This window comes from Burkholderia sp. Ac-20365 (genome assembly GCF_017104715.1).
GTDB lineage: Bacteria > Pseudomonadota > Gammaproteobacteria > Burkholderiales > Burkholderiaceae > Paraburkholderia.
In genome coordinates this window covers 170,751-228,421 of the sequence record NZ_JAAGPI010000008.1, presented here as the reverse complement: position 1 = coordinate 228,421, position 57,671 = coordinate 170,751, and the positions used below count along the sequence as shown (strand labels likewise).

Annotated in this window: 50 protein-coding genes and 1 pseudogene (2 of these 51 cut by a window edge); 33 read left to right on the top strand and 18 right to left on the bottom strand. The window is 62.1% G+C overall.

Going from position 1 to position 57,671, the window contains the following annotated elements:
* Positions 1–198, bottom strand: the start of a protein-coding gene (locus G3O01_RS17125) for a TetR/AcrR family transcriptional regulator (RefSeq protein WP_205806323.1). 567 nt of this gene lie to the left of the window's left edge; the window shows 198 of its 765 coding nt (coding positions 1–198); the start codon lies at positions 196–198; the stop codon falls past the left edge of the window.
* Positions 199–501: 303 nt separating this feature from the next.
* Here G3O01_RS17125 and G3O01_RS17120 point away from each other — a divergent pair, with 303 nt between their 5' ends.
* The 4 genes from G3O01_RS17120 (at position 502) to G3O01_RS17105 (ending at position 6,229) form a co-directional block, all read left to right on the top strand.
* Positions 502–1,683 (top strand): isovaleryl-CoA dehydrogenase, encoded by a 1,182-nt coding sequence (locus tag G3O01_RS17120; protein WP_205806322.1) that lies wholly within the window; start codon positions 502–504, stop codon positions 1,681–1,683.
* 64 nt (positions 1,684–1,747) lie between these two features.
* Positions 1,748–3,355, top strand: coding sequence for a carboxyl transferase domain-containing protein (locus tag G3O01_RS17115; RefSeq protein ID WP_205806321.1), 1,608 nt, complete (start codon positions 1,748–1,750; stop codon positions 3,353–3,355).
* Between the two features lie 28 nt (positions 3,356–3,383).
* Positions 3,384–4,169, top strand: a complete 786-nt coding sequence (locus G3O01_RS17110; RefSeq protein ID WP_205806320.1) for an enoyl-CoA hydratase/isomerase family protein — start codon at positions 3,384–3,386, stop codon at positions 4,167–4,169.
* A 47-nt stretch (positions 4,170–4,216) separates the two neighbouring features.
* Positions 4,217–6,229: an acetyl/propionyl/methylcrotonyl-CoA carboxylase subunit alpha gene (locus tag G3O01_RS17105; protein ID WP_205806319.1), complete on the top strand. Its 2,013-nt coding sequence runs from the start codon at positions 4,217–4,219 to the stop codon at positions 6,227–6,229.
* Positions 6,230–6,256: 27 nt separating this feature from the next.
* Here the strand turns inward: G3O01_RS17105 and G3O01_RS17100 are convergent, their stop codons facing one another.
* From G3O01_RS17100 to G3O01_RS17070, 7 genes are all read right to left on the bottom strand, one after another.
* Entirely contained in the window at positions 6,257–7,045 is a 789-nt protein-coding gene (locus tag G3O01_RS17100) for a PhnD/SsuA/transferrin family substrate-binding protein (protein ID WP_205806318.1), read from the bottom strand.
* Positions 7,046–7,089: 44 nt separating this feature from the next.
* A complete protein-coding gene (locus G3O01_RS17095) occupies positions 7,090–8,277 on the bottom strand; it encodes a glycosyltransferase family 9 protein (RefSeq protein ID WP_205806317.1) in 1,188 nt (395 codons plus the stop codon).
* A 128-nt stretch (positions 8,278–8,405) separates the two neighbouring features.
* The gene (locus tag G3O01_RS17090) at positions 8,406–9,422 is read right to left on the bottom strand and encodes a fatty acid desaturase (RefSeq protein ID WP_205806316.1); all 1,017 of its coding nucleotides are present in this window, start codon (positions 9,420–9,422) and stop codon (positions 8,406–8,408) included.
* A gap of 140 nt (positions 9,423–9,562) precedes the next feature.
* Positions 9,563–10,312, bottom strand: coding sequence for a CDP-diacylglycerol diphosphatase (locus G3O01_RS17085; RefSeq protein WP_205806315.1), 750 nt, complete (start codon positions 10,310–10,312; stop codon positions 9,563–9,565).
* A gap of 6 nt (positions 10,313–10,318) precedes the next feature.
* Positions 10,319–11,773, bottom strand: a complete 1,455-nt coding sequence (iaaH, locus tag G3O01_RS17080; RefSeq protein ID WP_205806314.1) for an indoleacetamide hydrolase — start codon at positions 11,771–11,773, stop codon at positions 10,319–10,321.
* Between the two features lie 101 nt (positions 11,774–11,874).
* Complete coding sequence (locus tag G3O01_RS17075; RefSeq protein WP_205806313.1) at positions 11,875–12,780, bottom strand: ferritin-like domain-containing protein; 906 nt, start codon at positions 12,778–12,780, stop codon at positions 11,875–11,877.
* A 138-nt stretch (positions 12,781–12,918) separates the two neighbouring features.
* Positions 12,919–13,125 (bottom strand): transcriptional regulator, encoded by a 207-nt coding sequence (locus G3O01_RS17070; RefSeq protein WP_205806425.1) that lies wholly within the window; start codon positions 13,123–13,125, stop codon positions 12,919–12,921.
* A 426-nt stretch (positions 13,126–13,551) separates the two neighbouring features.
* On the opposite strand from G3O01_RS17070, the gene G3O01_RS17065 reads away from it, so the two are divergent.
* The 4 genes from G3O01_RS17065 (at position 13,552) to G3O01_RS17050 (ending at position 17,577) form a co-directional block, all read left to right on the top strand.
* On the top strand, positions 13,552–14,394 hold the full coding sequence (locus G3O01_RS17065) for an oxidoreductase (protein ID WP_205806312.1): 843 nt from the start codon (positions 13,552–13,554) through the stop codon (positions 14,392–14,394).
* A gap of 218 nt (positions 14,395–14,612) precedes the next feature.
* On the top strand, positions 14,613–16,229 hold the full coding sequence (locus tag G3O01_RS17060) for an NAD-dependent malic enzyme (RefSeq protein WP_205806311.1): 1,617 nt from the start codon (positions 14,613–14,615) through the stop codon (positions 16,227–16,229).
* A gap of 171 nt (positions 16,230–16,400) precedes the next feature.
* Positions 16,401–16,913, top strand: a complete 513-nt coding sequence (locus G3O01_RS17055; protein WP_241024023.1) for a CPBP family intramembrane glutamic endopeptidase — start codon at positions 16,401–16,403, stop codon at positions 16,911–16,913.
* 175 nt (positions 16,914–17,088) lie between these two features.
* Positions 17,089–17,577, top strand: coding sequence for an NUDIX hydrolase (locus G3O01_RS17050; RefSeq protein ID WP_205806310.1), 489 nt, complete (start codon positions 17,089–17,091; stop codon positions 17,575–17,577).
* A gap of 15 nt (positions 17,578–17,592) precedes the next feature.
* On the opposite strand, the gene G3O01_RS17045 is transcribed toward G3O01_RS17050, so the two are convergent.
* Together G3O01_RS17045 and G3O01_RS17040 are read right to left on the bottom strand one after the other, a co-directional pair.
* Positions 17,593–18,171 (bottom strand): DUF308 domain-containing protein, encoded by a 579-nt coding sequence (locus tag G3O01_RS17045; RefSeq protein WP_205806309.1) that lies wholly within the window; start codon positions 18,169–18,171, stop codon positions 17,593–17,595.
* Between the two features lie 162 nt (positions 18,172–18,333).
* Complete coding sequence (locus G3O01_RS17040) at positions 18,334–19,740, bottom strand: sugar porter family MFS transporter (RefSeq protein WP_205806308.1); 1,407 nt, start codon at positions 19,738–19,740, stop codon at positions 18,334–18,336.
* A gap of 314 nt (positions 19,741–20,054) precedes the next feature.
* On the opposite strand from G3O01_RS17040, the gene G3O01_RS17035 reads away from it, so the two are divergent.
* Complete coding sequence (locus G3O01_RS17035; RefSeq protein WP_205806307.1) at positions 20,055–20,258, top strand: DUF3563 family protein; 204 nt, start codon at positions 20,055–20,057, stop codon at positions 20,256–20,258.
* Between the two features lie 39 nt (positions 20,259–20,297).
* On the opposite strand, the gene G3O01_RS17030 is transcribed toward G3O01_RS17035, so the two are convergent.
* Positions 20,298–21,077, bottom strand: coding sequence for an IclR family transcriptional regulator (locus G3O01_RS17030; RefSeq protein ID WP_205806423.1), 780 nt, complete (start codon positions 21,075–21,077; stop codon positions 20,298–20,300).
* A 195-nt stretch (positions 21,078–21,272) separates the two neighbouring features.
* On the opposite strand from G3O01_RS17030, the gene G3O01_RS17025 reads away from it, so the two are divergent.
* The 5 genes from G3O01_RS17025 (at position 21,273) to G3O01_RS17005 (ending at position 27,522) form a co-directional block, all read left to right on the top strand.
* Positions 21,273–22,259, top strand: coding sequence for a hydroxymethylglutaryl-CoA lyase (locus G3O01_RS17025; RefSeq protein ID WP_205806306.1), 987 nt, complete (start codon positions 21,273–21,275; stop codon positions 22,257–22,259).
* Entirely contained in the window at positions 22,256–23,530 is a 1,275-nt protein-coding gene (locus G3O01_RS17020; protein WP_205806305.1) for a CaiB/BaiF CoA-transferase family protein, read from the top strand. The genes G3O01_RS17025 and G3O01_RS17020 overlap by 4 nt, the downstream gene beginning before the upstream one ends.
* Before the next feature lie 79 nt (positions 23,531–23,609).
* Positions 23,610–24,914: an MFS transporter gene (locus G3O01_RS17015; protein WP_205806304.1), complete on the top strand. Its 1,305-nt coding sequence runs from the start codon at positions 23,610–23,612 to the stop codon at positions 24,912–24,914.
* A complete protein-coding gene (locus tag G3O01_RS17010) occupies positions 24,911–26,044 on the top strand; it encodes an amidohydrolase family protein (RefSeq protein ID WP_205806303.1) in 1,134 nt (377 codons plus the stop codon). Before G3O01_RS17015 ends, G3O01_RS17010 begins: the two co-directional genes overlap by 4 nt.
* A 302-nt stretch (positions 26,045–26,346) precedes the next feature.
* Positions 26,347–27,522: a porin gene (locus G3O01_RS17005; protein WP_205806302.1), complete on the top strand. Its 1,176-nt coding sequence runs from the start codon at positions 26,347–26,349 to the stop codon at positions 27,520–27,522.
* 57 nt (positions 27,523–27,579) lie between these two features.
* On the opposite strand, the gene G3O01_RS17000 is transcribed toward G3O01_RS17005, so the two are convergent.
* Together G3O01_RS17000 and G3O01_RS16995 are read right to left on the bottom strand one after the other, a co-directional pair.
* The gene (locus tag G3O01_RS17000) at positions 27,580–28,245 is read right to left on the bottom strand and encodes an NAD(P)H-dependent oxidoreductase (RefSeq protein WP_205806301.1); all 666 of its coding nucleotides are present in this window, start codon (positions 28,243–28,245) and stop codon (positions 27,580–27,582) included.
* A 341-nt stretch (positions 28,246–28,586) separates the two neighbouring features.
* Complete coding sequence (locus tag G3O01_RS16995; protein WP_205806300.1) at positions 28,587–29,666, bottom strand: toll/interleukin-1 receptor domain-containing protein; 1,080 nt, start codon at positions 29,664–29,666, stop codon at positions 28,587–28,589.
* Positions 29,667–29,879: 213 nt separating this feature from the next.
* Between G3O01_RS16995 and G3O01_RS16990 the strand changes: the two genes are divergently transcribed.
* The 3 genes from G3O01_RS16990 to G3O01_RS16980 all read left to right on the top strand — a co-directional run bounded on the left by G3O01_RS16990 (position 29,880) and on the right by G3O01_RS16980 (position 34,366).
* On the top strand, positions 29,880–30,464 hold the full coding sequence (locus G3O01_RS16990) for a hypothetical protein (protein WP_205806299.1): 585 nt from the start codon (positions 29,880–29,882) through the stop codon (positions 30,462–30,464).
* A 196-nt stretch (positions 30,465–30,660) separates the two neighbouring features.
* Positions 30,661–31,413, top strand: a complete 753-nt coding sequence (locus G3O01_RS16985) for a hypothetical protein (RefSeq protein WP_205806298.1) — start codon at positions 30,661–30,663, stop codon at positions 31,411–31,413.
* A gap of 64 nt (positions 31,414–31,477) precedes the next feature.
* Positions 31,478–34,366, top strand: a complete 2,889-nt coding sequence (locus G3O01_RS16980; RefSeq protein ID WP_205806297.1) for a CHAT domain-containing protein — start codon at positions 31,478–31,480, stop codon at positions 34,364–34,366.
* Between the two features lie 66 nt (positions 34,367–34,432).
* On the opposite strand, the gene G3O01_RS16975 is transcribed toward G3O01_RS16980, so the two are convergent.
* Complete coding sequence (locus tag G3O01_RS16975; protein ID WP_205806296.1) at positions 34,433–35,218, bottom strand: hypothetical protein; 786 nt, start codon at positions 35,216–35,218, stop codon at positions 34,433–34,435.
* Between the two features lie 1,207 nt (positions 35,219–36,425).
* On the opposite strand from G3O01_RS16975, the gene G3O01_RS16970 reads away from it, so the two are divergent.
* The 4 genes from G3O01_RS16970 (at position 36,426) to G3O01_RS16955 (ending at position 40,619) form a co-directional block, all read left to right on the top strand.
* Positions 36,426–37,178: an SDR family NAD(P)-dependent oxidoreductase gene (locus G3O01_RS16970; protein ID WP_205806295.1), complete on the top strand. Its 753-nt coding sequence runs from the start codon at positions 36,426–36,428 to the stop codon at positions 37,176–37,178.
* Between the two features lie 80 nt (positions 37,179–37,258).
* The gene (locus G3O01_RS16965; protein ID WP_205806294.1) at positions 37,259–38,587 is read left to right on the top strand and encodes an MFS transporter; all 1,329 of its coding nucleotides are present in this window, start codon (positions 37,259–37,261) and stop codon (positions 38,585–38,587) included.
* Positions 38,588–38,627: 40 nt separating this feature from the next.
* On the top strand, positions 38,628–39,806 hold the full coding sequence (gene rhmD, locus G3O01_RS16960; protein ID WP_205806293.1) for an L-rhamnonate dehydratase: 1,179 nt from the start codon (positions 38,628–38,630) through the stop codon (positions 39,804–39,806).
* A gap of 30 nt (positions 39,807–39,836) precedes the next feature.
* Complete coding sequence (locus G3O01_RS16955) at positions 39,837–40,619, top strand: SDR family NAD(P)-dependent oxidoreductase (RefSeq protein ID WP_205806292.1); 783 nt, start codon at positions 39,837–39,839, stop codon at positions 40,617–40,619.
* 746 nt (positions 40,620–41,365) lie between these two features.
* Here G3O01_RS16955 and G3O01_RS16950 read toward each other — a convergent pair.
* Positions 41,366–42,334: a LysR family transcriptional regulator gene (locus G3O01_RS16950; RefSeq protein ID WP_205806422.1), complete on the bottom strand. Its 969-nt coding sequence runs from the start codon at positions 42,332–42,334 to the stop codon at positions 41,366–41,368.
* A 149-nt stretch (positions 42,335–42,483) separates the two neighbouring features.
* Between G3O01_RS16950 and rhaM the strand changes: the two genes are divergently transcribed.
* The 6 genes from rhaM to rhaS all read left to right on the top strand — a co-directional run bounded on the left by rhaM (position 42,484) and on the right by rhaS (position 48,503).
* Complete coding sequence (rhaM, locus tag G3O01_RS16945; RefSeq protein WP_205806291.1) at positions 42,484–42,810, top strand: L-rhamnose mutarotase; 327 nt, start codon at positions 42,484–42,486, stop codon at positions 42,808–42,810.
* A 47-nt stretch (positions 42,811–42,857) separates the two neighbouring features.
* A complete protein-coding gene (locus G3O01_RS16940; protein WP_205806290.1) occupies positions 42,858–43,751 on the top strand; it encodes an amidohydrolase family protein in 894 nt (297 codons plus the stop codon).
* Between the two features lie 53 nt (positions 43,752–43,804).
* Positions 43,805–45,349 (top strand): sugar ABC transporter ATP-binding protein, encoded by a 1,545-nt coding sequence (locus G3O01_RS16935; RefSeq protein WP_205806289.1) that lies wholly within the window; start codon positions 43,805–43,807, stop codon positions 45,347–45,349.
* A complete protein-coding gene (locus G3O01_RS16930; RefSeq protein WP_205806288.1) occupies positions 45,346–46,407 on the top strand; it encodes an ABC transporter permease in 1,062 nt (353 codons plus the stop codon). The genes G3O01_RS16935 and G3O01_RS16930 overlap by 4 nt, the downstream gene beginning before the upstream one ends.
* Positions 46,400–47,428 (top strand): ABC transporter permease, encoded by a 1,029-nt coding sequence (locus G3O01_RS16925; RefSeq protein WP_205806287.1) that lies wholly within the window; start codon positions 46,400–46,402, stop codon positions 47,426–47,428. The genes G3O01_RS16930 and G3O01_RS16925 overlap by 8 nt, the downstream gene beginning before the upstream one ends.
* 67 nt (positions 47,429–47,495) lie before the next feature.
* Positions 47,496–48,503 carry a rhamnose ABC transporter substrate-binding protein gene (rhaS, locus tag G3O01_RS16920; RefSeq protein ID WP_205806286.1) on the top strand — a complete coding sequence of 336 codons (1,008 nt, stop codon included), beginning with the start codon at positions 47,496–47,498 and terminating at the stop codon, positions 48,501–48,503.
* A gap of 86 nt (positions 48,504–48,589) precedes the next feature.
* Here rhaS and G3O01_RS16915 read toward each other — a convergent pair whose 3' ends face one another.
* Positions 48,590–49,249, bottom strand: a complete 660-nt coding sequence (locus G3O01_RS16915; RefSeq protein ID WP_205806285.1) for a response regulator transcription factor — start codon at positions 49,247–49,249, stop codon at positions 48,590–48,592.
* Positions 49,250–49,681: 432 nt separating this feature from the next.
* Between G3O01_RS16915 and G3O01_RS16910 the strand changes: the two genes are divergently transcribed.
* Complete coding sequence (locus tag G3O01_RS16910) at positions 49,682–49,903, top strand: hypothetical protein (protein ID WP_205806284.1); 222 nt, start codon at positions 49,682–49,684, stop codon at positions 49,901–49,903.
* A gap of 65 nt (positions 49,904–49,968) precedes the next feature.
* Here the strand turns inward: G3O01_RS16910 and G3O01_RS16905 are convergent, their stop codons facing one another.
* Together G3O01_RS16905 and G3O01_RS16900 are read right to left on the bottom strand one after the other, a co-directional pair.
* On the bottom strand, positions 49,969–50,898 hold the full coding sequence (locus tag G3O01_RS16905) for a dihydrodipicolinate synthase family protein (RefSeq protein ID WP_241024022.1): 930 nt from the start codon (positions 50,896–50,898) through the stop codon (positions 49,969–49,971).
* Between the two features lie 5 nt (positions 50,899–50,903).
* Entirely contained in the window at positions 50,904–52,616 is a 1,713-nt protein-coding gene (locus G3O01_RS16900; protein WP_205806283.1) for an IlvD/Edd family dehydratase, read from the bottom strand.
* 333 nt (positions 52,617–52,949) lie between these two features.
* Here G3O01_RS16900 and G3O01_RS16895 point away from each other — a divergent pair.
* From G3O01_RS16895 to G3O01_RS16875, 5 genes and pseudogenes are all read left to right on the top strand, one after another.
* Positions 52,950–54,236 (top strand): annotated as a pseudogene (locus G3O01_RS16895) (glycine betaine/L-proline ABC transporter ATP-binding protein); the annotation flags it as partial.
* Complete coding sequence (gene choW, locus G3O01_RS16890) at positions 54,229–55,134, top strand: choline ABC transporter permease subunit (RefSeq protein WP_205806281.1); 906 nt, start codon at positions 54,229–54,231, stop codon at positions 55,132–55,134. The pseudogene G3O01_RS16895 and the gene choW, both read left to right, overlap by 8 nt.
* Positions 55,135–55,267: 133 nt before the next feature.
* On the top strand, positions 55,268–56,245 hold the full coding sequence (locus tag G3O01_RS16885; protein ID WP_205806280.1) for a GlxA family transcriptional regulator: 978 nt from the start codon (positions 55,268–55,270) through the stop codon (positions 56,243–56,245).
* A gap of 53 nt (positions 56,246–56,298) precedes the next feature.
* Positions 56,299–57,240 carry a choline ABC transporter substrate-binding protein gene (locus G3O01_RS16880; protein ID WP_205806279.1) on the top strand — a complete coding sequence of 314 codons (942 nt, stop codon included), beginning with the start codon at positions 56,299–56,301 and terminating at the stop codon, positions 57,238–57,240.
* Between the two features lie 406 nt (positions 57,241–57,646).
* On the top strand, positions 57,647–57,671 hold the 5' portion of the coding sequence (locus G3O01_RS16875; protein ID WP_205806278.1) for a hypothetical protein. 128 nt of this gene lie beyond the right edge of the window; 25 of the gene's 153 nt are visible here — the first part of the coding sequence; its start codon is at positions 57,647–57,649; the stop codon falls past the right edge of the window.

The following is a 57,671-nucleotide window of genomic DNA, read 5'->3' as shown; positions in this document are numbered from 1 at the left end:
GCCGCGAAAGTAGCTGAACACAGTGGCCTCGGAAATGCCGAGCCGCTGCGCGATTTCCGCCGTCGTCGCGCGGTCGTAGCCCTTTTCGGAAAAGACGTCGCGGCCCGCCTGAAGAATCTCCTTCACGCGCTGTTGCGACTTGCGGCCCGCCGGCTGGCGGCGCGATCCCGGCACCTCGGCCCTTGCTACGCCCATCATATGAGTCCAGTTCAGATTTCGGAGCGGGAAGGGCTCCGTTGCGGCCGATACTACCACGCTGTCAGGCCATTCAGCGCGTACTTCACGGTTTTTGAGTGACACTCAAAAATACCGATTGACGCTTACGTAAATCTGGAGTGAAATGCGCTCTATGCTGCCGCGCGTCTGGATATGTCGGATGAATCTGCTGTCAAACCGTCCCGCGGCCGACGAACCACCTGAGCCCGGCTCAGAAAAATTGCCTGATACAGCGCGGCACGGCACACGCGATCCGCGCGCGACGAACTCCTGGAGACACACACAATGAGCAACTTGCCCGGTTTGCAATTCCCGCTTGGTGAAGAGATCGAGATGCTGCGCGACACCGTCGCGTCGTTTGCGGCGAAGGAGATCGCGCCGCGCGCGGGCGAGATCGATCACACCGACCAGTTCCCGATGGACCTGTGGAAGAAGTTCGGCGATCTGGGCGTGCTCGGTATGACGGTGTCGGAGGAATACGGCGGCGCGAACATGGGCTACACGGCGCACATGGTCGCGATGGAAGAGATTTCGCGCGCGTCGGCGTCGGTGGGTCTGTCGTATGGCGCGCATTCGAATCTGTGCGTGAACCAGATTCACCGCAACGGCACCAAGGCGCAAAAGGAAAAGTATCTGCCGAAGCTGGTGTCGGGCGAACACATCGGCGCGCTGGCGATGAGCGAGCCGAACGCCGGTTCCGACGTGGTCAGCATGAAGCTGCGCGCCGAGAAGAAGGGCGACCGCTATGTGCTGAACGGCACGAAGATGTGGATCACCAACGGCCCGGACTGCGACACGCTCGTCGTCTACGCGAAGACGGATATCGAAGCCGGTCCGCGCGGCATCACGGCGTTCATCGTCGAGAAGGGCATGAAGGGTTTCTCGGTTGCGCAGAAGCTGGACAAGCTCGGCATGCGCGGCTCGCACACGGGTGAACTGGTGTTCGATAACGTCGAAGTGCCGGAAGAGAACATTCTCGGTGAACTGAACGGCGGCGTGAAGGTGCTGATGAGCGGCCTCGACTACGAGCGCGCGGTGCTCGCGGGCGGCCCGACGGGCATCATGCTGGCGGTGATGGATTCCGTCGTGCCGTATATCCACGACCGCAAGCAGTTCGGCCAGTCGATCGGCGAATTCCAGCTGATCCAGGGCAAGGTTGCCGATCTGTATACGACGTTGCAGGCGTGCCGCGCGTATCTGTACGCGGTGGGCCGTCAGCTCGACACGATCGGCACGGCGCACGTTCGCCAGGTGCGCAAGGACTGCGCGGGCGTGATTCTCTATACGGCGGAAAAGGCCACGTGGATGGCGGGCGAGGCGATCCAGATTCTCGGCGGCAATGGTTATATCAACGAGTATCCGGTTGGTCGTCTGTGGCGCGATGCGAAGCTGTATGAAATCGGCGCGGGCACGAGCGAAATCCGCCGGATGCTGATCGGCCGCGAGCTGTTTGCGGAAACGATGTAAGAGCCATGGTGCGAGAGTAAGGCACTAAAGCGCCAACTCTCGCCGACACATCGAGAACACCAACATGCCGATCATCGAATCAAAACTGAACCCCCGTTCCGACGATTTCCGCACCAATGCGGCCGCGCTCGAAGCACTCGTCGAAGACCTGAAAGCGAAGATCAGCAAGCTTGCATTAGGCGGCGGTCCCGCCGCGCGCGACAAGCACGTGTCGCGCGGCAAGCTGCTGCCGCGCGATCGCATCGCGCAACTGCTCGATCCGGGCACGCCGTTTCTCGAACTGTCGCAACTCGCGGCGTTCGGCATGTATCACGACGACGCGCCGGGCGCGGGCGTCATCACGGGCATCGGGCGGATCGCGGGCCAGGAATGTGTGATCGTCTGCAACGATGCGACGGTGAAGGGCGGCACGTACTATCCGGTGACCGTGAAGAAGCACGTGCGCGCGCAGGAAATCGCCGAAGAAAACCGCTTGCCGTGCGTGTATCTCGTCGATTCGGGCGGCGCGAACCTGCCGAATCAGGACGACGTGTTCCCCGACCGCGATCACTTCGGCCGCATCTTCTACAACCAGGCGAACATGTCGGCGCAAGGCATTCCGCAGATCGCCGTCGTGATGGGTTCGTGCACGGCGGGCGGCGCGTATGTGCCCGCCATGAGCGACGAATCGATCATCGTCAAGAATCAAGGCACGATCTTTCTGGGCGGCCCGCCGCTGGTGAAAGCGGCAACGGGCGAAGAAGTCAGCGCGGAAGATCTGGGCGGCGGCGACGTGCACACGCGTCTGTCGGGTGTGGCCGATCACCTCGCGCAAAACGATCCGCATGCGCTGGCGATTGCGCGCAGCATTGTCGGCAATCTGAACCGGCGCAAGGACGTGCCCGTCACGATGCAGGAGCCGAAGCCGCCGCGCTACGACGTGAAGAGCATCTACGGCGTGATTCCCGTCGATACGCGCAAGCCTTTCGATATCCGCGAAGTGATCGCACGTATCGTCGACGACTCGGCATTCGATGAATTCAAGGCGCGTTACGGCACGACGCTCGTGTGCGGCTTCGCGCATATCTGGGGTCATCCCGTCGGTATCGTCGCGAACAACGGCATTCTGTTTTCCGAGTCCGCATTGAAGGGCGCGCACTTCATCGAGTTGTGCGCGCAACGCAAGATTCCGCTCGTGTTCCTGCAGAACATCACGGGCTTCATGGTGGGCCGCAAGTACGAGAACGAAGGCATTGCGCGTAACGGTGCGAAGATGGTGACGGCTGTTGCCACTGCGAAGGTGCCGAAGTTCACGGTGATCATCGGCGGGTCGTTTGGCGCGGGTAACTACGGCATGTGCGGCCGCGCGTATTCGCCGCGCTTTCTGTGGATGTGGCCGAACGCACGCATCTCGGTGATGGGCGGCGAACAGGCAGCATCCGTGCTGGCCACCGTCAAGCGCGACGGCATCGAAGCGAAGGGCGGCACGTGGACGCCGGAGCAGGAAGAAGCATTCAAGCAGCCGATCCGCGAGCAATACGAGCATCAGGGGCATCCGTATTACGCGAGCGCGCGTCTGTGGGACGACGGCGTGATCGATCCCGCGCAGACACGCGACGTGCTGGGCCTCGGTCTGTCGGCGGCGATGAATGCGCCGATCGAAGACACGCGCTTCGGCGTGTTCCGCATGTAACGTCGACGCAGCGAAAGGAGCTTCGCCCATGCAATATGAAAACCTCATCGTCGCGTTCGACAACCAGGTGGCCACCGTTACGCTGAATCGCCCGGACGTACGCAACGCGTTCAACGAAGCGATGATCGCGGAACTCACGTCGGTGTTCAAATCGCTGAACGAGCGCGACGATGTGCGCGCCGTCGTGCTCGCCGCGAACGGCAAGGCGTTCTGCGCAGGCGCGGACCTGAACTGGATGAAGAAGATGGCCGGTTACTCGGACGACGAGAACCGCGCCGACGCGCTGCGGCTTGCCGACATGCTCGCGTCGATCTATCGCTGCAACAAACCGGTGATCGCGCGCGTGAACGGCGATGCCTACGCGGGCGGCATGGGCCTGATCTCTGCGTGCGATATCGTCGTCGCGGTGGATAGCGCGAAGTTCTGCCTGTCCGAAGCGCGCCTCGGCTTGATTCCCGCGACGATCGCGCCGTATGTGATCCGCGCGCTCGGCGAGCAGGCATCGCGCCGTTACTTCATGACGGCAGAAGCCTTCGATTGCGCGACAGCACAGCGCCTGAACTTCGTCGCCGAATGCGTGAGCGCCGACAAGCTCGACGAAACGGTGCAGCAGCTCGCGGCCACGTTGTGCGCGAACGGCCCGCAGGCGGTGAAGGCGTGCAAGCAGCTTGTACATGACATCGCCGGCCGCGAGATCAGCGCGGCGCTGATCGAAGACACAGCGGTGCGCATTGCGAAGACACGCGCGGGCGCGGAAGGGCGCGAGGGCGTCGCGTCGTTCCTCGAAAAGCGCTCGCCTTCGTGGCGCGTTTGAACGCGCATGACCGTCACCGCACAGAACAAAACTCATCGAGACACCTCATGTTCAACAAGATCCTGATTGCGAACCGGGGCGAGATTGCCTGCCGTGTCGCTGCGACCTGCAAGCGGCTCGGCATCACGAGCGTCGCGGTCTATTCCGACGCCGATGCAAACGCGAAGCACGTCGCCGCATGTGACGAGGCCGTGCACATCGGCGGCTCGACGGCGGCGGAAAGCTATCTGCGCGTCGAGCGCATCATCGAAGCGGCCATTGCGACGGGCGCGCAGGCCGTGCATCCGGGCTACGGCTTTCTGTCGGAGAACGAGGACTTTGCGCAGGCTTGCGAGAAGGCCGGCATTGCGTTCATCGGACCGCCCGTCGAGGCGATTGCCGCGATGGGTTCGAAGGCCGCCGCGAAGGCGCTGATGCACTCGGCTGCCGTGCCGCTCGTGCCGGGTTATCACGGCGACGATCAGAACGCGGATCTGCTGCATCGACAGGCCGATGAGATCGGTTATCCCGTGTTGCTGAAGGCAAGCGCGGGCGGCGGCGGCAAGGGCATGCGCGTGGTCACGCGCACCGAAGATTTCGCTGCGTCACTCGCATCGTGCAAGCGCGAAGCGGCGAGCAGCTTCGGCAACGACCGCGTGCTGATCGAAAAGTATCTGATGCGTCCGCGTCACGTCGAAGTCCAGGTATTCGCCGACAAGCACGGCGGCGCGGTCTATCTGTTCGACCGCGACTGCTCGGTGCAACGTCGCCATCAGAAAGTGCTCGAAGAAGCGCCCGCGCCCGGCTTGCAGCCGCACGTGCGCCGCGCGATGGGCGAAGCGGCTGTTGCGGCGGCGCGCGCGGTGAACTACGTCGGCGCGGGCACCGTCGAGTTCATCATGACGGAAGGCGGCGACTTCTACTTCATGGAGATGAACACGCGTCTGCAGGTCGAGCATCCCGTGACGGAGATGGTGACGGGGCTCGATCTCGTCGAATGGCAATTGCGTGTCGCGGCGGGCGAGCCGCTGCCGCTCGCGCAGGATCAGCTGAAAGTCGAAGGCCACGCCATCGAGGCGCGTATCTACGCCGAGCATCCGGCGCGCGGATTTTTGCCGTCGACAGGTACGTTGAAGCATCTGCGCATGCCGGCTGGCGTCGAATTTTCGATTGGCGCGAACGGCGAGCGTGCGCCCGTGCGTATCGACAGCGGCGTGCGTGAAGGCGATACGATCACGCCGTTCTACGATCCGATGATCGCGAAGCTGATCGTGCACGGCGCGAGCCGCGAAGAAGCGTTGAAGCGCATGAGCCAGGCGCTGCGCGGCTGCGAAGTGGTCGGGCCGCATACGAACGTCGAGTTTCTGCAGCGTATCGTCGCGAGCGTACCGTTTTCGACGGGCGATCTCGATACGGGTCTGATCGAGCGTCATCATGATGCGCTCTTTGCGCCCGTCAAGAAGCCGTTCCTGGAAGCGCTGGCGCTCGCATGCGGCGCATTGATGACGCGCGAAGGCGGCGTCGCGCACGGCGCGTCGCCGTGGGATGCGCTGTCGCACTGGCGCCTGAACGGCGGCTATACGCAGACGCTCAACTGGCGCGATGTCGAGAAAGAGTCTGCATTTACAGCGGTTTTCTCACGCGATGGCGATGCGCAGACGCTTACGCACGATAGCCAGACCGAGCCGTTCAAATGGTGGCGCGGCGCGGGCGAGCATGAATACGGCGCGACCATTGGCGATGCGCATGTGACGGGCCGCGTGTTTATCGACGGCGATACGTTTTATGTATTCTGTCGCGGCGAGGCGCTCGCGTTCGAATGGCAGAACCTGCTCGCGCATGCGGCCGATTCCGAGCATGGCGAAGGGCGACTGACTGCGCCGATGCCGGGCAAGGTGATCGCGGTGCTGGTCGAGCAGGGCGCGGTGGTCGAGAAAGGCCAGCCGCTGATCGTGATGGAAGCGATGAAGATGGAACACACGATCGGTGCGCCTGCAGCGGGCAAGGTGGCGGAGGTGCTGTATGCCGTGGGCGATCAGGTCGCCGATGGTGCGCAGCTGTTGGTGCTGGACGTCGAATAAGACGCAGGGTTTTACAAGCGTTTGGCGTCATGCGAGGCGCGCGTAGTTCGCTACGCGCGCCTCGTTTTCCATATGGCGGATGCTTTCGTATGCTTCGGACGGCAGGTGTGAGAAGCCTTTGAGCTTGAGTCGCTGCGCGCGTTCAGGTTGCGCGGTGAGAGCTTCGTCGAGAGCATCGCGCAATGCGTCTGCTGTCTCAGGCGTAACGAGGTTCGACGCGATCAACGGCAATCCTGGCGATGCACGCGTGTAGCCGATCTCGCGCAGGCGGCCAGTGAGTTCGGGATACGCATCGCGAGCGAAAGCCAATGTCACGCAGTCGATCGCCGCAACGTCCGCGCGGTCCTCAACGACTGCGCGCATCGAGCCGAGATGTGATCCTGTTTCCAGCGTTGCGCTAAAAAACTGGCCGTTCATTGCGTGAGGTGCGATTGCGTGACGCAACGCGTTATAACCGCTGTTCGAATCGGTGGAGTTGAAGGCGGCGCGCGTGCCACGCAATGCTTCGAGCGAATCGAACGGTGCGTCGTTGCGCGTGACCAGCGCACTCGAATAGTTCGCGCCCTCGCAGCCGGGCGCATCGAATTGCGGTGTCGCAATCAGTTGCACGTGCTCGTGCAGACCGAGCACGTACGGATAGCCGCAGGTCTGCGACAGCAGCAGATCGGGACGCCGCCAGAACGCGTGCAGATCTTCCGGTTCGACGATCGCGGCAGAAGGTTCGACACGGCGCAGCACGTCGGCGAGCAGCGCATGCCAGTCGGCTGCGAGTGCGGGCGAGACGTTGTACATCGGCAGGGCGGCGATCTTGTTCATGCACGCAATTCTAAAGGCGATCAGCCTGCCGCCAGGTGAACGTCTCAGGCCGCGGCATCCAGGCGCGAACCGGGCTCGTCGGCTCTGACGACAACGGACTGCAACACGGCCTGCACCACGCGCGCGACTTCCGGCCATTCCTGTAGCCGCTGACCATCGGCGGACTTCTCCGGCGCAACACTCACATAAGACGACGGATAGCCCCAGATCGCGTCGTGCACTTCCGGCCTCGTAATGCTGCCGCCGAGCACGGCAACCGTCGGACGGTGGAACGCCGCCGCGACGTGCATCAGCATCGTCGAGTTGGTCAGCACGACGTCCGCCTGCTCGACGACTGCGAACATGATGCGCATCGGCACGTCGCCCGCGAGTGAGCGCACATTGACGCCTGCACCGGCCGCCGCAATCGCTTCGGCCGCGCGCGAGCGATCGGCCTCGCTGCCGACAATAAGAATCTCGCACGCGTGTCCCTGTTGCTCCAGCGACTGCGCGATCCGCGCGAGCGCCGCGCCCACTTCGCGAGCGGGCCACGCCTTGGTTGACACGCCGGCGCTGACGCCGGCAACGAGACGGATCGTGCGTCGATCAGTGGCTGCGTGATGCGTCGTCCAGACTTGCGTCGCGCGTTCGCGCTCGTCGCTGGTCAGGAAGAGTTGCGGGCGCACTTCGGGCAGCGCCGTCGCGCCAAGCAGTTCACCTTGCGCGAGCGCCGCGCGTCCCGCCTGACGCCTTGCGTACTCGATATACGCCTGGCATCCGCTCCAGCCGCCGCGATAGCCGCGCACGCCGATCCGATAGCGCGCGCCGAGCCGCATCATCAGCAGCGCGCCCATATAGCTGCCGAGCACGTCGATCGCGACATCGAAGCCGCCGCGCGCACGCAGCGCGGCAACCTGCGGAGACGCCCACAGAAAGCGCATCACATTCTTCTGCGAGCGGTCCGCGATGATCTTGTTGTTCCAGGGCGCATCCAGTTCGACGATTTCGTCGATATATGGATTGTTCTCCAGAATCGGCCGACCCCAGCTGCCGATGCCCGCAATTAGCCGCGTCGCCGGAAACTGCTTGCGTAGCGATTCGAGCAGCGGCGTAGTGGAGAGCAGTTCGCCGAAGTCGTTCGGCCGCAGCACGAGAATCTCGCGCGGCGTGTCGCGGCGCGGATCGAAGCGCGCCGGATGGAACCGGCTGGCTAGCCAGACGGGCGTTTCGACCAGCAGATTTTTCCAACCCATGAATCGCTCCCTCTTCGCGCACAAGGCCACCGGCATGCATTCGATTGTGCCGGGTTGCTGCCGTGCAAAAGCGCCGAGGTTCCGCTCTTTTCGGTCATCTCGCCTGCGGGCGGCGCGACAGAGGGATGTCAGCGGCTGCGCGTATAGCGGACGGGCTTGCGTTCCAGCACGAAGGAAGCAGCCGGTGCGGGGCGAACGAAAGTGGACGATTCGCCATGCATGGGGTTGGCGACGGCAGCGAACGCGTAACGCCTCGCCCACTCGCCATAACCCTTCACCAGAAATCCGCCCGAGCGCTCGCGGTACTGTTGTGCGGAGCTTTGATAAACCTTGCGCAGCGCAAACCACGGCACATGCGGCAGATCGTGATGAACGAGGTGGAAGTTGTTGTTCAGAAACAGCAGACGCCAGAACCACGCAGCCTCGTTGATCACCGACCGGTGCTCATGCGAAGCCGCCGCGCGATGTTCATGAAACGAGCGCACCGCACTTAGCGCCAGCGCCGGATAGCCGACACCTGCAATAAAGAGCCACGGCGCAATCCCGCATGCCCGATCGAGCCACGCGATCAGCACGGCCAGCGCCGTGAGATGCGCGAGCCACGCGGGCACATCGGACCAGTCGCCGCGCACGACTTTGCGCAGCGCCTGCGTCGCAGTCGCAGCAATCGAAAACGCGGGGCCGAGCAGAAGCCGTCCGGCAAACGTATTGCGCGCGATCAGCAGCACGCGCATCAGCACGCCCGCCTGGCGCCACGCGTCACGGCTGACGAAGTAGCTCTCGGGATCGATCTCGGGATGCGTCAGATGCGGATCGTCGTGATGCTGCAAATGCAACTCGCGATACACGCGATACGGAAACCACACGGCGAGCGGCGCGAATCCGATCAGGCCGTTGACGAACGCGGAACGCGTCGGATGCCCGTGCAGCAATTCATGCTGCAGCGACATGTACCACGCGCTGAACACGGCGAGCAGCGGAACCGCGACGCTCAGGCCAAGGCCGCGCGCATGGCTCGCGATGAAAAAACAGCCGCCGTAAATGGTCCCGATCAGAAGCCACGTCGGCCATTCGGTGCGCCAGGTGAAGCTGTTGCGCCGTTGTGTGAGCGCGTGACGTTGTGCGTCGTCGAGATAGAAGGACATCGGCGGATCGGTCGTATTGCAGTCCAACCGATCCTAAAGGCGAGGGCGCCGCCGCCGAACCAATTTGTTCGGCAAAGCATTTGAGTAAAGCGGATTTAGCGTGGATTTATGCGCGTCGTCTGAACAAATGCCCAGCGGCGTTACCCGTGCATGCCGATCATGCACGCGTGATCGAGCATCGGTTCGGCCGTGCCGCTGCCGTCGTCGAGTTCCAGCCCGCTATTGACGATCAGCCAGCCGTCGGCGTCGGTGGGCCCGGCGCCCGTCACCAGAATGGTTTGCTGCGCCATCAGATCGCTGCCCTGACGGTCGCGGGCGACGACGCGAAACGGGTTGTCGTCGCCAGCAAGCGACAGCACGCGCATTACCCGGTATGAATTACCGTCGAGCTTCGTCCAGTGCCACTGACCCGGCTCGACAGTCCGAAAGCGCGCGAGATCCTTGATGATCGTGTCGTGCATGCAATCCATATGGATATGCAGCTGGTTCTGCGTGCGGCGGAATTGCGAATTGATTTCGAGGCCCAGCTGATTCGGCGGAAATGTCAGACCAATACGCGAGCCCACGTATTGCCGCGCGGCCCATGCGTCGACCCAGTAATCGGGCGCATCGGGTGCGAGCACGCTCGGGCTTTCGATGCCTGCCACGCGATCGGTCGGAATCAGCAGGTACTGCGTATTGCCGTTGATGTCCTTGAGTATCGCGTAGCGTCCGGGCAGATTGACGGACGTGCAGAAGCCGGCGCCGCCCGTTGTGCGGGCGACGGGCACGCACTGATGGTCGACGATGTTCCAGAGCGCATTGGGATCGGCGGACGCGATGAGCGCGCAGCCGGACGTGCACAGCGCGACGGCAAGCGCCGCCAGGTGCCTGAGGCGGGGTCGGATCATGAAGTGTCAGAGAGTAGGGGCGGGCACCGTGCCGAGCAGCGTTTCGAATGCGATGCCGATGGCGAGCAGCCGGCGGTCGCTGCCGAGCGGCCCATCCAGTTCGATGCCCACGGGCAAGCCATCCTGCGTCAGCCCGGCGGGCAGCGACAGGCCCGGAATGCCGGCGTTGCTGGCCGGGTCGGTATTACGCAAATAGGCCGTCATTTCGTCGATGGCAGGCGCGCCGTCGATCGACACCACGGACGAGCCGTTCACTTCGTCAATCGGCACGGCGACGAGGCGCGTGGTCGGAAAAAGCAGCGCGTCGAGGCGTTCGGCCGCGAAGGTGTCGGCGTAATGCTGCTGCAATTGCGGGCGCCAGGTGTGCATGGCGGAGGGATAGTGCTGGGTCAGCGCGCCAGCCAGCACGACGTCGTAGATATTGCGCACGTCGGGGCTCGCAATGCGCGCGGCGATTTCGCCGACCGTCCGCACGGGTGCATCGTTGGCGACGAGGTAGTCGCGCACGTCGTCGAGCGCTTCGTGGATCGCGATTGGTCCGCCCGTCTCTTCGTTCAGCCGCAGCAGATCGGGCATCGCGACGGGCACGAAGGTGACGCCCGCCGCTTCGAGCTTTTTCACTGCGGCGCACGCGACGTCTTGCGTCGCGCGTTCGAGATCGGCCCACAGCGGCTCGGGCAAGCCGATGCGCAGCGCAGGCAGTTGGACATCGGGCAACGCGGCGTCGCCCGCAATCACGCCGTCGAGCAGCGCGATGTCCGCGACGGTGCGCGCCATCGGTCCGACCGTATCGCGCGTGTGGCTGATGGGAACGACGGCATTGGGGTCGTGATAGCGCCGCTCGGCGCCGCCGTTGCCCACCGACGGCCGGAAGCCCGCGATGCCCGTGAGCGCGGCGGGAATGCGCGTGGAGCCGCCCGTGTCGCTGCCCAGTCCTGCAGGCGAGACGCGCGCGGCGACCGCCGCGGCCGTGCCGCCCGACGAGCCGCCCGCGATCAGCGATGGATCATAAGGATTGCGCACGACGCCCGCGTGCGGGGCCAGATTCGCGCTCGTGATGCCGAACGCGAGTTCGTGCATGTTGGTCTTGCCGAGCACGATCGCGCCCGCGTCGAGCAGCTTGCGCACCGAGGGCGCGTCCGTCTTCGGCTTGAAGCCTTCGAGCGCGGGCGTGCCCGCCGAGGTCAGCAGTCCTGCCGTGTTGATGTTGTCCTTGATGACGACGGGCAGGCCCGCGAGCGGCAAGCGGGCTCTTTCGTCGGCGGGAAGTGCGTCGATGCGTTTAGCGGCGGCCAGCGCGCCTTCCATGTCGATGGCGGTGAACGCGTTGAGCGTGGCGAGCGCGGCGGCGCGCGCGAGCAGGGTCGCGACATAATCGGTCGCGCTGAGGCGCCCCGACTGGATGGCGGCGACGGCTTGCGTGGCGGTCAGCGCGAGTTGCTCATCGACGGTCCATTGCATGTGATCTGTCTCCCTCGATCGAAACGTGTCGTGAAAACGCCCGCGTGCGCGGGCTCGCGGCGCGTCCATGCGCGCAACGCCCGCACCCGTTCTTTAACGTTTTACTTGCCGATGAACCGCAACGCGAGGCGCGCGAGTTTCGGCACGAGCGTCGGACGTACCAGCCGCTTGTCGTAGCCGGCCATCCGTTGGTCGTTTTCCTGTAGACAGAGTTCGATCAATTGACGCGTGGAGAGCGCCTGGCCGATTGTCGCGCTGTTGGCGGGCAGAAAGTTCGAGTCGTGCGCGACGCCGTTCGAGTCGATGCCTTTCGCGATGGCGACGCGGTCCCAGATCAGCTTGATCCAGATCGCGCCGACGCGCAGCGAGTGCCACGGGCGCCGCCACCACGGCATATTGCGGCGATACCACGCGACCCAGTTGACGAAGAACAGGATGTGACGCGCTTCTTCCTGGATCACGGGCTCGAAGGTCTCGACCAGCTCTTCGGGGAAATAGCCCGACAGCTGCGCGGAGCGGAACAGGCCGAACGCGAAGAAACTGTCGATGCATTCGCTGTAACCCGTGAACATCCACGCCCATTCGGCGTCCCGCGGGGCGGGATACTCCGGTTCGGGCGCCAGTTCGATGCCGTACGCGGCCACGAGGCGTGACAGAACGTGCTTGTGACGCGCTTCTTCGGCGGCGTCCATTTCGATGGCTTCACGCACCAGCGGGTCTTGTAACTGGGCGGCGTACGTGGAGACGCGGATCGACGCGCGGCCTTCCGTCTGCACGGCGATGTCCCAGATGGGCAGCGAGGTGATGCGCTTGAGCGCATCGGGCGGCAATTGCGGCCAGTCGATGACAGCCGGCTTGTACGGGTTATGCGTTTCGAGAAGCATCCGGCAGAACATCTGCTTGTGTTCGTCGGAGCCGACGCGCATGCGCGCGTGACCGTCAAAGGTCCAGTTGCGCAGCGCATAGTCGTGAGCCGCTTCTGCTTCTGTTACCAGGGTGTCTGACATGTCAGGCGGAACATTGGCTAGTTATTCCGCCTATTCTGGCATACCCCGTCATTTTGTGGCGTCGAGCGGGCATGCGCCGTGCTGCCGCACGCCGTTTCCCCGCTGCATGCCGTCAAAAATTGCAATACAGCTCTGCGCTTACTGGTGGCTGTCGATCCACAGGCGGCCCCATCGGAATGCGTACGCCAGCGCGTGCTCTTCGTCGAAGAAGTAGTCGAGCGCGTCGAATGAGTACGCGCGTGCGCCATCGGTAGCGGTGGCTTTCTCGATGGTGAGATTGGCGGCGAATAGCCCGTTGGGCAGCCGCTGCGCGGCGGGCGCTACTTCGTAGCCCTTATAGCGGATGTGCCGGTTCGCCCGAAGCGCCTTGTCGGGCTTCGGATGGTCTGAACTGGTCCGGAATCTGTTCGATTGTGCCATCTTGACTGCTCCCTGCTACTGATCGTCCCGCAAAGCGTAAGCGACCCCGTTCGACGACTGAACTAACGATTCGTCGAAAGCAAATCAGACCGGGGAAGCTTTGAGTTTTCGCGGGAGAGTCTGCTTCTGGGAACCGCCAGTTACGGCCTATTCTGCCGCGCGCGGGCGCGTTTTCCGCGTGCGCTCTCGTACAGTGCGCAGCAAGATTACGGCGGCTGACGCGACGTGAGGGCTTTGGACTTCGCGCGACTTGTTCCGCGCGGGAAAAATTGATGTGATCGGCGCTCGATGCAACCGCCGGCGACGCGCCAGTAGAGTGTCGTCAATGGATAAACCGGCGAGGGCATCATCATGAGCGAATCCGTGCAACGCGTATTCCTGATTACCGGCGCAAGCTCCGGCTTTGGCCGTGCCTTTGCGCAAGCGGCGCTGGCGGCCGGACATGTCGTGATCGGCACGGTCAGGAGCGAAGCGGCGAAAGCGACGTTCGAGCAGTTGCATGCGGAACGTGCGCATGGTCTCGTGCTCGATGTGACCGATTTCGACCGTATCGACGCTGCCGTTGCAGAGGCAACGGTCGTGACCGGCCCCGTCGACGTGCTCATCAACAATGCCGGATATGGCCACGAAGGCACGCTGGAAGAATCGTCGCTCGACGAACTGCTGCGCCAGTTCAATGTGAACGTGTTCGGCGCCGTCGCGATGACCAAGGCGGTGTTGCCGTCGATGCGCGTGCGCAGAACGGGCCACATCATCAACATGACGTCGATGGCGGGGCTCGTGACGTTTCCGGGCATCGCGTACTACAGCGGCAGCAAGTTCGCGCTCGAAGGGATTTCGGAGTCGCTTGCGCAGGAAGTGCGCGGTTTCGGCATCAAGGTCACGGCCATTGCGCCGGGCTCGTTTCGCACCGATTGGGCCGGGCGCTCGATGGTACGCAGCGAGCGCAGCATCGCGGACTACGACGCCGTCTTCGGCCCCGTTCGGCGCGCGCGCCAGGCAAAGGACGGCAGACAGGCGGGCGACCCCGCGAAGGCGGCGAAAGTGCTGCTGGATCTCGTCGATCATCCCGATCCGCCGGTGCATCTGGTGCTCGGCAGCGACGCATTAAGTCTCGTGCGGCAGAAGTTTTCATCGATGCGCTCGGTCGTCGACGCGTGGGAGGGCGTGAGCCGTTCGACTGATTTTTCGTAGGCTTTGAGGCGGTCTCGGCGTGATGGTCTATTACACAGACGAATGGCTTTCCCATCGCGACGGCGGACATTCACGGAACAATTCATAAAGCGTGTCTACACTTACGGTCAGCGCGCCCATGCCCGCCACGCTTCACCACTGTCACGTCGGTCATGACGCAAGTGGTCTGAATCGACGTCCTCGTGAAACTGTCCGCTTACGTCAGTAAGGAAACGATCATGTCCACACAGGTCTATGGCTATGACGTTCTGCACAATCCGCGTCTTAACCACGGTTCCGCGTTTTCGCGGGAAGAGCGCCAGAAATACCGGCTTGAAGGACTGCTGCCGCCGGCTGTGAGCACGCTGGAATTGCAGATTGCCCGCACACATGCGCAACTCGCGCATCTCGACAATGATTTGCAGCGCTATCTGTTTCTTTCCGATTTGCAGGCGCGCAACGAGACGCTCTTTTATGCGTTGCTGATGTCCGATCCGGCAACGTATATGCCGATTGTTTACACGCCGACGGTCGGCGAGGCCTGCCAGAAGTTCGATCACGTGTTCCGGGCGACACGCGGCTTGTACATTCCAATCGACACGCGCGGCCGCGTGAAAGAGCTGTTGCGCAACTGGCCCGAACCGGACGTGCGGTTCATCGTTGTAACGGATGGCGAGCGCATTCTCGGGCTGGGCGATCTCGGTGTCGGCGGCATGGGCATTCCGATCGGCAAGCTCGCGCTGTACACCGCCTGCGCCGGTGTGCCGCCCATGTACTGTCTGCCCGTCATGCTCGATGTCGGCACGAACAACGTGTCTCTGCTCGAAGATCCGCTGTATCTCGGCCTGAAACATGAACGCGTGCGTGGCGACGAATATCACGCGTTCGTCGATGAATTCGTGGATGCCGTGCAGGAGGTTTATCCGAAGTGCTGTATCCAGTGGGAAGATTTCGCCAACTTCAATGCAGTGCCTCTACTCGCGCGCTTTCGGAACAAGGTGTGCACGTATAACGACGATATTCAGGGCACGGCTGCCGTCGCGCTCGCGGGCATTTACGCCGCGCTGCGTATCTCGAAGCAGAAGCTGACGGATCAGCGTTTTTTGTTTCTCGGCGGCGGGTCGGCGGCAACCGGCATTGCCGAACTGATCAGCGAGGCCATGGTGCTGGAAGGGCTGGACATCGATTCGGCGCGCAAGCGCAACAACCTGTTCGACGTCAACGGTCTGATGGTGCAGTCTCGCACCGATCTGGCCGATTTCCAGAAAGTGTTCGCGATCGATCACGCGCCCGTCGACGTATTCGTCGATGCGATCCGCGCGCTGAAGCCGACAGGCATCATAGGTGTGAGCACGGTGCCGAAGCTATTCAATCAGCCGGTGATCGAAGCGATGAGCGAACTCAACGAGCGGCCAATTATCTTTCCGTACTCCAATCCGACGTCGCGTTCCGAATGCACGGCCGAGGAAGCGTACCGATGGTCGAAAGGGCAGGCCATCTTCGCGAGCGGCAGTCCGTTTCCGCCTGTTCAGATCGAAGAGCGCCACTTCGTGCCGGGGCAGGGCAACAACGTCTATATTTTTCCCGCGATGGGCATGGCCGTGTTTGCCACAGAAGCGACGCGCGTGACGCAGGAAATGTTCATCGTCGCCGCGAAGGCCGTTGCCGAGCAGGTCAGCGACGAGAGCCTCGATAAAGGCCTGATTTACCCGCCGCAGAGCAGTATCTTCGAGGCGTCGATGCATGTGGCGGCCACCGTGGCGGCCTACATCTTCGATCATGGTCTGGCACGGGTCGAGCGACCGGGTGATCTGGTTGCGCATATGCGTTCGGTTGCGTACTCACCCGTTTATTGAAAGGTATCGATGGCGGTGAGTTTGCGTTGGGCTCGTGGCCTGTTCAATTCGAGACCTTCGGGCAAGGCACGGTATTGTTGACAATCATCGGTCGACGAAACATAGTGGCTGGCCTTGTCTGGTTTCGAACGACATACGGCACTTCAAGAACAATAACGAATATGAGGGCCCATGGACATTTCAGAGCCGACGCAACCATCGCCGGTAAACGGCAAGCTGTTCCAGTTTGGACTTGTCACGCCGACATGGCTGATCATTCCTCTGGCGCTGCTGGCGACGGAACTTTTTCCGTTTCTGTTCGCCTATATCGTTTATCCATTTCTTCCAGACGAACCCACGGGCGGCCCGAATCTGCGTCAGTATGGTTTCGTTCTGGCATTCATATTTGCTTGTGTGATCGCACCTCTGGTCGAAACGCTCACCTCGCAATGGGGATGCCTGACACTGCTGCAGAAGAAACTGAACGTACGGCCCTGGCCGGCAATCATGATCTCGGCCGCGCTGTTTGCATCGCTGCATTTCTATAGCTGGAAATATGTACTGAGCACGTTTCCTGTTGGCGTGATATTCGGTTACGTGTTCGTCGTCGTGCAGGCACGGCATGGTAGAGCTTTCCTGGCCGTCACTGCCGTTCATTCGCTTCGAAACGCCATTTCTCTTGCGCTTGTGTTTGATTTTCTGTGAGCATGCGTTGCGATCCCCATGTCCGCGAAGCTGGCAACCGCTTTTGCGAGCCGGGACGGACGCTGGTTAAACTACGGGCTTCATTTCGATGTGTAAAAGACACTGAATGACGGAAACCACACCGACGCAGCAACCCCGGATATCTGCTGGCCGTGAGCAGAAAGGAGAGAACCCGATGCCGGGTGTTGTGAACACGCGACCGGATACTTTGATCGACGCTGTCTGGCGCGTGGTGCTGCGCGTCGGTTTCCGGCTCGCTCGCGTCTGGTGGCAATTTCGACAGACTCGCCATGAAGGCGCGCTGGTGGCGATCTACGTCGGGCAGTCACTGCTGCTCGTGAAGTCATCCTACCGGAAGGAATGGAATTTTCCCGGTGGGAGCATCCATCGCGGCGAGACGCCCGATGCGGCGGCGCGCCGCGAAATGGTGGAGGAGATTGGTCTGTCCTCGCCCGCCTTACGTCCTGCGGGCAGTGTTAGCGGGACATATGAAGGGCGACGCGACCGGGTGCATTTCTTCGAGCTGCATCTCGATTCGATGCCGCCATTGCAACTCGATAACCGGGAGATCGTCGCTGCGCGCCTCGTGTCGCCGGAGGAATGGCAAGGCATGGCGCTGACGGCGCCCGTCGTCGAGTATCTCAACGGCGGACTCTCCCGTTAGCCGGCCCGGTTCCGATCAGGACGACGGGACAGCCTTGCGACGCATCTGGCCGACTGAAAGCCATATCGCGGAAACGAGAAAGTAGGCAGCGCCTACGCCTGCGTAGCCAGCCACGGTGTCGATTGTGGGTTGCACGGGCGCGCGGGTTTGAACCAGAAAAAATATCCCTGCCAGCGCCGACTGTCCGCCGCTCAGGACCATTGCCCATTGCGCGCCCAGGTGCCGCCAACGGCGGACGGCGGTGGCAAGCTGGAGCAATCCGGACAGAATGGCCCACACGCCGAATACGCCGAGCACCCAGTCCAGTTTCAATGCGACGATCACCGCGACCGTTGTCGCGAGACTGATGGCGACGTTGATGGCCTGGGTGCGATTGTTTGCGAGTCCACCCGTGCGCGACGCATCGATATGATTGGCCAGCGCGTCCCATGCAGGATAGAGGACGAGCAGTACTGCGGCGATCGCCGCGTTATGCCGTCCGACCGAAAATGCCAGTACAACCCATGCAATGGAAAACGCAGCCCGGCTGAAGTAGTAGCGCTTGAGCCATCGTTCTTCTTCGGCTCGATTGATGTCGTCATGGCGGTGATCCATTGCAACTCCCTAACGGTTTCTGATGAACTTACCGGTAAGGATGTTCGCACCGGGCTGGCGCTGGCGGCATCGGTCAAATGACCGACCTGGCAGGCCTTATGCAAACGAGCGGGCTGCCTGGTGACAGGCAGCCCGCTCGAATCGATCACTGGTGCTGCGCCATCAATTGCCCTTACCCAGATCACGCAACCGCTTGCCGGCCATCAGATCGTTACCGAGCTTCTCGAGTGACACACCGCGCGTTTCGGGCACATAGAAGAACACCACGATCCCGAAGATCACATTGAGAGCGGCATAGAGCACGAAGGTATTCGCTTCGCCGACCGTCGACAGCAAGCTGAGGAACGTCGCCGCGACTGCCATATTGGCGACCCAGTTGACCAGCGTCGAGACAGCGATACCGAAGTCACGTCCCTGCTGGGGTTGAATCTCCGAGCAGAGAATCCACACGAGCGGACCTGCGGACATCGCGAAGCCCGCGATGAACAGCAGCAGCGACGCAACCGCCAGAACCTGTGCCGTGAGGCCGACTACACCGGCATGCAGGATGAAGCCAAGAGCGCACATTCCGAATGCCATGACCGCGCATCCCGCGTAGAGAATCGGCTTGCGGCCCCAGCGATCGACGAAGGCAATCGCGCCAAACGTTGCCAGCACATTCACAAGGCCGACGATCACCGTCGCCCACAATTGCTGCTCATGCGTCGCATAGCCGGCCAGTTCGAAGATACGCGGCGCGTAGTACATCACCACATTGATGCCCGTAAGCTGCTGGAACACCTGCAGCACGACACCGAGCAGCACCGAGCGGCGGAAGTTCGAGTTCTTGCGCAGCAGGCTCCATCCGCGCTGGGGACGCGTGTTGTCTTCGTTGACCTGTTCGAGTTCGGCCTGGACCTCAGCGGAGTTGCCGTAGAGGCGTTGCAATACGGCGCGTGCTTCGGCCTTACGGTTACGCTGCAGCAACCAGCGCGGGCTGTCGGGAAGCGCAAGCACGCCAGCGAGGAAGAACGCGGCGGGAATGGCAATCACGCCCAGCATCCAGCGCCAGTCGGCAATGTACGAAAGCCCGATGTTCGACAGGAACGCGGCCAGAATGCCGACGGTGATCATCAGTTGATACGTGGAGATCATCGCGCCGCGCACGTGTCTCGGCGCCACTTCCGACAGATACAGCGGCGCGGTGAACGACGCCATGCCGACGGCGAGCCCCAGCAGCAAACGGGCGCCAATCAGGTGCATCGGGCTGCCGGCCAGTCCCGACCACAGCGATCCCACGATAAACAGCACAGCGGCCAGCGCCAGCGCATAGCGGCGCCCGAGCCGCCACGACAGCCAGCCGGCGCCCAGCGCGCCGATTGCCGCGCCGACCATCATCGAACTGACGATCCATTCCTGCGAGCGATCGGTCAGTACGAAATGCTTCGCTATGAAAGGTAATGCACCCGAGATCACACCGATGTCGAGGCCGAACAGCAGGCCCGCGAGCGCTGCCATGAGGCAGACGAAGAGTCCATAACGTCTGGATTTCGTCTGGGTGGGGACGGTGCTGCCGGCGAGAGTGCTCATTTGATGTGTCTCCGAGTTGCTTTGTCATACCAATCAAGGTCACGGTTGGGCGCTGTCGCTGCAATCGCCCATCTGTGTCCATGATCGGATATGAGAATTAGCGCTGGGTGAGGGCACATCGGTTCAAGGAAACGTGCATCGGCGAAAAGATTTCGGTCTTTTGCCGTGCTCATTCGAAGCTAATTAACGGAAATTAATCTGCTTCACATCAGCAGCGCATGTGAAGCGGGTTCAACCACTCCCTGTCATGCGCACTGTCTCAGGTGGCGACGCAAACTAGCGGACACCGCCTCTTACACGACAAGGAGCAGATCATGTTTGCACGTCTTTCCCACCTGTTTGGACAAATGGTTTCCGGCCGCGATTGTTCCGCGCATAACGCGTATCTCGCGTCGTCGATGGATCTCGCCGATCTCGAACGCCGCATGCGTCAGGTCGATGAAGACGAGCACGCGTACCGCATGCCGTTTTGCGGTTCGGTAGCGCGCGATCAGAACGGATTCGGCTCGAATCACTGAGGCGCGGACATAGCGCGCAGCGGCGAGTGGATTGCCTGGCTAGGCAAATCCTTCCCGCCGGGTTTTTTCGATGGTTGCGTCGTAGCGCGCGCCCGTGCCGCCTAGCGCGACCGTCGCGCGCTTCGCGCATTCGAGCAACGCGACGAGCGCGTTCGTGATGGTCGAAGCCATGTCGAATCGCGCGCGCGGCCCCGACAACGCAAGCGCGCCCACCAGTTCTCCTGTGGCCCCAAAAACCGGCACGGATACCGACGCCGTTTCAGGATCGCGCTCGCCGTGCGAGACCGCCCACAAGCGTTCGCGCACCTCGTTCCAGCGCGGATCGTCGAGCGTGTCCGTGAACGCCAGCAGCACCTTGCCGGAAGCGCCCTTGTCGATCGGAAAGTCTTCGCCGACGCGTATCGATACCCGCACGGCCCGCGCGGGCTCGACGCGAAACAGCACCATTCTGCGCTCGCCCTGGCGTACGTACAGGGAAGCCGTCTCGCCAAGATCGCGGCTCAGTTGCTGAAGAATCGGCTCGATCACCGGGCCGACCTGGAACGAGCGCTGATAAAGCGCCGCGAGCCGCAGCGGCTGCGGGCCGATTGCGTACTGCCCGTCATTCAGTCTGCGGATAAATCCGCCATGCTCCAGCGCGCCCAGCAGCCGCAGCACCGTGCTCTTGTACAGATCCGTCCGGCGCGACAGTTCGGCGAGCGACAGGCTGTCGTCGGTCGGGCCGAACGCGTTGAGAATCGCAAACGCGCGATCGAGTACCGCGACGCCGCTCGACGCGTCGCTCTGGGCAGCCGGCTCCGAAGGCAAGTCTTCATGCATCCCGGTGGACACTGCGTTTCCTCATCCTTTTTGATATCGAAACGACTGTACCGTTCTGCCACGTAGAACGCAAGCTTCACAAAATCACCTGAATGGCGGGTTTACCCACCTTAAATTCCTTCGATTTCGATCCTATAGTTCCATCTAACAGAACATCATTCTCTCAGATAGAACATCGAAGCCAAGGAGTTCATTTTGGATATTTCCCCGACACCGTCCGTGCGCGTGAGCGAAGTCGGCCCGCGCGACGGACTTCAGAGCATCAAAAGCGTCATGCCGACGGATGCGAAGTGCCGCTGGATTTCCGCGCTCGCCGCCGCGGGATTGAAGGAGATCGAAGTCGGCTCGTTCGTGCCCGCGAGGCTGCTTCCCCAGATGGCCGACATTCGTGAAGTCGTCGCGCATGCGCTGACCATCCCGGGCCTTCATGTCGCCGTGCTTGCACCGAATCTGCGCGGATCGCAGAGCGCCTTCGAAGCGGGCGTGCACAAGCTCACGCTGCCCGTGTCGGTGACCAACGAGCATTCGATGGCGAACATTCGCAAGACGACCGCGCAGATGATCGATGAAGTGCGCGAGATCGTCGCGTTGCGCGACGCGCGCTTTCCCGGCGTGCAGATCGAAGCGGGCGTATCGGTCGCATTCGGCTGCACGATCGCGGGCGCCGTCAGCGACGACCAGACCATGCGCATGTGTCTGGCGATGGCCGAATGCGGTGTCGATGAAGTCGGGCTGTCCGACACGAGCGGCTACGCGAATCCGACGCAGGTGCGCCGCCTGTTCCGGCGCCTGCAGGCCGAACTCGGCGGCAAGGCGGGCGGCGCGCATTTCCACAACACGCGTGGCCAGGGGTTGGCCAATGTCGTCGCCGCGCTCGAAGCCGGCGTGACGACCATCGACGCAAGCCAGGCCGGTCTCGGCGGCTGTCCTTACGCGCCGGGCGCGACGGGCAACATCGTCACGGAAGATCTCGTGTTTCTGCTCGAAGCGATGGGCTACGACACGGGCATCGATATCGATGCGCTGATCGCCGCGCGCGCGATTCTCGCCGAAGCGCTGCCGGGCGAAGCGCAATACGGTCACGTGCAGGACGCGGGTCTGCCGAAGGGTTTCCGCTATGCCGACGGACGTGCGCCGAGCGCGCCGCAACCGGAAGGGTGTCTGTTGGGAGAAGCGCAATGAGCGCGATGCAACCGAATCAATCGCTGCCGTACAGCGGCGTGCGCGTGATCGAAATGACGCACATGGTGATGGGGCCGACGTGCGGCATGGTGCTCGCGGATCTCGGCGCCGAAGTGATCAAGATCGAGCCGATTTCGGGCGACAGCACGCGCACCTTGCGCGGCTCGGGCGCGGGCTTTTTCGGCACGTTCAACCGCAACAAGAAGAGCATTGCCGTCGACGTCAAGGATCCGCGCGGCATCGAGATCGTTCATAAGCTGCTCGCGAATGCCGACATCTTCAGCGAGAACTTCAAGAGCGGTTCGATGGACAAGCTCGGGCTCGGTTTTACAGCGCTGTCGAAGCTCAATCCGCGTCTGATCTACGTGTCGCACAAGGGCTTTCTTCCCGGTCCTTATGACCATCGGACGGCGCTCGATGAAGTCGTGCAGATGATGGGCGGCCTCGCGTACATGACAGGCCCGGAAGGACGGCCGCTGCGTGCGGGCACGAGCGTCAACGACATCATGGGCGGCATGTTCGGCGCGATCGGTGCGATGGCGGCACTCGCGCAGCGCGAGCGCACGGGGCGCGGGCAGGAAGTGCAAAGCGCACTGTTCGAAAACAACGTGTTTCTCGTTGCGCAACACATGATGCAGTACGCGGTGACGGGCAACGCTGCAGCGCCGATGCCGAGCCGTATCTCCGCCTGGGCCGTCTACGACGTGTTTTCCGTCAAGGACGGCGAACAGATATTTCTGGCCGTCGTGTCGGACACGCAATGGGCCCTGTTCTGCGATGCCTTCGGTCTCGCCGATCTGAAGGCGGACGAGCGCATCGCCACCAACAACCAGCGTGTGCAGGCCCGCGACTGGCTGCTGCCGCGTTTGCGTGCGCATATGGAAGCATTCAGCGCAGCCGACATCTCATCGACCTTCGAACGGATCGGCTTGCCCTATGCGCCGATCACGAAGCCGCAGGATCTGTTCGACGATCCGCATCTGCTCGCAACGGGCGGCCTCGCCGACGTGACCTTGCCGCCCGATGCCAGCGGCGCGGGCAAGCCCGTTTCCACGCGAACGGCGCTGCTGCCATTGACGCTCGCCGGTGAACGCCTGCACGTGCGCGCGGCGCCGCCCGCGCTCGGACAGGACACGCAGGCGCTGCTGTCGCAGCTCGGCTATTCCGATGACGAACTCAGGCAACTGGTCGATGCCGGTGTCGTCGGATGTCAGCACCGTGAAGCAGGCGACGCATCGAGTCCATCGGCCAACGAACTGGCCAGCGCCTGACGCACGCCATCACCGCACAAGCAACACGACGCTGAGCCGACACGGTCAGGCTCGGACCATGAGTTGTCTGGAGACGACAATGACATCTATTTCCTCGGGCATGACGGCGGATACGTCCGCCACACTCGAACAGCAGGCAGTCAGAAAAGCCGCGTGGCGTTTCATTCCGCTGCTTGCACTCGCTTATTTCTTCAACTATCTGGATCGCACGAGCGTCGGCTTCGCCGCGCTGACGATGAACCGCGATCTGGGATTGACGGCCACGCAGTTCGGCTGGGGCGCGGGCATCATGTTCGCGGGCTATTGCATCTGCGAGGTGCCGAGCAACCTCGCGCTCTACCGTTTCGGCGCGCGGCGCTGGCTGGCGCGCATCATGATCACGTGGGGCGTGATGGCGGCTGCTACGGCGCTGGCTGTCGGGCCGACCAGCTTTTACGTCATCCGTCTGCTGCTTGGTATCGGTGAAGCCGGGTTCTTTCCGGGTGTCATCTTCTTTCTGGCGGTATGGTTTCCAGCCAGCTACCGCACACGTGTGCTCGCCTGGTTCACCGTGTCGACGCCGCTGTCGTCGCTGGTGGGCGGGCCGTTGTCGTCGTGGCTGCTGCAAATGGATGGCGTGCTCGGTCTCGCGGGCTGGAAATGGATGTTCATCGTCGAAGGTCTGCCCGCGTGTGTGCTCGGCTACCTCGTGTTGAAGATGCTTGCCGACAAGCCCGCCGATGCCGAATGGCTGTCGCGTGAAGAACGCCTCGCGTTGCAGGACGCCTTCGACCGCGAAGGATCGTCCGCGCAAAAGAAGAAGGATTTTCGCGCGTCGCTCAAGGATGTGCGCGTCTATATCCTCGCGATGATTTCGTTCGGCTTCACGATGGGTTCGTATGGCATCGGCATCTGGTTGCCGCAGATGCTGAAAGCGCACGGCATGAGCGTGACGCAAACGGGCTGGGTGTCTGCCGTGCCGTACTTCTTCGCGACGATCGCATTGCTCTGGTGGGCGAAACGCGTCGACGCGCGCGGCGGACATATCGCGAATCTCGCCGCGGGTTTGCTGGTGGGTGCCATCGCGCTCGGCGTCTCGACCTACTTTCATCAACTGTTGCCCGCGATGGTCGGCATCACGCTGGCGCTGATCGGCACGATTGCAGGGCGCACGATTTTCTATACGCTGCCCGCACGATTCCTGTCCGGCCAGGCAGCCGCGGGCGGCCTCGCGCTGATCAATTCGATCGGTGCGCTGGGCGGCTTCGCGGGTCCGTATCTGGTGGGCTATCTGAAGGACAGCTTCGGCACCTACGCGGCGGGGATGTTCGGTCTTGCCATCGTGCTTGGCCTGACGACGTTGCTGACGCTCTCGCTTTATGCGTTCAATCGGGAGCAACCATGACGGCTACGCTGCATTCACTCCGCCGACGCCAGCTGTTGCAGGCAGCCGCTGCATCGCTTGCCATGCCTGCCTTCGCTGCCACACAAGCCTTCGCCAAAGAAGAGACGCGTTCCATGAGTGCGACCAGTAACTATCTGCCCGTTCGAGCCGACTGGCTCGCCTCCGGCACGGAAGCGGCGCTCGAGCCCGACATGCCGGTTATCGACGCCCATCATCATTTCTATGATCGTCCGGGATGGACGTATCTGCTCGACGAGTATCTTCAGGATGCACAGTCGGGCCACAACATCACGGCATCGGTGTTCATGCAGGGGTTGAGTCATTACCGGCAGTCCGGGCCGCAAGACATGCGCCCTGTCGGCGAGACGGAGTACGTGAGCGGCGTGACCGGGCCGCTGCAAACGGGTCGACCGCAGGTTGCGAAGGGCATCGTCGGCTATGCGGACCTGCGTCGCGGCGCAGCCGTGCGCGAAGTGCTCGAAGCGCACTTGCAGGCAGGACAAGGCCGGTTCCGCGGCGTGCGCCATCTGGTCACCTGGGATGCAGACCCGACGCTGGTCAATCCACTTTCAGCGGGTCCACGCGGATTGCTGCTCGATCGCGACTATCGCGCGGGTGTGGCGCAACTCGATGCACTCGGTCTGTCATACGATGCGTGGCTTTTTTTTCCGCAATTACCGGAGCTGTTCGATCTCGCGAAGGCGCATCCCAACATGCCCGTCATCATCAATCATTGCGGCGGTGTGGTGCGTATCGCGAGCTATGAGGACAAGCGCAAGGAAGTATTCGACAGCTGGTCGCGGTCGATGCGCGAACTGGCGCAATTGCCTAACGTGTATGTGAAAGTGGGCGGGCTCGGAATGCGTATCAACGGCTTCGACTTCGAGAAGGGCGAGCGTCCGCCGTCATCGATACAGCTTGCGCAAGCATGGAAGCCATGGATGCAAACGTGCATCGAACTGTTCGGCGCAAAGCGCTGCATGTTCGAAAGCAATTTCCCGGTGGACAAAGGTTCTTATCCGTACGCCAACGGATGGAATGCGTTCAAACGGCTCACTGCGCAGGCGGGTCACGACGAACGCGAAGCATTGTTTAGAGGCACGGTGAGCAACGTGTATCGCCTCGTGTGATTGTGCAACGACGGGCTGCGTATCGCATCTTCTGGCATCAACGAAGCCAGGTTTCTTTTGCTTTGGAACTTGCCATTTGCAGCCCGGTTTTATACAAAGAAAAGTTCACCTCAAGTACTGAATCACCAGACGATTCACACGTCGATTCACACGTCGCTACACGGCACAGCAAATAAGCAACACTCGATGACGTAACGCTAGGCTTCGACATAGTGACGGGCTATGCTGCCGTTCACGATCTTGCCTGTTCGATCCCGCGGAAGAAATGATCCAGTCGGCTCACCCTTTACTGTGGATCGCTAATGAAAAAAATCGTCCTTTCGAGTGCGGCTGGCGCATTGTTTGGTGTCGCCATCTCGCCGGCCGTTGCGCAAAGCTCGGTCACGCTTTACGGCATTGTCGATGAAGCGATCCGCTATCAGACCAATGCCGGTCCCGGTGGCAAGGATCAGGTTTCCATGACGTCCGGTCCGGAAACCCACAGCCGCTGGGGCTTGAAAGGCAGTGAAGATCTGGGCGATGGCTGGTCTGCCGTGTTCCACCTCGAAAACGGCTTTGAAGCATTCGACGGCCAGCTCCATGTACCCGATACACTGTTCAGCCGGCAAGCTTACGTCGGGCTGTCGAACGAAAAGTGGGGCGCGCTGACCTTCGGCCACCAATATGCACCCGCGTACGACACGCTAGGCGATATCTTCGATCCGTTGACGGTAGGCAATTACTGGCAGAACAGCTGGCCGTACAACGGCATCGGCGGCTACCTGGAAATCAACAATGCGGTCAAGTACAAGGGCACCTTCTACAACCTCGCAATCGATGCCGCGTACGGTTTCAGCAATCAGGCGGGCGCGCTCGGCATCGGCTCGATTTACGCGGTGGAACTGACCTACACGCTCGGCCCGGCGATGCTCAACGCCGGCTATCAGCAGGTCTCCGTGCCGACGTCGGCGCTCGGTACCGCGACGGGCACGAGCGTGGGCAGCACGATCAATGGCGCGAAGAATACGTTCCTGCACATCAGCGGCGCGTATCAGGTGACGCACGATATCCGCCTGCTGGCCGGCTGGCTGCACGCGCAGGATCAGACGGGTTTGACCGACAGCAACATGCAGCAATCCGGTTCGCCGAAGCTGCCGGGCGCGAGCCCCAATCGAATCGACGACACGTATTACCTCGGCGCGAACTGGAAAGCGATGCCAGCATTGCTGTTCACGTTTGCCTATTACTACGGGCATGCGCGCAATGCTGAACGGCTTGACGGCTCGCTCGGCGTCGGGGTGAACCAGTCGGCAACCGTGCTCGCCGAATACTCGTTTTCGAGGCAGTCGGAGGTCTACGCGATCACGGACTGGGCGCGCGGCACGGGTGCCTTTTCCGCCGACTATCCGGGCGGCACCGACTCGGCCGGTGTTCCGACCAACACTGTCGGCCGGACCAACCAGCTGGGCGTGGCCATCGGTTTGCGCAAGATGTTCTGAAAACGCGTGCCGGCTTCCGGCACGGAATGCGTGCCGGGGGCGCAAAAAACAGAAACGTCAGTTCGCCAGCGCGAGAATCCGCTTGGGCCGCGCTGCGTCAGTGTCATCGGCTTCATTCACCGACGAAGCAACCGCGTGCTGCGAGCGAAATGCAAGCGCGAATTGCGCGGCCTGCTGCCCGACCATCGCCAGTTGCTCGACCACCTTCGGATCCGAGCACGTATCGGCCGATTCGAAGCGCGTTTCAAGCGTATTGATGCCCGCGCCGAACGGCGTCGGCCAGCCGCGCAACGCGTGCACGATCGAGCGCAGCGACGTCAGCACGGAACCGGCTGCCTGCCATCCATAGGCGGTGACGATGCAGCCGACGGCGCGGCCGTCGAGATACGGGCGCTCGTCGGCGCGCAGTTCTTCGAGTGTGTCGAGTGCGTTCTTCACGAGGCCGGACACGCCGCCGTGATAACCGGGCGTCGCGATGATGAGCGCATCGGCGCTGCGCACGGCTTCGATCAATTCGATCTGTTCGTCGGTGCGTTGCGTGCTTTCGGGCGCGTAGTGCGGCAGGCTGTGCAGGAACGTGCCGCCAAAGAGACGCGTGCGCGCGCCGGCGTGTTCCGCGCCGCGCAGCGCGAAGCCGAGCGCGCGTTCAGTGGACGATGCAGCGCGCGTGGTGCCGCCGATGCCGATCACGAGCGGACGGCGGTTCTGGTCGAAACGGGTCAACTTCAAGCTCCTTGCTGCAGTGGCGGCCGGCCGGATGCATGTGCGACGGATGCGTCTGTTTCCATGCGAACGGCCATTGGACCTGAACCGCCATGTTAGTGACCGATCGTACCAGCGGGAAACGACTTTTTGTTCTAACGATATAACGGCGTAAGGGTTATCGGCTGCGCGCGCCGGCGTGGATTGCTTGTGCAAAAGGCTTCGTTGGCGGGTGGGCGAGGCGGCGCTAACATGAAACCGTCTCCTCCATGAAAACTCCTTGACATGGGATTGGCCCCGGATTCGCAAGAATCCGGGGCTTTTTTTGCTGCTGAAGAAACGGCTGGGGCGTGTCCGCCTGGCTAGTTGGGCAGCTTCACGATCCGCGACGGCCCTTTTGCGTTGTCCTCGGCCGTCAGGTCGCGCGATTCGGGCGACACGCACACGGTGTCGCCGTCGAATGCGTTGCGCCACACGAAGCCGGTTTTGCAGGTGTCGGGGCCATAGTTGCCGCCCGTCGGCGAGCGGTTGTCGCTGGCGGCGCGGTTTTCGGCGAGGATGCGCACTTGCGTGTCGGGCGACACGCACACCTTGTCGCGCGGTTGTGCCTGCCGCCAGACAAAGGGCTTCACGCACGCGCCGCGCTCATGCGCGGCGCGCTGCAAATCCTTCTTCGATACCATCTGGTCGCCGTTCTGATTTCCGGTCGGATTGTTGGCCTGGTTATTGGCCTGGTTATTGGCCTGAATAGTCACCGACGATGCCGGTGCTGCCGGCATGGTTTCCGATGCAAAGGCCGTGTCCGATTTCGGCTCGTGCGTGGGGCCCGACATTTTCAGCACGACGGCGCCCATCAGCGCGACGGCCGCTACTGCGCCGCCGATCGTCCACATGCGCTTGTGGCTGCCGCCGCCTCCGTCCGCATTTGCGTTACGCCGCGAGCGGCCGTTTCCGGCTGGCGCCGCCGGATCTGTCGACTCATCGCCGGCATGCACACGCAGCGCGTTGATCAGCAGCTGCACGTCGCTATCCCAGCGCGCGTGCGTCAGCTCGACGGAATTGCGGTAGGCGAGATCCTTGATATCGGCGGGTAGGTCGGCTTCCTGCGGCATCGTCGCGCCTTGCACCAGCACGGGGATCACTTTCACGCCGCGCTTGAGCGCCGACGACGTTTCGAGCCGCACGAAGTCGTTCGGATTGTCGAGCCGCCGTTTGCCTTCGCGATCCATGACGGTGAGCCAGTTTCTGCCGATCAGCGATAGCAGCACCGCACACTTGTCGATGTTCGTTTCGATCGCACGGCGGAAATCGGCGCCGGGTTCGATCGTCGCGACGTCCATGAACACCATGTGTTCGCCGAAAATTTCGCGCAGCGACTCGAACAGGCGACCCGCCTGGCCTTCCGTATCGTCGCGCCGGTAACTGATGAAGATGGGCCGCATTGAACGATTCCTCCCTCACGGGTTGAACGGCGAGCCTATGCTGCGATTCAAATGCTCTTTCATTAAAGCAGAGCAAACTGCGTCCTGTTAGCGTCATGCTGCGAGCAATGAAGAAGGAATGTGCGCGCGCCAACCGACCGCGCGATCCGAAGCACGTACCCGTGTCATCGTCGCGCATGGCGCGCAATGTCACGCATCACGAGGCGAACACCGATGAAGCCCGACTGCGCCAATCAGGTCGTGCTCTTTTGCGGTCACATGATCGACGCGCGGGATCGTGGCGCCGAGCGGTTTCCTGCGCGGCTCGAAAAGTCCGTCGCGCAGGCGATCGCGCGTGAACTGGACGCGCTCGGTGTGGGCGCGCGCGATATCGGACTGTGCAGCGGCGCGTGCGGCAGCGATCTGCTGTTCGCGAGCGCGGCGCTTGAACGGCAAATGACGCTTCGCATCTATCTGCCGTTCGACGAACGCAGGTTCATCGAGCAATCCGTCGCGCCGGGCGGCGAGCATTGGGTCGCGGTATATCGACGCGTGACTGAAACAACGGGGACCATTCTTGCAGATGATGTAACGGGCGCTTTGCCCGAAGGCGTCGACTCCTTCACGCGCAACAACTGGTTGATGCTGTCGGAGGCTCGGGCAATCCGCGCCAGCGCCTTCCGCCTGTTGTGCGTTTGGGATGGGCAACGCGGCGATGGACCGGGCGGCACATACGATCTCGTGAAAGCCATCGAGGCGCTGCATGGCGAAGTGCGCAGAATCGACACCAACGAACTGCTCCGTGCAGCGGGCATGTGAGCGACGGAATCAGCATCGACATAAATCGCCTTCTGTTCGGCACCACGCAGTGCGCACAAACTCGTCTTGGCATTGCAGTGTGCTTTGCTATCCTCATTGATGCCTGGACGAACCGGCCAATCTCTCAGGCGCACATCTATTGGCGTACACGCGCCTGATTGACCGCGCTTTGATTGCGCATGTCCGGAGTTCCCCCATGAGTGCATTCGACACGTTGCTTGCGCAGACCATCTCGTCTGCCGAACTGGTTTCCGACACGGATCTGAACGAAGAGCGCAAGGAGTACGACGACGCGAACCCAACGGTTTTGCCCGTGCGCCGCGCTGCGTTGCCGCCGATCTCCGACAAGGCGATCGAGCTGATCATCACCTTCGAAGTCACCAGCGAAGCGACCTACAACCGGCTCTACGTGCACCCTGTGTGGCCGCAAGGGCAGTCGGGCTGCACGATCGGTCTCGGCTACGACCTGGGCTACGTGAACGCGCAGCGCATGAGCGCCGACTGGAGCGCAGCGCAACTCGCGCCCGCCGACGTCGCCTTGCTGCAGGGCGTGTGCGGTCTGAAGGGCGCGGCAGCGCAACAGGCGTTGCCGCGCGTGAAGTCGGCGAGCGTGCCGTTCGCGGGCGCGAACATGGTGTTCCGGCAGGTCACGCTGCAACGCACGATCGCGCAAACCATCGCTGCGCTGCCGAAAGCGGATCAGCTCAAGCCGGATTGCCTTGGCGCGCTGGTGTCGCTGGTCTATAACCGCGGTCCTTCGTTCGGCGCGCAGGGCGACCGTTACACCGAAATGCGCGCGATCGCCGCCGACGTCGCCAATGGCAATCTCGCCGATATCCCGACGCAGTTCCGATCGATGAAACGCCTGTGGGCCAACCAGCCGAACCTGCAAGGTCTCGTGCGACGGCGCGAACTGGAAGCGCTATTGTTCGAAGAAGGGCTGGGCTGATTCGTTCATTAGCTGAACCCCCATCGGCGCGTCTGGTCGAGCGCCTCGCCCGACGGAGTGAAGCGTGCAAAGCATCGAAACGACCGTGCCGCCCGAAGTGCTTGCCGGACTTCCGCAGCAGCCGCAAACGGAACCCACGGCAGGCAATGCGGACGACGCGTGCGACGCGAAGCCGCTCAAGGTCAGCGTCGTCAACGGCAACCTGCAGTTCGTGCAGGAAGCGCTGCTGCTCGGCCACTATCGCGATGCGTCGCTGACGGGCGTCGAGCGCGTGGTCGACGATCTGATCGGCGGCGCGCTCAGCACGTCGATACGCCTCGGGCGTTATCCGCAACTGATCGGCACGCAGCAGGTGTTCGTCAACGCGGGCTTCCGTTCGCCGCATCCGTTCCGGCTGCCGCGTCCCGCCGGTCTGATCGTGGTCGGGCTCGGCAGCGAAGGGCAGTTGCGTGCGAGCGATCTGGTCACGACCGTGCGGCTCGGCGTGATCGCGTGGTCGCAGCGGCTCGCAGAAAACGCGCCGCAGGGCGCGGCACCGTTCGTGCTCGCGGCGACGCTGATCGGCAGCGGCGGCTCGGGCATCGCGGCCGGGCAGGCGGCGCGGCTGGTTGCCGAGGGCGTGCGCGATGCGAACCTGCGCCTCGCGCGCACCGACTGGCCGTGCGTCGGTCATCTGCGGCTGATCGAGCTGTACATGGACCGTTCGACGGAAGCGTGGCGCTCGCTCAAGCTACTGGAGCAGACGAGCCCCGACTGCTACGACATCGACGGCGCGGTGAGCGAGGGCACGGGCGGCCTGAAACGGCCGCTCGACAGCAGCTATCGCGGCGCGGACTACGACCTGATCAGCGCCGTCACGCAGATCGACGCAACGGGCGAGACCAACATCGTCTATACGCTCGACACCCGCCGCGCACGCACCGAGGTTCGCGCGACGGCGACGCAAGGGCGGCTGCTGGCGCAACTCGTGAAGGCGGCATCGAGCGCGGACAACGACGACGCGAACATCGGCCAGGTGCTCTATCAGCTGATCGTGCCGCGCGAAATGCGGCCGTTTCTCGCGGGCGGCTCCGAGATGCAGATCGAAGTGGACAGCGGCACGGCGGGCATTCCGTGGGAGATGCTCGACACCGCTGCGAACGCGCCGCAGCGCAACGTCGACTCGCCGCGTCCGTGGGCGATACGCGCGAAGCTGCTGCGCAAGCTGCGTATCGGCGATTTCCGGCATCGCGTCGACGATGCGAGTCGCGAGGCGCAGATACTCGTGATCGGCGAGCCGTATGTGAACGATCCGCACTATCCCGCGCTGCCGGGCGCGCGCCAGGAAGCCGACGCGGTCGCGCAGATGCTGATCGGCGGCAACGGTGCGGCGAGCGTGACGCGGCTGGTCGCGCGTTCGGACGGCGAGCGCGGCCCCGACGCGCGCACGATCGTCAGCACGCTGCTCGAGCACGACTGGCGCGTGCTGCACATCTCGGGTCACGGCGAGCCGCCCGCCGACGACACCACGCCCATCAACGCGGGCGACGACCGCTTGCGCGGCGTGGTGCTGTCGGACGGCATCTATCTCGGGCCGCGCGAGATCGGCATGCTGCAGCGCACGCCCGAACTCGTGTTCGTCAACTGCTGCTATCTGGCCGCGCGCAGCGGCGATCAATTGCTGAAGGACGCCAGTCAGCCCGCGTACGACCGGCCGCGTTATGCCGCGAACGTCGCCCAGGCGCTGATCCGTATCGGCGTGAAGTGCGTGATCGCGGCAGGCTGGGCCGTCGACGACGATCCCGCGCAGAAATTCGCCACCACGTTCTACGCGAGGCTGCTGGATGGCGAGCGCTTTCTCGATGCCGTGGCCGCCGCGCGCGATGCCGCGTGGCTGTGCGGCGGCAACACGTGGGCCGCGTACCAGTGCTACGGCGACGCCAACTGGACGCTGGAGGCAGCGGCAGGCAGCACGAGCGGGCGCGAGCGTGCGCCGGAAGAGCGCTATGCGGGCATTGCGTCGCCCGTTTCGCTGATGCTCGCGCTCGAAGAACTCGAAACCAATGCGCGCTTCGAGGCAACGGGCTCGACGCAGCGGCTGCAATATCTCGACGACCGGTTTGGCCGGCGCTGGGGCGCGCAGGGCGACGTCGCCGAAGCGTACGGCCGCGCGTGGTCGGCATGGAAGGACGACGACAAGGCTGTCGCGTGGCTCCAGCAGGCGGTCAGTCTCGGCGATGGCCGCACGACCTTTGCCGCCACCGATCAGCTCGCGAACCTGCAAGGCAAGATCGCGTGGACCGCACTGAAGGCGAAGGCGGTGCAGCCGGGCGGCGCGTCGGCGGCGGATATCGACGGCGCGCGCGGCGAGATCGAAGCCAGCCTGCGCCTGCTGCAATCGTTGCTGGCCGTGCGGCGCACGGTCGAGCGCCTGAGCATCTGCGCGGCGGCGTACAAGCGCATCGCGCTCGTCGAGCGGCTCGCATGCAACGCCGATGCGGAATCCACCGCGATCGGCACGATGCTCGCGCTGTATCGTGAAGCCGAGCAGCTCGGCGACGCGCAGGGCAGCGCGGCGACCTTCTATCCGCTCATCAACCGGCTCGCGGCCGAACTGATGCTCGGCATGGGTGCGGACAGCATCAGCGGGTTCGACGCGGATTCCGTTGCGCGATTGAGGCGCATGCTCGAACAGCAGGCGCACGACGATCCCGACTTCTGGAACATCTCGGCGGGCACCGAGTTGCGCATCTATGAGAGCCTTGCGGCGAAGCAGCTCGACACGAACCTGGGCGCGATTCGCGCGAATTTCGACGACTTGCACACGCGCGTGCCGTCTCGAAGCAACTGGAGTTCCGTGCTCGATCAGTGCGATTTCGTGCTGCACCGGTACGTGACTCAGGCCTCCGCCAGCGATGCGGAGAAGGCAGCTGTCGCGCAGTTGCTGGACATGCTCGGCAAATGGGTGGACTGACGCGGCGCTGAATGAATTGTCGCAAACCCGGCCGCGCGTCAGGCGCCGCGCGGCCGGGTGCTGACGTCACGACAGATCGGGCAGCGCGCTCAGATAGCTGCTCGTGAAGGCCGCCACTTTCTGTTGCAGCGTGCCTTGCACGGAATCGAGCACGGACAGGTTGATTCTGGCCGTCGTCGAAAAGCGTTTCAGGTTGGCCTCGTTGCTTTTCACCTTGACGAACAGCACTTGCGTGACGGTCATGCTCGCGGCCAGCGAGAACGCCATCAGCGATACCGTGAGGTCGCCGTTGTCGTCCGGCTCCGCGAGCGCGATCTGGAAGCTGGCGGTATTCGCACGGCGGCTTTCGCGATTGAAGAGGGTGATCCACGGCGTGGACGTATCCATCGACTGCAGCGCCTTGAGGGTTGCCTGGATCAGCGGCGCGGCGGCGACGGCGCCCGGGCCGAGCAGCACGGCGGCGACGGCCATGATTGCCTCGTGCACATCGAGACCCGCTTCGCCAGAGACGTAGTCGGTCATCTCGCAGGTTTCGACCAGCCAGCCGAGATTCGCGAGCACGCTGCCGTAGCCGTGATACCAGTTTTGTGTATCGTCGGGCGAGATGCCTTTGTGCTTGAGGATCAGTTGCGCGAGCAACAGCGAGTCCGCGACAGCCTGGCGACGCGGGGCGGGAATGCCCGCCTTGAACGACACGACGCCCGAGCCGGCGACGATCGCCTGGTCTTTGGCGGCGTCGAAGTCGGGCGGGGGATTGGCCGTATCGGTTTCGGCGCCACGGCGGCGCTGCACGGTGGGCAATTCGGCGTCGGTCACGAACGCGGCCGCTTGCGCGGCGGTTGGAGTGGACATGATGAGACTCCCGTGGGCAATGAGATCAGTCGGGCGATGGGGCGGGCGTGGGGTGATTGGGGTCGTGGCACGGTTGCGTCGGCAGGGACGCGGATGGGCCTCGACTGGGTGTGCCTGTGTGCGGCACGTTCACTCAGGGTAGGTCAAGCGTTGCGGTTGGGAGGGGGTTTTTGTTTGAAGCGTTCGGGAGAGCACATTTGGTTTTTTTGTCTTGCGACGCTTGGGGTGGTGTTTTTGGTTTTTTGTGCTGGCATCCGCGTTATGTTTTGCCTGGTTCACGCGTTGCCCCTGTGCGGGGCGGCACTTACTTTCTTTGCCGCCGCAAAGAAAGTAAGCAAAGAAAGCGGGCTAACACCGCCAATTCTTGACCACCGCCTGAGGGCCCCCAACAGTTCCTCCACCTCACATGGCAACCGCTCCGGTTGATGCCCGTTGCCAACGCTTTGAACCGGTGCCTCACCCGCTTCAATCACCCGTAGTGCCGCCAGCGGCAGCGAATGGTTACGGCCGCCCAGGTGGCAAACTGTGTGTAGGTCGTAGTGCTCCACACCTCATCGTTCTTACGACACCGACCGTGTTTTTCAGTCCGGAGTGGAGCGCATGCGCCGCGAAATCCGACACACAGTTTGCCGCTATAGGACGTGTCCAATTCGACAACGCGTGCCGTGACGCGGGAGCATGAAGTGGGTGAGGCGCCTGTTCAAAGCGTTGGCATTGGGCAGTGAATGGCAGAACGCCGTGTGAAGCGGAGGAACTGTTGGGGGCCCTCAGGCGGAAACAGGAATTAGCGGTGTTCAGCGGCTTTCTTTTGCCTACTTTTCTTTGCCGCGGCAAAGAAAAGTAGGTGCTGCCCCGCACAGGGGCGACGCGTGAAGGGGTAAGTCATATCGCGGATGCCAGCGAAAACCTGGGCAAACCGAATCAAGGCTTACGCCGCGCCGGCCCCTCGCGGATGCCAGCGAAAACCCAAAAAAAACCAAAACCAGGCGTCGCAGACAACAACAACACCAACCCCAACCCCAACCCCAACCCCAACCCCAACCCCAACTGATTCACATTTGTTATCACCCCATCCAACACTCGAATTGTTCCCGAATCGGTCATCGATTTATATTGCGCACATGGAGCGCCGCATTCATCCCGCGGCAACGATAACGAAAAAACGCGCGAAGGCAACACCGCGCATGAGACGCACAGGAGCGCAGCGATGAACAAAATCGATCTGGAGGGCCGCGTGGTCGTCATTACAGGCGGCGCGCGGGGTATCGGCTACGCGGTCGCGCAGCGCGCCTTGAACTCAGGCGCATCCGTCTCGCTCTGGGACGTGGACGCCGAGCGGCTGGAGCGCAGCCAGCGCGAACTCAGCGAACTCGGCAAAGTCTCGGCGATCACCGTCGATCAAACCCGCGAATCCGAAATCAACGATGCCGTCAGCAAGACACTCGCCACACACGGCGCGATCGACGTGCTGATCAATTGCGCAGGCATCACGGGCGGCAATGGCACGACCTGGGAACTCGATCCCGAAGTGTGGCGCCGGGTCATCGACGTCAACCTGATCGGCCCATATCTGGCATGCCGCGCAGTCGTGCCGCAGATGCTCAAGCAAGGCTATGGACGCATCGTCAATATCGCTTCCGTAGCAGGTAAAGAGGGCAATCCGAACGCGTCGCACTACAGCGCGTCGAAAGCCGGGCTGATCGGCCTCACCAAATCGCTCGGCAAGGAACTGGCGACGAAAAACATCCTCGTCAACGCCGTCACGCCCGCCGCCGCAAAAACCGAAATCTTCGATTCGATGAAGCAGGAACACATCGATTACATGCTCTCCAAAATCCCCATGAACCGCTTCCTGCTGCCCGATGAGGCGGCGTCGCTGATCCTGTGGCTGGCATCGGAAGACTGTGCGTTCAGCACGGGTTCCGTGTTCGATCTGTCGGGCGGCCGCGCGACTTACTGATCAGTCGCGCCATCACGAACACAAAAAGGCGGCACACGCATGCCGCCCGCGCCTTCGCACGAAGGCCAAACGGAGACAAGATGAACGGGACTTCATCCGATACCCTCGACGGCATCGTCAGTCAGGTCATGCGGCGGCTATTGCCGTTCCTGCTGCTGATGTACGTGCTCGCGTTTCTCGACCGCGCGAATATCGGCTTTGCGCAAAAGGCTTTGCAGCACGATACGGGTATTTCGAATGCCGCGTTCGCGTTCGGTGCCGGCGTGTTCTTCATCGGCTATGCGCTCTTCGAAGTGCCGAGCAACCTGCTGCTGCATCGGGTCGGCGCGCGCCTGTGGATGTGCCGGATCATGGTCACATGGGGCCTCGTGTCGGCGGCGATGAGCCTCGCGCACACGGCCACGGCGTTCTATACGCTGCGCTTCCTGCTCGGTGTCGCCGAGGCGGGCTTTTTCCCCGGCGTGATCTATTACCTGACGCGCTGGTTTCCGCAATCGGCGCGGGCGCGCGCCGTTGGCGTGTTCTATTTCGGCGCGCCGCTCGCGTTCATGTTCGGCAGTCCGCTGTCGGGCTTGCTGCTCGATCTGCATGGCGCATTTGGCCTTGCCGGCTGGCAGTGGCTGTTTCTGATCGAAGGCGGACTGGCGTCGGTGGTCGGCGTGTGGGCGTTCTTCTATCTCGACGATCGGCCCGAAGACGCGCGCTGGCTCACGCCGCAGGCGCGCAAGACACTGAGCGCCGCGCTCGACGACGATGCGCGTGCCGCGTCCGCACACGGCCCGCGCAACATTCTCGCGGCGCTGGTCGACAAACGCGTGCTGCTGCTGTCGGCGATCTATCTGCTGATCCAGATGAGCGTGTACGGCGTGATCTTTTATCTGCCGCAGCAGGTCGCGGCGCTGATGGGCGAGTCGGTTGGCCTGAAGGTCGGGCTGGTCGCCGCCGTACCGTGGATCTGCGCGCTCGCGCTGACCTGGTTCGTGCCGCGCCGCGCCGACGCGACGGGCACGCACCGGCGCTGGGCCGTCGTGCTGCTGGTGCTCGCGGGCTGCGGGATCGGCGCATCGGGTCTCGCGCATAGTCCGCTCGTCGCCTTGCTCGCGCTGTGTTGCGCGGCAAGCGGCTTTATCGCCGCGCAGCCGCTGTTCTGGACTTTCCCGACGCGGTTGCTCACGGGCGCGGCAGCGGCAGGCGGTATCGCGCTGATCAACTCGCTTGGCAGCCTCGGCGGTTTCATCGCGCCGACGCTGCGCACGAGTGCCGAGCATGCGTTCCAGTCCACTTCGGCGGGTCTGCTGCTGCTGGGCGTGGCAAGCCTGCTGGCGGCGCTGCTGATCGGCACGCTGGTGCGACGCGATACCGCGCGCGACACGCCCGCATTCCCGCAACCCATTCATCGCGCCCGCTGACACGCGCGGCGCGCGCAACCCACGAACGGAGCTCTAGAACATGGCGATGCCCACTATCCGGCACGTGCGTGCCTTCGTCGTCCGCGGCGGCGGCGCGGACTATCACGATCAGGCCGACGGACACTGGATCGACGACCACATCTCGACGCCGATGGCGCGTTACCCCGAGTACCGGCAAAGCCGGCAATCGTTCGGCATCAACGTGCTGGGGACGCTGGTCGTCGAAATCGAGGCGAGCGACGGCACCGTCGGCTTCGCGGTGACGACGGGCGGCGAGATCGGCGCGTTCATCGTCGAGAAACATCTGGCGCGTTTTCTGGAAGGACAACTCGTCACCGACATCGAGAAGATGTGGGATCAGATGTACTTCTCGACGCTTTACTACGGACGCAAGGGCGTGGTGCTCAACACGATTTCCGGCGTCGATCTCGCACTGTGGGACCTGCTCGCAAAGGTGCGCAAGGAGCCCGTGTATCAACTATTGGGCGGTCCGGTACGCGACGAGCTTCAGTTCTATGCGACGGGTGCGCGGCCCGACCTTGCGAAGCAGATGGGTTTTATCGGCGGCAAGCTGCCGTTGCAGCACAATCCGGCCGAGGGTGAGGAAGGGCTGAAGAAGAACATCGAGAAGCTTGCGGAGATGCGCAGCCGCGTCGGCGACGACTTCTGGCTGATGTACGACTGCTGGATGAGTCTCGATGTTATGTATGCAACGAAGCTCGCGAAGGCCGCGCACGAGTATGGGCTGAAGTGGATCGAAGAAGCCTTGTCGCCCGACGACTATTGGGGATACGCCGAACTGCGCCGCAACGTGCCGCGGGGCATGATGGTATCGACGGGCGAGCACGAGGCGACGCGCTGGGGCTTCAGGATGCTGCTCGAAATGGAGTGCTGCGATCTGATCCAGCCGGACGTGGGCTGGTGTGGGGGCATCACCGAACTGATCAAGATATCGGCGCTTGCCGACGCGCACAATGTGCTGGTGGTGCCGCATGGGTCGTCGGTGTACAGCTATCACTTCGTCGTCACGCGTCACAACTCGCCGTTCGCGGAGTTTCTGATGATGGCGCCGAAGGCCGACCAGGTCGTGCCGATGTTCACGCCGCTGCTGCTCGATGAGCCGGTGCCCGTTAATGGGCGCATGAAGGTGCCCGATACGCCGGGCTTCGGTGTTCGGCTGAACCCGGAGTGCAAGCTCGAGCGGCCATATCAACATTGAACATAGCGACGCTTCGATAAGGAGAAGCAAGTGCTGCTGAAAGACAAGGCGGTAATCGTGACGGGCGGCTCGCGCGGCATCGGACGCGCGATTGCCATCGCGTGCGCGAAAGAGGGCGCCGATGTGGCGATCAACTACTGGGGCGACAACGATGCTTCTTATAACCGGCGTTCCGCCGTCGAAGAAGTGGTTGGAGAGATCGAGTCGTTGGGACGTCGGGTGATTGCCGTCGAGGGCAACGTAGCCGCGCGGGAAACGGGTAGTGAGCTTGTGCGCCGCACGGTCGAGGCGTTCGGCAAGGTCGATGTACTTGCAAGCAATGCGGGCATTTGCCCGTTTCATGCGTTTCTCGACATGCCGGCCGATGTTCTCGAGACGACAGTCGCTGTCAATCTGAACGGGGCGTTTTTTGTCACGCAGGCTGCGGCGCAGCAGATGAAGGCTCAGGGCACGGGTGGCGCGATCGTTGCGACGAGTTCTATTAGTGCCCTTGTGGGCGGTGGGATGCAGACGCATTACACGCCTACCAAGGCGGGTGTGCATTCATTGATGCAGTCATGCGCTATTGCGCTTGGGCCTTATGGGATTCGGTGTAACTCTGTGATGCCTGGCACTATTGCCACAGACTTAAATGCCGAAGACCTCGGCGATGAGGCCAAGAAGGCTTACTTCGAGAAGCGGATTCCGTTGGGGCGGCTGGGGCAGCCTGAGGATGTGGCTGACTGTGTTGTGTTTCTGGCTTCCGAGCGGGCTCGGTATGTTACTGGCGCCGCCTTGTTGGTGGATGGTGGGTTGTTTGTGAATCTGCAGTAGTTTTTTGTCTTGGCGACGCTTGGGTGGTTTGCTTTTGTTTTCGCTGGCATCCGCGTTTTGTTATCGGTTCTTCACGCGTCGCCCCTGTGCGGGGCGGCACCTACTTTTCTTTGCCGCGGCAAAGAAAAGTAGGCAAAAGAAAGCCGCTGAACACCGCTTGTTCTTGACGTTTGCCCGCGGGCCCCCGACGGCCCCGTCCTGTTCGTGGCATCTCCCTTCTCGATGCCCGCTGCCAACGCTCTTGCTGAGCGCCTCACCCGCTTCACACTCCCGCGTCGCCACACGCGCGATCAAATCGCTCCCGTTCTATAGCGGCAAACTGTGTGTAGGCTTTCGCGGCATATGCGCTTCACTCCGGACTGAAAAACACGGTCGGTGTCGTAAGAACGATGAGGTGTGAAGCACTACGACCTACACACAGTTTGCCACCTGGGCGGCGCAAACCATTAGCTGCCGCCGGTGGCGCAACGGGTGATTGAAGTGGGTGAGGCGCTCAGTAAGAGCGTTGGCAACGGGTGGTGAAGAGCAGGTTGCCGTTTGAAGCGGAGGAACTGTTGGGGGCCCTCAGGCGGAGGTCAAGAACGGGCGGTGTTAGCCCGCTTTCTTTGCTTACTTTCTTTGCGGCGGCAAAGAAAGTAAGTGCCGCCCCGCACAGGGGCGACGCGTGAACAAGGCAAAACAAAACGCGGATGCCAGCGACAACCCAAGCAAACCACACAAAGCGTCGCAAGACAAAACAAAAACCCCTAACCAGCAACAACCAAAGAATCAACCCCAGCAATCCGCTGCGAATGCAACCGCAAAAGCTCAACAAACCGCTGCGCAGGCTCAGCAAGAGCCTCTCCTTTGCGGGTAAGAATGCCAAACCCGGCAAGGCTCTTGCCAATCTCCACAGGCAGCGCCGTAAGAAGCCGCCCGCGCACATGATCGCGAACCACCGACTCAGGCAACATCGCGACAGCATCATAATTTTCAAGCAACTGCAACGTAGCAAATATGGAAGCGCACTCGGTGAGATTAGCCGGCGTCCCCAACCCAGCTCGCGCCAGCTCTTCCTCAAACAACACACGAGCCGGACTCGTAATCGGCTGCGCCACCCAGGGCCACTCCATCAACTCGCGCAGCGAAACGGAAGACCGCCCAGCCAGCGGATGCACGGCCCGCACAACCAGAACAAGTGTCTCCCGCGCCAGAGGCTCGAAACTGAACACATTGTGCTGCAAGGGATCCGTCAAGCGCCCAAGCGCCAGATCCACTTCGCGGCGATGCAGCAATTGCACGACCTGATCGCTCGTCTCGCCGAGAATGCATACATGTAACAACGGCCGTTCAGTCTTGAGCGCAGCCACAGCCATTGCGAGCAGATCGGGCGCGGCGCCCATGATCGCGCCAACCGTGAGTTGCCCATGCCCGCCCTTGCGCTTCGCATCAAGGTCTTCGGCAAAACGCGTCAGATCGGCAAGCGCTCGCCGCGCATAGGCGAGTGTGACAACGCCAAGCGGTGTCGGCTGCATACCGCGTGCGTTGCGCTCGAATAGCAGAAACCCTAATGCTTCTTCAATATCGCCAAGCATGCGGCTCGCGCTGGGCTGCGCGACGTTGATGGCATCGGCGGCCTGGTGGACGTTGCGCGCGTCGTCGAGCGCGACCAGCAGCGCAAGATGCTTGAACTTGAGCCGGTTGACGAGGGCAATGCTGGCAGCGTTCTGGCTCATGAGCGGATGGCGGTGCGATTCGGTTTGAGTATCGCCCAATCCCAACAACGGATTGAGATGCTATCGACGCCCGAATTATAGTCGCATCAAGACGCTTCCTTAGAGAGCGGCAAGAACAAGTGATCGAAGACACTGGAGACAAGCCCGGCATGGAGACAATCGCTTTCCGGATGGTCCTGAACCCCGGCATGCGCGACGAGTACGAGCGCCGGCATCGCGAGATCTGGCCGGAACTGGTCGATGCACTGCACAACGCAGGCGTGCGCGATTACCGGATCTTTCTCGACGAAACCACGCACCATCTGTTCGCGATACTGACGCGCAGCGTCGATCATTCGATGGAGCGTCTGCCCGAGCTCGCCGTGATGCGCAAATGGTGGGATTACATGGCCGACATCATGCAGACGGCGCCCGACCATACGCCGTTTCAGCAGGCGCTCGTTCCAGTATTTGAACTGCAGCATCCCTTCCACTGATTCGCGAACGCTCGCGGCGCACGCGCGCCGGCGACGAAGGACGCGCCATGAAAGTTGTCGACCCGCACATGCATCTGTGGGATCTGAAGACGCATCACTACCCGTGGCTCGCCAATCCTGGCGTGTCGTTTGTCGGCGATGCACGCGCGCTCAAGCACGACTATCTGATCGCCGATCTGCTCGAGGACGCAGGCGATATCGAACTGCTCAAGTGCGTGCACGTGGAGGCGAATCACGATCCGAAAGATCCCGTCGAAGAAACGCGCTGGCTGCAATCGGTTGCCGACACACAAGGCTCGCGGTCGATGCCCAACGGTATCGTCGCAGCTGTCGATTTCTCCGCCGATAACGCGGCCGAAGTACTCGAACGACACGCGGCATTCGCCAACACGCGCGGCGTGCGGCAAATCCTCAACGTACATCACGACAAGCTATACGACTATGGCGCGCGTCACTTCATGCGCGAAGCGACATGGCGTGAGAACTTCAGCTTGCTGCGCAAGCACGGCATGTCGTTCGACATGCAGCTTTATCCGTCGCAGATGGAAGAAGCGGCTGCGCTTGCCACGCAGCATCACGACATGCAATTCATCGTCAATCACACAGGCATGTTCGTCGACCGCAATAGCGTGGCGGGCTATCGCGCATGGCGCGAAGGGATGAAGACGCTCGCGCAATGCCCGAACGTCGCAGTGAAGATCAGTGGACTTGCGATGTTCGATCACCAATGGACCGTCGAAAGCCTGCGGCCCTATGTGCTCGAAACGATCGATACGTTTGGCGTCGAGCGCGCGATGTTCGCATCGAATTTTCCGGTAGACAGGCAGTTCGGCTCGTATGCCGACTTGTGGCGTGCGTATGCGTCGATCGTCGGCGCAGCGAGCGATACGGAGAAAGACGCGCTTTTCGTGCGCAACGCGGAACGTTTCTACCGGATCTAAAGGGGTATCTGAAGCGGCATCTGAAGCAACCTCGAATAACGCGCCGTCGCAGCATGAAGGAGAACAGGGTGGAGCAACACACTGAAACCGTGCCCAGGCTGGAACTGCGGCACGCAAGCAAAACATTCGGGCGCGTGCGTGCGCTCTCGGACGGCGAACTCGCGCTGTGGCCGGGCGAAGTGCATGCGCTGCTCGGCGAGAACGGCGCGGGCAAATCGACGCTCGTGAAGATCCTCGCGGGCGTGCATCAACCCGATACAGGCGAGTTGCGCATCGACGGGGTGGAACGCCGCTTTGCGACGCCCGCCGAAGCGCGCGATGCGGGCCTCGCGGTCATCTATCAGGAACCAACGCTGTTCTTCGATCTGTCGATTGCCGAGAACATCTTCATGGGACGGCAACCTGTCGATCGCTTCGGCCGCATCCAGCACGATGCGATGCGCCAGGAAGTCGATGGCCTGCTGGCGTCGCTCGGTGTCGATCTGCGCGCGGATCGTCTCGTGCGCGGGCTCTCGATTGCCGATCAGCAGGTGATCGAGATCGCGAAGGCGCTGTCGCTGAACGCGAACGTGCTCATCATGGACGAGCCGACTGCGGCGCTGTCGCTGCCCGAAGTCGAGCGGCTCTTCACGATCGTGCGCAAGCTGCGCGAGCGCGATGTCGCGATCCTCTTCATCACGCACCGGCTCGATGAAGTGTTTGCACTGACGCAGCACGTCACGATCATGCGCGACGGCGCGAAGGTGTTCGACGCGCCGACCTCGGAAATGACGACGGAATCCGTCGTCGCGAAGATGGTGGGCCGCGATCTGGAAACGTTCTATCCGAAGGCCGATGTGAAGCCCGGCGATGTGCGTCTGTCGGTGCGCAACCTGACGCGCATCGGTGTGTTCAAGGACGTCTCGTTCGACGTGCGCGCGGGCGAGATCGTCGCGCTCGCGGGTCTGGTCGGCGCGGGCCGCAGCGAAGTGGCGCGTGCGATCTTCGGCATCGATCCGATCGATTCGGGCGAAGTGCATATCGCGGGCAAGCGGCTCGCAACCGGTAATCCCGCTGTCGCCGTGCGTGCGGGCCTTGCGCTGGTGCCCGAAGATCGCCGCCAGCAAGGGCTGGCGCTCGAATTGAGCATCGCGCGCAATGCGTCGATGACGGTGCTCGGGCGTCTGGTGCGCCACGGTCTCATCTCGTCACGCAGCGAAACACAACTCGCGACACGCTGGGGCACGCGGCTTCGGCTGAAAGCAAGCGATCCGTCCGCACCCGTCGGCACGTTGTCAGGCGGCAACCAGCAGAAAGTCGTGCTCGGAAAATGGCTTGCAACAGGCCCGAAAGTGCTGATCATCGATGAACCGACTCGCGGCATCGACGTCGGCGCGAAAGCGGAAGTGTACGGCGCGCTCAGCGAACTCGTGCAGGAGGGCATGGCCGTGCTGATGATTTCGAGCGAACTGCCCGAAGTGCTCGGCATGGCGGACCGCGTGCTCGTGATGCACGAAGGCCGTATCAGCGCGGACATTTCACGCGCCGACGCGAGCGAGGAGCGCATCATGAGTGCGGCACTCGGGCAATCGGCGGCACTACTGGGGCGCGCAGCATGATCCGGCATTCGACACATCCACACGCGGCATCGATCGAGCATCCGCCGCTGCAGCGCACGCGTTCAGGGCCGGGCGGTATCGTTGGCACGATTGCGAAAAGCCGCGAAACGACACTTTTCGTCGTGCTGATCCTGCTGATACTCGGCACGTCGCTCGCAAGGCCGCAGTTCCTGAATCTGCAGAATCTGCGCGACGTGCTGCTCAACGTGTCGATCATCAGCTTGCTGACGGCGGGCATGACGGTAGTGATCCTGATGCGTCATATCGATCTGTCCGTCGGCTCGACGGTCGGCATCAGCGCGTATGCCGTCGGCAGTCTGTACGTCGCGTTTCCTCATATGCCCGTGCTGGTGGCGCTGGTTGCGGGCGTCGCGATCGGGCTCATAGCAGGCGGTATCAATGCGTTGCTGATCGCGGTTGGGCGCGTGCCGTCGCTGGTGGCGACGCTCTCTACGCTTTACATCTTCCGCGGCGCCGACTACGCGTGGGTGCACGGCGGACAGATCAACGCGACAAGTCTCCCCGAGGCGTATTCGCGTCTCGCGACAGGCGTCGTGTTCGGCATTCCGACGCTCGCACTGATCGCTGCCGTGGTGCTGTTCGCACTGTCGTTCTATCTGAAGCATTTCCGTGCGGGCCGTGAGCATTACGCGATCGGCTCGAACCCCGAGGCGGCGCGCCTTGCGGGCGTCAACGTCGAGCGGCGCGTGATGTCGGGCTTTTTATTGTCGGGCGCAATTGCGGGTTTTGCGGGCGCGTTGTGGCTGGCGCGTTTCGGCACCGTCGATGCGAGCACCGCCAAGGGCATCGAACTGCAGGTCGTGGCGGCGGCCGTGGTCGGCAGTGTCGCGATCACGGGCGGCGTCGGCACGATACTCGGCGCGACGCTCGGTGCGCTGGTGCTAGGCGTGATCAGCATCGCGCTCGTCGTGCTGCACGTGTCGCCGTTCTGGGAGCAGGCCATCGAAGGCGCGTTGATCGTCGCGGCCATTGCGGCCGACACGCTGCTCGCACGCTCCGTCGCCAAACGCATGATGAGGAAACGCGATCATGGCTAAACCCGATTCCGCGCTGCTCACGCGCAAGCGCGAAACGCCGCTGCGCTGGGAAACCTTGCTGGTTGTCGTGCTGGTTCTGTCGCTCGTGCTGGGGCGCGTGCTGTCGCCCGTGTTTCTAACGGGCGCCAATATCAGCAACGTGCTCGCCGATCTGACGGAGATCGCGCTGATGGCGTTGCCGATGACGTTGATCATCGTCGCGGCGGAGATCGATCTGTCCGTGGCGTCGGTGCTGGGCGCATCGAGCGCGCTGATGGGCGTGCTCTGGCACATGGGTCTGCCGATGCCCGTCTTGATCGTGCTGGTGCTGCTGTTCGGCATGATTGCCGGCCTCTTCAACGGGCTCGTGATCGTGAAGCTGAATCTGCCGTCGCTCGCGGTGACGATCGGCACGCTCGCGCTGTTTCGCGGGCTCTCGTATGTGCTGCTCGGCGATCAGGCCGTCGCGGATTTTCCGGCAGGCTACACGGCCTTCGGCATGGACACGCTGTTCGGCACCTTCATTCCGTTGCCGTTCGTGATCGTCATCGTGTGTGCGGTGCTGTTCACCGTGCTGTTGCAGGCGACGGCGTTCGGCCGCAGCCTCTATGCGATCGGCGCGAATTCGACGGCGGCCGCGTTCTCGGGCATCGAGGTCGCGAAAGTGCGGCTGCGTCTGTTCGTGCTGTCCGGGTTCATGAGCGCGCTGGCGGGCATCGTCTACACGCTGCGTTTTACGAGCGCGCGTGGCGACAACGGCGAGGGCTTCGAACTGTCGGTGATTGCGGCGGTGCTGTTCGGCGGCGTGAGTATTTTCGGCGGACGCGGATCGATGGTCGGCGTGCTGCTGTCGCTGCTGATCATCGGCGTGCTGAAGAACGCGTTGACGCTTGACGACGTCTCCAGCGAAACGCTGACCATCGTCACGGGCGCGCTGCTGCTGGCATCCGTGCTGATTCCGAATCTCGTCGCGCGCTGGCGTGCAATGCGCGACCGCAAGCTGATCGCCGCTCAAACGCTGACGAAACCGACAACGTCATAACGCCGTATGTAAAGTCGTTCAATCCAACCGGACGCCAACAGTCCGATCCACCACCAGGAGACAACAGATGAACAAACCACTGCGTCACGCGGGAGCGATGATGCTCTGCGCGGCCTTGCTGGGCGTGAGCGTCGCCGCGTCCGCAGCCGGCCTCAAGCCGGATCTGAAAATCGCTTTCGTGCCGAAGCAGATCAACAACCCGTACGAAGTGATCGCCGATGACGGCGGCATGGCGGCAATCAAGGAGTTCAAGGGGCAGGGCAAGGTGGTGGGGCCGTCGGACGCGGGCGCGTCGTCGCAGGTGTCGTACATCAACACGCTGACGACGCAGCGACAGGACGCGATCGTCATTGCCGCGAATGACGCCAACGCGCTCGTGCCGTATCTGAAGAAGGCGATGTCGCAAGGCATCAAGGTCGTGACGTTCGATTCCGATACGGCGCCCGAAGGCCGCCAGCTGTTCGTGAACCAGGCGAACGCGGAAAGCATTGGCCGCGGACAGATCCAGCTCGTGTCGAAACTGATGGGCGGCGAGGGCGAATTCGCGATTCTCTCCGCGACGCCAAATGCGACGAACCAGAACACATGGATCAAGTGGATGCAGGAGGAATTGAAGAAGCCCGAGTATTCGAAGATGAAGCTCGTGAAGATCGCGTACGGCAATGACGATGACCAGAAGTCGTTCGTCGAGACGCAAGGTCTGCTGCAGGCGTACCCGAACCTGAAGGCGATCGTTGCGCCAACATCCGTCGGCATCGCGGCTGCGGCGCGCTATATCTCGACATCGTCGAGCAAGGGCAAGGTTGCCGTCACGGGCCTCGGCACGCCGAACCAGATGCGCGCGTTCGTGAAGAACGGCACGGTGAAGGCGTTCCAGTTGTGGGATCCGGGTCAACTGGGTTATCTCGCCGCATATGCAGCGGCGAGTCTCGCGTCGGGTTCGATCACGGGCAAGGAGGGTGAATCGTTCGACGCAGGCAAGCTCGGCAAGCGCACGATCGGTGCGCAAGGCGAGATCATTCTCGGACCGCCGACCACGTTCGACGCGAGCAATATCGACAATTTCAACTTCTGACGCGCTTCGCATTCTCCAAAGAAAAAGCCGCTCGCATTACGCGAGCGGCTTTCTTTTGTGTGCTTCGCTGAATCGTGCAGCTTGCGTCAGATCAAGCCGTTTTCCTGTGAGTACTTGACGAGATCCGCATTCGTTCGCAGATTCAGCTTCTTCATGGCGCTGCTCTTCTGCGTCGCGATCGTCGAGATAGACCGGTTGGTCTGCCGCGCAATTTCAGTCAGCGAAGTACCTGTTGCGAACAGCCGGATCACTTCCAGTTCTTTTCTTGTCAGGATGGGCCCGTAGTCTTCGTGTTCGTCGCCGCCTCGTCGGCGCTGAAGCCGCGCGCGAATTCTGGCAGAGAAATGCGGTTGGCCATAGCGTGTGACAGCAAGCGCGGCTGCGCGAAATTCCTCGATGCCTTCGCTTTTGTCGACGATTCCTGCAACGCCGGAGCGCGACAGACGCACCAATGCTTCGTCGTTATTGAGCATGGTGAAAACGAGCACGGGAATATGCGGATGCTGCTTGCGTAAGCGGCCAATCAGCGCAAATCCGTCGATTTCGTTCTGCGCGCTACCCATCGTGAAGTCCGTGATGATGAGATCCCATTTGCCCTGCTGCAACAGCGCAAGCAACTCGTTGCCAGACCTGGCGGCAGCGTCGGCCTTGAAGCCAGGGATGCTGTTCAACGCATTGATCACGGCATGCCGGATAACCGGATGATCATCTGCAATGGCAATCCGAAAGTCGCGAATCACATTCATGGTGAGAAGACTGGACAACTTCTACAGAACGGACAATGCGCGTCGGAAAAGGGATGACGCGATGAACGCCAATTCTGATCTATGCAGAGAGCGTGTCCTGCGTTGCGAAAGAAGCGTTATAGGATCGCGTAAGGATAACGAACGGAAAGAGGATTGACTCGCTTTTTGATGCGAGCAGATACGACTTTCGAAGAAATCCGACATTGCATGCTGGCGAATAGCGATTGCCTGCAATACGGCTTGTCAAAAAGGTACAAAACGGCGCATTAAAACGCGTGCTGGATGCATCTCGTGTAAAGAACTGTTAAGAATGCGAGCGACGGAAGGAGAGGCGTCAACGCTTTGCGAGGCGATGCGTTTAGAGCGATGACCCAATCAGGTCGACGGCCATTGCGCCGTCAAGTCATCAACACAGGTTTAAGGATTCAAGCAATGAACAAGCACATCATCGCCGCTGCTCTGGCCGGTCTGTTCTCGATCGCCGCCTTCGCGCAGGCATCGGCTCCCGAAGCAACGGATGCAGCCCCGGCCGCAGCATCGGCACCGGCTGCGAAGCATCATGCGAAGAAGCACCACGCAAAGAAGAAACACGCACACAAGAAGGCAGCGCCCGCAAAGGCGGCTTCCGACGAAGCAGCATCGGCTGCCGAGTAATTAGCGGTTCACGCTGATGTCGAAAGAGGAAGTGCGGACTCCGAGTCCGGCTTCCTCTTTTTTTGTCAGATGCCAGTCGTGCGCTGGTGCTGGAATGGACCGAGCGAAGCCGCGAAACGCTGCGCACACTCGAGGCCGAATGCAGTTGGACGCATGCCGCGATCGTGCGCGACATCGAAGCCCATGCGCCACGCAGCGATACGTTTTCCATAGCAGGTCAACGCGTCGAGCGATTGCATCACGAATACGATGGAAGGCAGGATGCGTTCGTAAAGCGTTTGGGCTTTCGTTTCGTCGCCTTCGATAAACGCGTGATAGATCGCCGCTTGCCAGTCGAACGAATCGTGCGCGACGATCAGTCCCGCGCAGCCTGCGCGCAGATTGTCGATCAACTCCTGGCCGCCGCGTCCGTTGAATACGGGTAAAGCACTGCGTTGCTCGCGCAGCCGTTCTATCGTCGCCCGAATGATCGTGGCCGGCCCTTCGCCCTTTAGCCATTGAAATTGCCCGCACTGCGCGGCCAGCGCGACGAGCGATTGAACTGACAGGCCGACACCCAGATATTCCGGTGCGTTCTGAATGCCGACAGGCACGCGCACGCGCTGCATGACATTCGCGAAAAAATCGAAATAGAACGATTCGGGCCGGTCGCGGACAGAAGGCGGCTGAAGAATCAGCGATGACGCGCCGCGATCCACAGCATAGTGTGCCAATGCATGCTGCGTATCTGGCGTATCGCCCGTCACGGTGACGGCAAACGGCACGCGTCCGGCGATATGCGCGCCTGTCCATTCGATGAAGCGATGCTTCTCATCGAGCGACAGCCGGTTCACTTCCGTTGCGAGGCCGAGAATCACGATACCGCTTGCGCCTGCCGCGATCGTCATGTCGATCTGCGTATGTATCGCGCCCCGGTCTAATGCGTTGTTCGCATCGAAGTACGCATAGAGCACGGGCCACATGCCGCGTGGTGAGAAGGGCGAGGGTTGCGCCATGATCGTCAGTGCGAATCGCGCGGTACGGGTGCGCCGCTCGCGCCTACGAGGAAGTCGAGATCCGCGCCCTGATCGGCCTGCAACACATGCTCGACGTACAGCCGGTAATAACCGCGCGCGGGCAATTCGGGTGCGCGCCATGTGGCGCGGCGGCGTTCCAGTTCTTCATCGGTTACGTCCAGATGCAGGCGTCGCGCGGAGACGTCGAGTTCGATCATGTCGCCCGTCTGCACGAGCGCAAGCGGTCCGCCTGCCGCTGCTTCAGGCGACACATGCAGCACGACGGCGCCGTACGCCGTGCCGCTCATGCGGCCATCGGAGATGCGGACCATGTCGGTGATACCTTTTTGCAGGACCGTTTTCGGCAGCGGCATGTTGCCGACTTCAGCGAAGCCCGGATAGCCCTTCGGCCCGGCGCCCTTGAGCACCATCACGCAATGCTCGTCGATATCGAGTGATTCGTCGTCCACTTTTGCATGCAGTTCTTCTACGTTTTCGAACACCACGGCGCGGCCGCGGTGCTTCAGCAGCGAAGCCGTTGCCGCTGACGGCTTGATCACCGCGCCATTGGGCGCGAGATTGCCGCGCAGCACCGCAATGCCCGCTTGCGGCTTGAACGGCTCGGCAAACGTGGTGATGACTTTCTGATCGTAGTTGGGCGCATCGCAGACGTTGTCCCAGATGCTTTTGCCATTGACGGTCAACGCATCGCGATGCAACAGTCCTTGCTCGCCCAGTTGCCGCAATACGGCGGGCAAGCCGCCTGCGTAGTAGAAATCTTCCATCAGGTACTCGCCCGATGGCTGCAGGTTCACGAGACACGGCACGTTCGAGCCGAGTTCCCAGTCGTCGAGCGAGAGATCGACGCCGATGCGCCGTGCCAGCGCAATCAGATGCACGACGGCATTTGTCGATCCGCCGATTGCAGCGTTCGTGCGTATCGCGTTCTCGAAGGCCTCGCGCGTGAGGATTCTGTCCATCGTCACGTCGTCGCGAACCATGTCGACGATGCGTCGTCCCGCGAGATGCGCCAGCACCTGACGGCGTGCGTCGACGGCGGGAATCGCCGCGTTGTGCGGCAAGCCGATGCCGAGCGATTCGACCATCGAAGCCATCGTCGATGCCGTGCCCATCGTCATGCAATGGCCGCGCGAGCGGTTCATGCACGATTCGGCATCGATGAATTCCTGCTGCGTCATCGTGCCCGCGCGCACTTCCTCCGACATCTGCCACACGCCCGTGCCCGAGCCGATCGTGCGTCCGCGAAAGCGGCCATTGAGCATTGGCCCGCCCGATACGGCCAGCGCGGGCAGATTGCACGACGCGGCGCCCATCAGCAGCGCGGGCGTGGTCTTGTCGCAACCGACCAGCAGGATCACGCCATCGAGCGGATTGCCGCGTATCGACTCTTCGACATCCATCGAAGCAAGGTTGCGAAACAGCATGGCCGTTGGCCGCAGATTCGATTCGCCTAGCGACATCACGGGGAATTCGAGCGGCAGGCCGCCTGCTTCGCGCACGCCGCGTTTCACGTACTCGGCGAGTTCGCGGAAATGCGCGTTGCACGGCGTCAGTTCCGACCACGTATTACAGATGCCGATCACCGGTCGGCCGTCGAATTCGTCGTGCGGAATGCCCTGGTTTTTCATCCACGAACGATGGATGAAGCCGTCCTTGTCGTTACGGCCGAACCAGCTTTGCGAGCGGAGTTTGCGCATGGAGTCTCCTGTGCGTGCTTCGTTTTTCGTACGTCGTTTCAAAGCAGCTTAGCCCATTCATCGCGCGAGATGGGGCTCGCGCAATGGCATGCGACGATCGACGGCCGATATCGTTGCAGCGCAACAGAACACAGCCTGTGCGAACCCCGGAAAGCGTCGCCGACAGAGGCTCTGCGCGGGTCGGCGGGGATTGTGCAGCGTATGCATCCTCATTGGACGCAGACCATCCAATAAGCGACACGCGCAGCGCTGCATCACGCACTGCAGCATCGTCGCCAACCCTTGCTGGACAAGGGTTGCACGTATCCACTAACGCCCGTTCGTTTTTGCCCGTGTCGCATTTCCTCAAGCGTCTGTCGCAATTAGTCGGCTAGGCGGGGTTTTTTCTGGCAACTATGTAGTCACACATGTGCAGGCCGGCGCCTGCACCACGAGGAGATGGACTCAATGAAATCCCCAAAGGTCGTGGTCGAAGGTTTATGTAAGGTTTTCGGGCCTAACCCGAAAGTGGCGCAGGACATGCTCTCGCGAGGCGCGTCGAAAGACGAGGTATTCGCCAAAACGGGGCATGTGGTGGGCGTCCACAATGTCTCCTTCGACGTACAGGAAGGCGAGATTTTCGTGCTGATGGGCCTGTCGGGTTCCGGCAAGTCCACGCTGATCCGTCTCATCAACCGGCTCGTCGAACCGACGGCCGGCAAGGTCATCATCGATGGCCGCGATGTCGCTGCCATCAAGCGTTCGGAACTGACGTCGTTGCGCCGCACCGACATGAGCATGGTGTTCCAGTCGTTCGCGCTGATGCCGCAACGCTCGGTGCTGTCGAACGCGGCGTTCGGTCTCGAAGTGGCGGGCGTGGGGCGCAAGGAGCGCGAGAAGCGCGCGCTCGCAGTGCTCGAGCAGGTCGGTCTCGCCACCTTCGCGGGTAAGCTGCCTTCGGAGCTGTCGGGCGGCATGCAGCAGCGCGTGGGTCTGGCGCGCGCGCTGGCCGTGAACCCGTCGCTGATGATCATGGACGAAGCGTTCTCCGCGCTCGATCCGCTCAAGCGCAAGGAAATGCAGAACGTGCTGCTGGAACTGCAGAAGAACCAGCAACGCACGATCCTGTTCGTGTCCCACGATCTGGAAGAGGCGCTGCGTATCGGCACGCGCATCGCGATCATGGAAGGCGGACGCGTGGTGCAGATCGGTACGCCGCAGGACATCATCGCGAACCCGGCTGACGACTATGTTCGCGCGTTCTTCGAAGGCGTCGATACGAGCCGCTATCTGACAGCAGGCGATCTGATGCAGGCGAACGGCGTGCCGCTCGTGCGCAATCTGGATCAGTCGAGCGTCGCCGAGTCGTTGAATGGCAGCGCCGAATACGCGTTCGTGCTCGATGCCGAGCGTCGTATTCGCGGCTTCGTGACGCGCGATGCGATCGGCAGTGCTTCTCCGTCGCTCAAGAAAGTCGAATGCATTTCGCGCGGTGCGCCGCTCGAACACGTCGTATCGCGCGTCTGCGCGAGCGCGACGGCTCTGCCCGTCGTCGACGACGAAGACCGCTATTGCGGTTCCGTCGATCAGGCTGCGGTTCTAAAGGTCATTACACGCAACAGAGGTGCAGCCCATGTCTGAGATGATTCCACTCGGCCGTTGGGTCGACCAGGGCGTCCATTATCTGCTCGATCATGACGCCAGCACGTTCGATTCGATCGGCAAGGCAATCGAGAGCTTCGCCGCGATGATCGAACATGGCCTGCAGGCCATTCCGATGTGGGCGTTGATGGCGTTCTTCATCGCAATCGGTTTGTGGCGGGTGGGTTGGCGCTTTGCGATTTTCGCTACCGCTTCGCTATTGCTGATCTACGCAACCGGCTTCTGGGACCAGACGGTCATCACGCTCGGCCTCACACTGTCGTCGACATTGATCAGCCTCGTGTTCGGCATTCCGCTCGGCATCTGGGCCGCGAAGAACAAGCATGTGCAGATGATCGTACGGCCGATTCTCGACCTGATGCAGACGATGCCCGCCTTCGTCTATCTGATTCCCGCTGCGATGCTGTTCGGCCTTGGCCGCGTGCCGGGCATTCTGTCGACGGTGATCTTCGCGATGCCGCCCGCTGTGCGTCTGACGAGCCTCGGTATCAAGCACGTGAACCGCGAAATCGTCGAAGCCGGGCAGGCCTTTGGTTGCACGCCGTGGCAGCTGCTGTACAAGGTGCAATTCCCGAATGCGTTGCCGTCGATCATGCAGGGCGTGAACCAGACCATCATGATGGCGCTGTCGATGGTGATCATTGCGTCGATGGTGGGTGCGGGCGGCCTCGGTAACGATGTGCTCGCGAGTATCCAGCGGCTCGATATCGGACTCGGTTTCGAAAGCGGTCTTTCTGTGGTGTTGCTCGCGATCATTCTGGACCGTATCACCGAGAGCTTTGGCCGTTCGCCGGGTACCGCTACCGCACCGCGCTTTGCCGGTCTGCGCAACGTGATGCGTGTGCGCCGCGAGCAACCGGCTGTCGCGCAAAGCTAACTCTCTGTCGTATTCGATCAAGCGCTGAATTTCTGGCGCGACTGCAATAGAACCAATAGTGGTCGTCCCGCGAAAGCCTTCGGGCTTTTGCGGTGGCCAAACACATTCTTCTTTGTGCCTCACGGAGCGCGACGTGACGTCTACCCGGGCTGAAGCGCCGTTGTCGAATCTTGCGCATGTGGGTTTTCTGACTTTACCCAGTTTTTCGATGATCGCGTTCACGAGCGCGGTCGAAGTGCTGCGCATGGCGAACTATGTATCTCGCGCACAGCACTATCGCTGGTCGGTGATCACGCCGGATGGCGTGCCCGTGCGGGCGAGCAATGGCTTGACGGTCAAGCCGACGCGCACGCTCGAAGAGGCGGGCATGCCGGATGTGCTGATCGTGTGCGGCGGCACGCAGATACGCAATGCCGTCGATACGAACGTGAAGACGCTGCTTGCCGATGCCGCCTCGCAAGGCGTGCCGCTGGGCGGCATCTGCACGGGCGCGTATGCGTTGATGGCGGCGGGATTGCTCGACGGTTATCGCTGCTCGGTGCACTGGGAGGATCTGTCGGCGTTGCACAAGGAGTATCCGCATGTGCAATTCGCCGACGAACTGTTCGTGATCGACCGCGATCGCCTGACGTGTACGGGCGGCACGGCGCCGCTCGACCTGATGCTCGATCTTGTTGGCTCGCGCTTCGGGCAGAACGTTGCCGCGCAGGTATCCGAGCAGTTCATTCTCGAGCGCATTCGCAGCGCGAGCGATCAGCAGCCGATTCCCGTCGATGCACGCGTCGGTTTCTCGCGTGCCGAACTGATCGAAGTGGTGCGGCTGATGGAGGCGAACATCGAAGAGCCGTTGTCGCTCGAAGAACTCGCGCGGCTCGTGCAATTGTCGCAACGCCATTTGCAGCGGATGTTCAAGGTGTATCTGAGCGTATCGCCGACGCATTACTACCTGTCGTTGCGATTGCGTCGCGCGCGCGATCTGTTGCGCACGACGGACGCATCGATCGCGCGGGTGACAGCCGTATGCGGTTTTCATTCGCCGTGTCATTTCAGCAAGGCTTATCGCGCGCAGTTCGGCCATGCGCCGAGCGTCGAGCGCCGCCAGGCGGCTTAGGCAGTCGAACCGGACGTACGCGTCCGGGCCAGAATTATTCCGAGGAGAATCTGATGAAACGCAAGCTGATGATGGCGGCCGCGCTATGCGCGACGGCTGCCGCGACCGCGCACGCCGCCGACCCTGCCGTATGCCGCAACGTCCGTTTCGCCGATGTCGGCTGGACCGACATTGCTGCGACGACGGGCCTCGCATCGACGATCTTTCAGGGTCTTGGCTACAACCCGACGAAGACGATTGCATCTGTGCCGATCACGTTTGCGGGCATCAAGAGCAAGCAGATCGACGTGTTTCTCGGCTATTGGGCGCCGACGATGGACCCGATCATCCAGCCGTTCGTGAAGTCGGGGACGATTAAAGTACTGGCGACGCCGAATCTGACGGGTGCGAAGTACACGCTTGCTGTGCCGGATTATGTGTATGCCGGAGGCCTGAAGAACTTTAGCGACATTGCGAAGTTTGCCGACAAGCTGGATGGAAAGATCTATGGCATCGAGCCCGGCAATGATGGCAATGCGTTGATCAAGAAGATGATCGACGGCAATCAGTTCGGGCTGGGTAAGTTCAAGCTCGTCGAGTCGAGCGAGGCGGGCATGCTGGTCGAAGTGAATCGCGCGGTTCGGGAGAAGAAGTGGATTGTGTTTCTCGGCTGGGAGCCGCATCCCATGAATGTGCAGATGAAGATTGATTATCTTGCCGGCGGGGATGATGTTTTTGGGCCTAATTATGGTGAGGCCAAAGTGTTTACCGCTACGCCGCCTGATTATGCTGCTCGTTGTCCGAATGCAGCCAAGCTTGTTTCTAATCTGCAGTTCACGACGGCGATTGAGAATCATGTGATGGTGCCGATCATGAATAAGGAAGACGCGAATAAGGCCGCGCTGGCGTGGTTGAAGGCTAATCCGCAGGCGCTGGATAAGTGGCTATCGGGTGTGCAGACTATTGATGGCAAAGACGGCTTGCCGGCCGTTAAGGCTTATATTGCTGCGCACTGAAGTTTTGGTTTTGCTTTTGTCTTGGCGACGCCTGGGTGGTTTGCTTCTGTTTTCGCTGGCATCCGCGATTCGACTTACCCCTTCACGCGTCGCCCCTGTGCGGGGCAGCACCTACTTTTCTTTGCCGCGGCAAAGAAAAGTAGGCAAAAGAAAGCCGCTCACACCGCCAATTCTTGACGGTTTCCCACGGGCCCCCAACGGCCCCGTCCTGTTTCCGACATCGCTCTTCTCGATGCCCGCTGCCAATGCTTCGAATTGGCTCATCACCCGCTTCACGCTCCCGCGTCGTCACATGCACGATCGCATCGCCCACGTTCTATAGCGGCAAACTGTGTGTCGGATTTCGCGGCTTATGCGTTCCACTCCGGACTGAAAAGCACGAGCGGTGTCGTAAGAGCGCCGCGGTGTGAAGCATTACGACCTACACACAG

Excerpts from the sequence above, each read along its gene's own strand:
- G3O01_RS17055 (WP_241024023.1), top strand. The coding sequence starts at position 16,401 with ATGGACATTTCAGAGCCGACGCAACCATCGCCGGTAAACGGCAAGCTG.
- G3O01_RS16985 (WP_205806298.1), top strand. The coding sequence starts at position 30,661 with ATGAGTGCATTCGACACGTTGCTTGCGCAGACCATCTCGTCTGCCGAA.
- G3O01_RS16975 (WP_205806296.1), bottom strand. The coding sequence starts at position 35,218 with ATGTCCACTCCAACCGCCGCGCAAGCGGCCGCGTTCGTGACCGACGCC.
- G3O01_RS16880 (WP_205806279.1), top strand. The coding sequence starts at position 56,299 with ATGAAACGCAAGCTGATGATGGCGGCCGCGCTATGCGCGACGGCTGCC.
- G3O01_RS16950 (WP_205806422.1), bottom strand. The coding sequence starts at position 42,334 with ATGAGCCAGAACGCTGCCAGCATTGCCCTCGTCAACCGGCTCAAGTTC.
- iaaH (WP_205806314.1), bottom strand. The coding sequence starts at position 11,773 with ATGCAATGGACCGTCGATGAGCAACTCGCGCTGACCGCCACGCAAGCC.
- G3O01_RS16935 (WP_205806289.1), top strand. The coding sequence starts at position 43,805 with ATGAAGGAGAACAGGGTGGAGCAACACACTGAAACCGTGCCCAGGCTG.
- G3O01_RS16910 (WP_205806284.1), top strand. The coding sequence starts at position 49,682 with ATGAACAAGCACATCATCGCCGCTGCTCTGGCCGGTCTGTTCTCGATC.
- G3O01_RS16995 (WP_205806300.1), bottom strand. The coding sequence starts at position 29,666 with ATGCGGCCCATCTTCATCAGTTACCGGCGCGACGATACGGAAGGCCAG.
- G3O01_RS17030 (WP_205806423.1), bottom strand. The coding sequence starts at position 21,077 with ATGCATGAAGACTTGCCTTCGGAGCCGGCTGCCCAGAGCGACGCGTCG.
- G3O01_RS17010 (WP_205806303.1), top strand. The coding sequence starts at position 24,911 with ATGACGGCTACGCTGCATTCACTCCGCCGACGCCAGCTGTTGCAGGCA.
- G3O01_RS16915 (WP_205806285.1), bottom strand. The coding sequence starts at position 49,249 with ATGAATGTGATTCGCGACTTTCGGATTGCCATTGCAGATGATCATCCG.
- rhaS (WP_205806286.1), top strand. The coding sequence starts at position 47,496 with ATGAACAAACCACTGCGTCACGCGGGAGCGATGATGCTCTGCGCGGCC.
- G3O01_RS17040 (WP_205806308.1), bottom strand. The coding sequence starts at position 19,740 with ATGAGCACTCTCGCCGGCAGCACCGTCCCCACCCAGACGAAATCCAGA.
- G3O01_RS17120 (WP_205806322.1), top strand. The coding sequence starts at position 502 with ATGAGCAACTTGCCCGGTTTGCAATTCCCGCTTGGTGAAGAGATCGAG.
- G3O01_RS17090 (WP_205806316.1), bottom strand. The coding sequence starts at position 9,422 with ATGTCCTTCTATCTCGACGACGCACAACGTCACGCGCTCACACAACGG.
- G3O01_RS17060 (WP_205806311.1), top strand. The coding sequence starts at position 14,613 with ATGTCCACACAGGTCTATGGCTATGACGTTCTGCACAATCCGCGTCTT.
- rhaM (WP_205806291.1), top strand. The coding sequence starts at position 42,484 with ATGGAGACAATCGCTTTCCGGATGGTCCTGAACCCCGGCATGCGCGAC.
- G3O01_RS16965 (WP_205806294.1), top strand. The coding sequence starts at position 37,259 with ATGAACGGGACTTCATCCGATACCCTCGACGGCATCGTCAGTCAGGTC.
- G3O01_RS16990 (WP_205806299.1), top strand. The coding sequence starts at position 29,880 with ATGAAGCCCGACTGCGCCAATCAGGTCGTGCTCTTTTGCGGTCACATG.
- G3O01_RS17045 (WP_205806309.1), bottom strand. The coding sequence starts at position 18,171 with ATGGATCACCGCCATGACGACATCAATCGAGCCGAAGAAGAACGATGG.
- G3O01_RS17035 (WP_205806307.1), top strand. The coding sequence starts at position 20,055 with ATGTTTGCACGTCTTTCCCACCTGTTTGGACAAATGGTTTCCGGCCGC.
- choW (WP_205806281.1), top strand. The coding sequence starts at position 54,229 with ATGTCTGAGATGATTCCACTCGGCCGTTGGGTCGACCAGGGCGTCCAT.
- G3O01_RS17085 (WP_205806315.1), bottom strand. The coding sequence starts at position 10,312 with ATGATCCGACCCCGCCTCAGGCACCTGGCGGCGCTTGCCGTCGCGCTG.
- G3O01_RS17005 (WP_205806302.1), top strand. The coding sequence starts at position 26,347 with ATGAAAAAAATCGTCCTTTCGAGTGCGGCTGGCGCATTGTTTGGTGTC.
- G3O01_RS17050 (WP_205806310.1), top strand. The coding sequence starts at position 17,089 with ATGCCGGGTGTTGTGAACACGCGACCGGATACTTTGATCGACGCTGTC.
- G3O01_RS17100 (WP_205806318.1), bottom strand. The coding sequence starts at position 7,045 with ATGAACAAGATCGCCGCCCTGCCGATGTACAACGTCTCGCCCGCACTC.
- G3O01_RS16925 (WP_205806287.1), top strand. The coding sequence starts at position 46,400 with ATGGCTAAACCCGATTCCGCGCTGCTCACGCGCAAGCGCGAAACGCCG.
- G3O01_RS16940 (WP_205806290.1), top strand. The coding sequence starts at position 42,858 with ATGAAAGTTGTCGACCCGCACATGCATCTGTGGGATCTGAAGACGCAT.
- G3O01_RS16900 (WP_205806283.1), bottom strand. The coding sequence starts at position 52,616 with ATGCGCAAACTCCGCTCGCAAAGCTGGTTCGGCCGTAACGACAAGGAC.
- G3O01_RS17095 (WP_205806317.1), bottom strand. The coding sequence starts at position 8,277 with ATGGGTTGGAAAAATCTGCTGGTCGAAACGCCCGTCTGGCTAGCCAGC.
- G3O01_RS16970 (WP_205806295.1), top strand. The coding sequence starts at position 36,426 with ATGAACAAAATCGATCTGGAGGGCCGCGTGGTCGTCATTACAGGCGGC.
- G3O01_RS17105 (WP_205806319.1), top strand. The coding sequence starts at position 4,217 with ATGTTCAACAAGATCCTGATTGCGAACCGGGGCGAGATTGCCTGCCGT.
- G3O01_RS17075 (WP_205806313.1), bottom strand. The coding sequence starts at position 12,780 with ATGTCAGACACCCTGGTAACAGAAGCAGAAGCGGCTCACGACTATGCG.
- G3O01_RS16905 (WP_241024022.1), bottom strand. The coding sequence starts at position 50,898 with ATGGCGCAACCCTCGCCCTTCTCACCACGCGGCATGTGGCCCGTGCTC.
- G3O01_RS17110 (WP_205806320.1), top strand. The coding sequence starts at position 3,384 with ATGCAATATGAAAACCTCATCGTCGCGTTCGACAACCAGGTGGCCACC.
- G3O01_RS17020 (WP_205806305.1), top strand. The coding sequence starts at position 22,256 with ATGAGCGCGATGCAACCGAATCAATCGCTGCCGTACAGCGGCGTGCGC.
- G3O01_RS17015 (WP_205806304.1), top strand. The coding sequence starts at position 23,610 with ATGACATCTATTTCCTCGGGCATGACGGCGGATACGTCCGCCACACTC.
- G3O01_RS17065 (WP_205806312.1), top strand. The coding sequence starts at position 13,552 with ATGAGCGAATCCGTGCAACGCGTATTCCTGATTACCGGCGCAAGCTCC.
- rhmD (WP_205806293.1), top strand. The coding sequence starts at position 38,628 with ATGGCGATGCCCACTATCCGGCACGTGCGTGCCTTCGTCGTCCGCGGC.
- G3O01_RS16930 (WP_205806288.1), top strand. The coding sequence starts at position 45,346 with ATGATCCGGCATTCGACACATCCACACGCGGCATCGATCGAGCATCCG.
- G3O01_RS17115 (WP_205806321.1), top strand. The coding sequence starts at position 1,748 with ATGCCGATCATCGAATCAAAACTGAACCCCCGTTCCGACGATTTCCGC.